This window comes from Clostridioides sp. ZZV14-6153 (genome assembly GCF_020657855.1).
Taxonomy (GTDB): domain Bacteria; phylum Bacillota; class Clostridia; order Peptostreptococcales; family Peptostreptococcaceae; genus Clostridioides.
In genome coordinates this window covers 173,014-230,684 of sequence record NZ_JAGWCZ010000005.1, presented here as the reverse complement: position 1 = coordinate 230,684, position 57,671 = coordinate 173,014, and the positions used below count along the sequence as shown (strand labels likewise).

General features: G+C 28.8%; 68 protein-coding genes (1 of these 68 running past the window's edge). 7 read left to right on the top strand and 61 right to left on the bottom strand.

Features of this window, described 5'->3' with window-relative positions; genetic code table 11:
- The first annotated feature begins 141 nt into the window (after positions 1 to 141).
- Positions 142 to 786, top strand: a complete 645-nt coding sequence (locus tag KGF46_RS09070) for a nitroreductase family protein (protein WP_227840060.1) — start codon at positions 142 to 144, stop codon at positions 784 to 786.
- Positions 787 to 1,153: 367 nt separating this feature from the next.
- Here the strand turns inward: KGF46_RS09070 and KGF46_RS09065 are convergent, their stop codons facing one another.
- The 27 genes from KGF46_RS09065 to KGF46_RS08935 all read right to left on the bottom strand — a co-directional run bounded on the left by KGF46_RS09065 (position 1,154) and on the right by KGF46_RS08935 (position 26,158).
- Positions 1,154 to 2,539 carry a M20 family metallopeptidase gene (locus KGF46_RS09065; protein WP_227840059.1) on the bottom strand — a complete coding sequence of 462 codons (1,386 nt, stop codon included), beginning with the start codon at positions 2,537 to 2,539 and terminating at the stop codon, positions 1,154 to 1,156.
- 162 nt (positions 2,540 to 2,701) lie between these two features.
- Complete coding sequence (locus KGF46_RS09060) at positions 2,702 to 3,445, bottom strand: glutamine amidotransferase (protein WP_227861549.1); 744 nt, start codon at positions 3,443 to 3,445, stop codon at positions 2,702 to 2,704.
- 19 nt (positions 3,446 to 3,464) lie between these two features.
- Positions 3,465 to 4,727, bottom strand: a complete 1,263-nt coding sequence (locus KGF46_RS09055) for a M20 family metallopeptidase (RefSeq protein ID WP_227850284.1) — start codon at positions 4,725 to 4,727, stop codon at positions 3,465 to 3,467.
- Between the two features lie 18 nt (positions 4,728 to 4,745).
- Positions 4,746 to 5,744 (bottom strand): ABC transporter permease subunit, encoded by a 999-nt coding sequence (locus KGF46_RS09050; protein ID WP_227850283.1) that lies wholly within the window; start codon positions 5,742 to 5,744, stop codon positions 4,746 to 4,748.
- Positions 5,728 to 7,239 (bottom strand): sugar ABC transporter ATP-binding protein, encoded by a 1,512-nt coding sequence (locus KGF46_RS09045; protein ID WP_227840056.1) that lies wholly within the window; start codon positions 7,237 to 7,239, stop codon positions 5,728 to 5,730. The genes KGF46_RS09050 and KGF46_RS09045 overlap by 17 nt, the downstream gene beginning before the upstream one ends.
- Before the next feature lie 50 nt (positions 7,240 to 7,289).
- On the bottom strand, positions 7,290 to 8,246 hold the full coding sequence (locus tag KGF46_RS09040; protein WP_227827712.1) for a substrate-binding domain-containing protein: 957 nt from the start codon (positions 8,244 to 8,246) through the stop codon (positions 7,290 to 7,292).
- A gap of 47 nt (positions 8,247 to 8,293) precedes the next feature.
- On the bottom strand, positions 8,294 to 9,187 hold the full coding sequence (gene rbsK, locus KGF46_RS09035) for a ribokinase (protein ID WP_227827713.1): 894 nt from the start codon (positions 9,185 to 9,187) through the stop codon (positions 8,294 to 8,296).
- Positions 9,188 to 9,228: 41 nt separating this feature from the next.
- Entirely contained in the window at positions 9,229 to 10,251 is a 1,023-nt protein-coding gene (locus KGF46_RS09030; RefSeq protein WP_227850282.1) for a LacI family DNA-binding transcriptional regulator, read from the bottom strand.
- A gap of 219 nt (positions 10,252 to 10,470) precedes the next feature.
- Positions 10,471 to 11,448, bottom strand: coding sequence for a biotin synthase BioB (gene bioB, locus KGF46_RS09025; protein ID WP_227850281.1), 978 nt, complete (start codon positions 11,446 to 11,448; stop codon positions 10,471 to 10,473).
- A gap of 196 nt (positions 11,449 to 11,644) precedes the next feature.
- Complete coding sequence (locus KGF46_RS09020; protein WP_227827716.1) at positions 11,645 to 11,908, bottom strand: hypothetical protein; 264 nt, start codon at positions 11,906 to 11,908, stop codon at positions 11,645 to 11,647.
- A 68-nt stretch (positions 11,909 to 11,976) separates the two neighbouring features.
- Positions 11,977 to 13,050, bottom strand: a complete 1,074-nt coding sequence (locus tag KGF46_RS09015; protein ID WP_227827717.1) for a DUF362 domain-containing protein — start codon at positions 13,048 to 13,050, stop codon at positions 11,977 to 11,979.
- A gap of 404 nt (positions 13,051 to 13,454) precedes the next feature.
- Positions 13,455 to 14,213: an ABC transporter permease subunit gene (locus KGF46_RS09010; protein ID WP_227861546.1), complete on the bottom strand. Its 759-nt coding sequence runs from the start codon at positions 14,211 to 14,213 to the stop codon at positions 13,455 to 13,457.
- Positions 14,210 to 15,130: an ABC transporter ATP-binding protein gene (locus KGF46_RS09005; protein ID WP_413841449.1), complete on the bottom strand. Its 921-nt coding sequence runs from the start codon at positions 15,128 to 15,130 to the stop codon at positions 14,210 to 14,212. The genes KGF46_RS09010 and KGF46_RS09005 overlap by 4 nt, the downstream gene beginning before the upstream one ends.
- On the bottom strand, positions 15,127 to 15,327 hold the full coding sequence (locus KGF46_RS09000; protein ID WP_227827720.1) for a PLD nuclease N-terminal domain-containing protein: 201 nt from the start codon (positions 15,325 to 15,327) through the stop codon (positions 15,127 to 15,129). The genes KGF46_RS09005 and KGF46_RS09000 overlap by 4 nt, the downstream gene beginning before the upstream one ends.
- A gap of 4 nt (positions 15,328 to 15,331) precedes the next feature.
- Positions 15,332 to 16,426, bottom strand: a complete 1,095-nt coding sequence (locus KGF46_RS08995; protein ID WP_227861942.1) for a helix-turn-helix domain-containing protein — start codon at positions 16,424 to 16,426, stop codon at positions 15,332 to 15,334.
- A gap of 240 nt (positions 16,427 to 16,666) precedes the next feature.
- Positions 16,667 to 16,870, bottom strand: coding sequence for a hypothetical protein (locus KGF46_RS08990; protein WP_227827722.1), 204 nt, complete (start codon positions 16,868 to 16,870; stop codon positions 16,667 to 16,669).
- Between the two features lie 143 nt (positions 16,871 to 17,013).
- Positions 17,014 to 17,160: a DUF2185 domain-containing protein gene (locus KGF46_RS08985; protein WP_304521394.1), complete on the bottom strand. Its 147-nt coding sequence runs from the start codon at positions 17,158 to 17,160 to the stop codon at positions 17,014 to 17,016.
- 211 nt (positions 17,161 to 17,371) lie between these two features.
- Entirely contained in the window at positions 17,372 to 17,965 is a 594-nt protein-coding gene (locus tag KGF46_RS08980) for an L-serine ammonia-lyase, iron-sulfur-dependent, subunit alpha (protein WP_227842619.1), read from the bottom strand.
- Positions 17,966 to 17,981: 16 nt separating this feature from the next.
- Entirely contained in the window at positions 17,982 to 19,289 is a 1,308-nt protein-coding gene (locus KGF46_RS08975; protein ID WP_227861941.1) for a M20 family metallopeptidase, read from the bottom strand.
- A gap of 64 nt (positions 19,290 to 19,353) precedes the next feature.
- Entirely contained in the window at positions 19,354 to 19,833 is a 480-nt protein-coding gene (locus KGF46_RS08970; protein ID WP_227842621.1) for an L-2-amino-thiazoline-4-carboxylic acid hydrolase, read from the bottom strand.
- Positions 19,834 to 19,879: 46 nt separating this feature from the next.
- Positions 19,880 to 20,743: a PTS system mannose/fructose/sorbose family transporter subunit IID gene (locus KGF46_RS08965; RefSeq protein ID WP_227827727.1), complete on the bottom strand. Its 864-nt coding sequence runs from the start codon at positions 20,741 to 20,743 to the stop codon at positions 19,880 to 19,882.
- Positions 20,743 to 21,498 (bottom strand): PTS mannose/fructose/sorbose/N-acetylgalactosamine transporter subunit IIC, encoded by a 756-nt coding sequence (locus KGF46_RS08960; protein WP_227827728.1) that lies wholly within the window; start codon positions 21,496 to 21,498, stop codon positions 20,743 to 20,745. The genes KGF46_RS08965 and KGF46_RS08960 overlap by 1 nt, the downstream gene beginning before the upstream one ends.
- A 26-nt stretch (positions 21,499 to 21,524) precedes the next feature.
- Positions 21,525 to 22,013, bottom strand: coding sequence for a PTS system mannose/fructose/N-acetylgalactosamine-transporter subunit IIB (locus KGF46_RS08955; protein ID WP_227827729.1), 489 nt, complete (start codon positions 22,011 to 22,013; stop codon positions 21,525 to 21,527).
- Between the two features lie 17 nt (positions 22,014 to 22,030).
- Positions 22,031 to 22,432: a PTS sugar transporter subunit IIA gene (locus KGF46_RS08950; RefSeq protein WP_227827730.1), complete on the bottom strand. Its 402-nt coding sequence runs from the start codon at positions 22,430 to 22,432 to the stop codon at positions 22,031 to 22,033.
- Between the two features lie 2 nt (positions 22,433 to 22,434).
- Positions 22,435 to 22,932: a PTS sugar transporter subunit IIB gene (locus KGF46_RS08945; protein WP_227842622.1), complete on the bottom strand. Its 498-nt coding sequence runs from the start codon at positions 22,930 to 22,932 to the stop codon at positions 22,435 to 22,437.
- A gap of 23 nt (positions 22,933 to 22,955) precedes the next feature.
- On the bottom strand, positions 22,956 to 23,360 hold the full coding sequence (locus KGF46_RS08940) for a PTS sugar transporter subunit IIA (RefSeq protein WP_227827732.1): 405 nt from the start codon (positions 23,358 to 23,360) through the stop codon (positions 22,956 to 22,958).
- Between the two features lie 230 nt (positions 23,361 to 23,590).
- Positions 23,591 to 26,158, bottom strand: a complete 2,568-nt coding sequence (locus KGF46_RS08935) for a sigma 54-interacting transcriptional regulator (RefSeq protein WP_227842624.1) — start codon at positions 26,156 to 26,158, stop codon at positions 23,591 to 23,593.
- A gap of 165 nt (positions 26,159 to 26,323) precedes the next feature.
- Here KGF46_RS08935 and KGF46_RS08930 point away from each other — a divergent pair, with 165 nt between their 5' ends.
- The gene (locus tag KGF46_RS08930) at positions 26,324 to 27,067 is read left to right on the top strand and encodes a phosphatase (RefSeq protein ID WP_227827734.1); all 744 of its coding nucleotides are present in this window, start codon (positions 26,324 to 26,326) and stop codon (positions 27,065 to 27,067) included.
- A 75-nt stretch (positions 27,068 to 27,142) separates the two neighbouring features.
- Positions 27,143 to 27,442: a hypothetical protein gene (locus KGF46_RS08925; protein ID WP_227827735.1), complete on the top strand. Its 300-nt coding sequence runs from the start codon at positions 27,143 to 27,145 to the stop codon at positions 27,440 to 27,442.
- A 524-nt stretch (positions 27,443 to 27,966) separates the two neighbouring features.
- Here KGF46_RS08925 and KGF46_RS08920 read toward each other — a convergent pair.
- Positions 27,967 to 28,185, bottom strand: coding sequence for a hypothetical protein (locus KGF46_RS08920; protein WP_227827736.1), 219 nt, complete (start codon positions 28,183 to 28,185; stop codon positions 27,967 to 27,969).
- A gap of 21 nt (positions 28,186 to 28,206) precedes the next feature.
- Entirely contained in the window at positions 28,207 to 28,326 is a 120-nt protein-coding gene (locus KGF46_RS08915; RefSeq protein WP_227827737.1) for a helix-turn-helix transcriptional regulator, read from the bottom strand.
- A 213-nt stretch (positions 28,327 to 28,539) separates the two neighbouring features.
- Here KGF46_RS08915 and KGF46_RS08910 point away from each other — a divergent pair, with 213 nt between their 5' ends.
- Both KGF46_RS08910 and KGF46_RS08905 read left to right on the top strand, forming a co-directional pair.
- The gene (locus KGF46_RS08910) at positions 28,540 to 28,851 is read left to right on the top strand and encodes a DUF6442 family protein (protein ID WP_227827738.1); all 312 of its coding nucleotides are present in this window, start codon (positions 28,540 to 28,542) and stop codon (positions 28,849 to 28,851) included.
- Positions 28,852 to 28,855: 4 nt separating this feature from the next.
- Positions 28,856 to 29,065, top strand: a complete 210-nt coding sequence (locus KGF46_RS08905) for a helix-turn-helix transcriptional regulator (protein WP_227827739.1) — start codon at positions 28,856 to 28,858, stop codon at positions 29,063 to 29,065.
- A gap of 408 nt (positions 29,066 to 29,473) precedes the next feature.
- Here KGF46_RS08905 and KGF46_RS08900 read toward each other — a convergent pair whose 3' ends face one another.
- Positions 29,474 to 29,680: a hypothetical protein gene (locus KGF46_RS08900; RefSeq protein ID WP_227827740.1), complete on the bottom strand. Its 207-nt coding sequence runs from the start codon at positions 29,678 to 29,680 to the stop codon at positions 29,474 to 29,476.
- A 413-nt stretch (positions 29,681 to 30,093) separates the two neighbouring features.
- On the bottom strand, positions 30,094 to 30,489 hold the full coding sequence (locus KGF46_RS08895) for a pyridoxamine 5'-phosphate oxidase family protein (RefSeq protein ID WP_227827741.1): 396 nt from the start codon (positions 30,487 to 30,489) through the stop codon (positions 30,094 to 30,096).
- Between the two features lie 141 nt (positions 30,490 to 30,630).
- Between KGF46_RS08895 and KGF46_RS08890 the strand changes: the two genes are divergently transcribed.
- The gene (locus KGF46_RS08890) at positions 30,631 to 31,023 is read left to right on the top strand and encodes a winged helix-turn-helix transcriptional regulator (RefSeq protein ID WP_227827742.1); all 393 of its coding nucleotides are present in this window, start codon (positions 30,631 to 30,633) and stop codon (positions 31,021 to 31,023) included.
- 96 nt (positions 31,024 to 31,119) lie between these two features.
- On the opposite strand, the gene KGF46_RS08885 is transcribed toward KGF46_RS08890, so the two are convergent.
- Positions 31,120 to 32,088, bottom strand: coding sequence for an aldo/keto reductase (locus KGF46_RS08885; RefSeq protein ID WP_227827743.1), 969 nt, complete (start codon positions 32,086 to 32,088; stop codon positions 31,120 to 31,122).
- 286 nt (positions 32,089 to 32,374) lie between these two features.
- On the opposite strand from KGF46_RS08885, the gene KGF46_RS08880 reads away from it, so the two are divergent.
- Positions 32,375 to 32,983 (top strand): TetR/AcrR family transcriptional regulator, encoded by a 609-nt coding sequence (locus tag KGF46_RS08880; RefSeq protein ID WP_227854679.1) that lies wholly within the window; start codon positions 32,375 to 32,377, stop codon positions 32,981 to 32,983.
- Positions 32,984 to 33,111: 128 nt separating this feature from the next.
- Here the strand turns inward: KGF46_RS08880 and KGF46_RS08875 are convergent, their stop codons facing one another.
- The 29 genes from KGF46_RS08875 to fliI form a co-directional block, all read right to left on the bottom strand.
- Positions 33,112 to 33,528, bottom strand: coding sequence for a DUF3788 domain-containing protein (locus tag KGF46_RS08875; protein ID WP_227827745.1), 417 nt, complete (start codon positions 33,526 to 33,528; stop codon positions 33,112 to 33,114).
- 17 nt (positions 33,529 to 33,545) lie between these two features.
- Entirely contained in the window at positions 33,546 to 34,454 is a 909-nt protein-coding gene (locus KGF46_RS08870; protein WP_227827746.1) for an AraC family transcriptional regulator, read from the bottom strand.
- A 181-nt stretch (positions 34,455 to 34,635) separates the two neighbouring features.
- A complete protein-coding gene (gene splB, locus KGF46_RS08865) occupies positions 34,636 to 35,658 on the bottom strand; it encodes a spore photoproduct lyase (RefSeq protein WP_227827747.1) in 1,023 nt (340 codons plus the stop codon).
- A 198-nt stretch (positions 35,659 to 35,856) separates the two neighbouring features.
- The gene (locus tag KGF46_RS08860) at positions 35,857 to 36,987 is read right to left on the bottom strand and encodes an iron-containing alcohol dehydrogenase (protein ID WP_227827748.1); all 1,131 of its coding nucleotides are present in this window, start codon (positions 36,985 to 36,987) and stop codon (positions 35,857 to 35,859) included.
- 307 nt (positions 36,988 to 37,294) lie between these two features.
- A complete protein-coding gene (gene htpG / locus KGF46_RS08855) occupies positions 37,295 to 39,235 on the bottom strand; it encodes a molecular chaperone HtpG (protein ID WP_227850269.1) in 1,941 nt (646 codons plus the stop codon).
- A 112-nt stretch (positions 39,236 to 39,347) separates the two neighbouring features.
- Positions 39,348 to 40,718: a tetratricopeptide repeat protein gene (locus tag KGF46_RS20350; RefSeq protein ID WP_227861940.1), complete on the bottom strand. Its 1,371-nt coding sequence runs from the start codon at positions 40,716 to 40,718 to the stop codon at positions 39,348 to 39,350.
- A gap of 31 nt (positions 40,719 to 40,749) precedes the next feature.
- Complete coding sequence (locus tag KGF46_RS08845) at positions 40,750 to 41,124, bottom strand: FliM/FliN family flagellar motor switch protein (protein ID WP_227827751.1); 375 nt, start codon at positions 41,122 to 41,124, stop codon at positions 40,750 to 40,752.
- A gap of 2 nt (positions 41,125 to 41,126) precedes the next feature.
- Positions 41,127 to 42,008 carry a FliM/FliN family flagellar motor switch protein gene (locus KGF46_RS08840; protein ID WP_227842629.1) on the bottom strand — a complete coding sequence of 294 codons (882 nt, stop codon included), beginning with the start codon at positions 42,006 to 42,008 and terminating at the stop codon, positions 41,127 to 41,129.
- Between the two features lie 22 nt (positions 42,009 to 42,030).
- Positions 42,031 to 42,792, bottom strand: a complete 762-nt coding sequence (locus tag KGF46_RS08835; RefSeq protein ID WP_227827753.1) for a flagellar hook-basal body complex protein — start codon at positions 42,790 to 42,792, stop codon at positions 42,031 to 42,033.
- A 20-nt stretch (positions 42,793 to 42,812) separates the two neighbouring features.
- On the bottom strand, positions 42,813 to 43,586 hold the full coding sequence (locus tag KGF46_RS20345) for a flagellar hook-basal body complex protein (protein WP_227827754.1): 774 nt from the start codon (positions 43,584 to 43,586) through the stop codon (positions 42,813 to 42,815).
- A gap of 40 nt (positions 43,587 to 43,626) precedes the next feature.
- Positions 43,627 to 43,812: a flagellar protein gene (locus tag KGF46_RS08825; RefSeq protein WP_227827755.1), complete on the bottom strand. Its 186-nt coding sequence runs from the start codon at positions 43,810 to 43,812 to the stop codon at positions 43,627 to 43,629.
- Positions 43,797 to 44,222, bottom strand: coding sequence for a DUF6115 domain-containing protein (locus tag KGF46_RS08820; protein ID WP_227827756.1), 426 nt, complete (start codon positions 44,220 to 44,222; stop codon positions 43,797 to 43,799). The genes KGF46_RS08825 and KGF46_RS08820 overlap by 16 nt, the downstream gene beginning before the upstream one ends.
- 12 nt (positions 44,223 to 44,234) lie before the next feature.
- Complete coding sequence (locus KGF46_RS08815) at positions 44,235 to 44,936, bottom strand: sigma-70 family RNA polymerase sigma factor (RefSeq protein ID WP_227827757.1); 702 nt, start codon at positions 44,934 to 44,936, stop codon at positions 44,235 to 44,237.
- A 13-nt stretch (positions 44,937 to 44,949) separates the two neighbouring features.
- A complete protein-coding gene (locus KGF46_RS08810; RefSeq protein WP_227827758.1) occupies positions 44,950 to 45,828 on the bottom strand; it encodes a MinD/ParA family protein in 879 nt (292 codons plus the stop codon).
- Entirely contained in the window at positions 45,825 to 46,841 is a 1,017-nt protein-coding gene (gene flhF, locus KGF46_RS08805) for a flagellar biosynthesis protein FlhF (protein ID WP_227854681.1), read from the bottom strand. Before flhF ends, KGF46_RS08810 begins: the two co-directional genes overlap by 4 nt.
- The gene (gene flhA / locus KGF46_RS08800) at positions 46,816 to 48,891 is read right to left on the bottom strand and encodes a flagellar biosynthesis protein FlhA (RefSeq protein ID WP_227861939.1); all 2,076 of its coding nucleotides are present in this window, start codon (positions 48,889 to 48,891) and stop codon (positions 46,816 to 46,818) included. Before flhA ends, flhF begins: the two co-directional genes overlap by 26 nt.
- Before the next feature lie 8 nt (positions 48,892 to 48,899).
- Positions 48,900 to 50,714, bottom strand: coding sequence for a fused FliR family export protein/FlhB family type III secretion system protein (locus KGF46_RS08795; protein WP_227861938.1), 1,815 nt, complete (start codon positions 50,712 to 50,714; stop codon positions 48,900 to 48,902).
- Positions 50,715 to 50,725: 11 nt separating this feature from the next.
- Positions 50,726 to 50,995: a flagellar biosynthesis protein FliQ gene (gene fliQ / locus KGF46_RS08790; RefSeq protein ID WP_227856540.1), complete on the bottom strand. Its 270-nt coding sequence runs from the start codon at positions 50,993 to 50,995 to the stop codon at positions 50,726 to 50,728.
- A gap of 12 nt (positions 50,996 to 51,007) precedes the next feature.
- The gene (gene fliP / locus KGF46_RS08785; protein WP_021382683.1) at positions 51,008 to 51,673 is read right to left on the bottom strand and encodes a flagellar type III secretion system pore protein FliP; all 666 of its coding nucleotides are present in this window, start codon (positions 51,671 to 51,673) and stop codon (positions 51,008 to 51,010) included.
- The gene (locus tag KGF46_RS08780; protein ID WP_227827764.1) at positions 51,674 to 52,048 is read right to left on the bottom strand and encodes a flagellar biosynthetic protein FliO; all 375 of its coding nucleotides are present in this window, start codon (positions 52,046 to 52,048) and stop codon (positions 51,674 to 51,676) included. It lies immediately after the preceding gene.
- Between the two features lie 14 nt (positions 52,049 to 52,062).
- Complete coding sequence (fliL, locus tag KGF46_RS08775) at positions 52,063 to 52,506, bottom strand: flagellar basal body-associated protein FliL (RefSeq protein WP_227827765.1); 444 nt, start codon at positions 52,504 to 52,506, stop codon at positions 52,063 to 52,065.
- A gap of 11 nt (positions 52,507 to 52,517) precedes the next feature.
- Positions 52,518 to 53,213 (bottom strand): OmpA family protein, encoded by a 696-nt coding sequence (locus KGF46_RS08770; RefSeq protein WP_227827766.1) that lies wholly within the window; start codon positions 53,211 to 53,213, stop codon positions 52,518 to 52,520.
- Positions 53,203 to 54,021 carry a motility protein A gene (locus KGF46_RS08765; protein WP_227827767.1) on the bottom strand — a complete coding sequence of 273 codons (819 nt, stop codon included), beginning with the start codon at positions 54,019 to 54,021 and terminating at the stop codon, positions 53,203 to 53,205. The genes KGF46_RS08770 and KGF46_RS08765 overlap by 11 nt, the downstream gene beginning before the upstream one ends.
- A complete protein-coding gene (locus KGF46_RS08760) occupies positions 54,021 to 54,224 on the bottom strand; it encodes a flagellar FlbD family protein (RefSeq protein WP_054268815.1) in 204 nt (67 codons plus the stop codon). The genes KGF46_RS08765 and KGF46_RS08760 overlap by 1 nt, the downstream gene beginning before the upstream one ends.
- A gap of 12 nt (positions 54,225 to 54,236) precedes the next feature.
- The gene (locus KGF46_RS08755; protein ID WP_227861937.1) at positions 54,237 to 55,217 is read right to left on the bottom strand and encodes a flagellar hook-basal body protein; all 981 of its coding nucleotides are present in this window, start codon (positions 55,215 to 55,217) and stop codon (positions 54,237 to 54,239) included.
- 26 nt (positions 55,218 to 55,243) lie between these two features.
- Entirely contained in the window at positions 55,244 to 55,852 is a 609-nt protein-coding gene (locus KGF46_RS08750; RefSeq protein WP_227827769.1) for a flagellar hook assembly protein FlgD, read from the bottom strand.
- Between the two features lie 17 nt (positions 55,853 to 55,869).
- Entirely contained in the window at positions 55,870 to 57,075 is a 1,206-nt protein-coding gene (locus KGF46_RS08745) for a flagellar hook-length control protein FliK (protein ID WP_227861147.1), read from the bottom strand.
- A gap of 28 nt (positions 57,076 to 57,103) precedes the next feature.
- The gene (fliJ, locus tag KGF46_RS08740; RefSeq protein ID WP_227861146.1) at positions 57,104 to 57,550 is read right to left on the bottom strand and encodes a flagellar export protein FliJ; all 447 of its coding nucleotides are present in this window, start codon (positions 57,548 to 57,550) and stop codon (positions 57,104 to 57,106) included.
- Between the two features lie 31 nt (positions 57,551 to 57,581).
- On the bottom strand, positions 57,582 to 57,671 hold the 3' end of the coding sequence (fliI, locus tag KGF46_RS08735) for a flagellar protein export ATPase FliI (RefSeq protein WP_227827772.1). The gene runs 1,230 nt beyond the window's last position; the window shows 90 of its 1,320 coding nt (coding positions 1,231-1,320); its start codon lies beyond the right edge, outside the window; its stop codon occupies positions 57,582 to 57,584.

The following is a 57,671-nucleotide window of genomic DNA, read 5'->3' as shown; positions in this document are numbered from 1 at the left end:
TACATATAGGTTATTAATCAACAACGTGTTCATAAAAAATAGCGAATTAATTTGAAGTAAATGTTTAATATGACCGAAAATTTCGCCTTTATATGGATGCATTATAGAATATCTTAAGAATAGTATTAATGGAGGATAAAAATGAACAATTTAGATAAAAACAATGTTAATGAAGTTTTGGATATGCTGTTAAGAACTCGAAGATCCATAAGAAGTTTTACAAAAGAAATACCTTCAAAAGAACTAGTTGAAAAAATAATTGAAACTGGAAGACTTGCACCTTATGCAATACTTGCAGTAGCAAAACAAACAGATTTTAGACATTTTTTTGTTATCTCAAATAACAGTTTACAAATGGATAAAATAAAAACTATTCTTGTTGATGTTATTAAAACTCAAATATCAACCCATGAGAAGGAGGCGGAGAACGACATCACTCTACAATCCTTCATTACTTCCTTAAAGATGCAAGTTAAAAAAGGGGTTCTTGGTGTAGGGACAGCACCTTATCTTATTATTGTGGCAGAACGTCGTGGAATACCAGCCATAGAACAAAAGTCATTATCTCATGTTATGCAGAATATGTGGCTTAAAGCAACTGCTTTAGGATTAGGTTTTGAACTTGTTAGTATAATAGGAAGATTAAGTAATAATAAAGATTTTTGCGATATTTTAGGAATACCAACAGGTGAATATGGATTTGATGCCTGTACAATTGGTTTCTCTACAGCATCTGTAACTAAGGAAGGCAGAGCCGTTCCTCATCCATCCATAAAATGGATATAATAAATAATATTGAAAATCAAATATTTATAAACTATTCTTACATATTTTTAATAATAGGTGACATGTTGTTTCTCAGAGGAATCTATAATTTAACTGAACCTAAGATAATCAGATTAATTACAAACAAAGAATAAATATAATAAAAGGACTTATAAATTATAAGTCCTTTTATTGAGCATGAAATTAAATTCTTTTCCTTCAACTCCGATAAATAATTTTCCTGTATTTCTTTTAAAGTATATGTATATCCATCATAATCAATTATTTTTACTTCTGTTTGTGTCTTAGAATTTAATTATTCCTGTGGCTCGCAATATATATTTATACTATTTCATACAATTCAATCTTACTTACATTAAATTAGTTTTTAAATGATTGGAGTATATTCAAAACTGCCTAAAGTATCTTTTAATTCCTTTTTTGCTTTATTTACAATAGATTCATCAAGCATTACATCATTTATTGAACATGCTATAGATTTAGATGCTAACAACATCGCTTTAAATCCCATGTCAGAACCTGCACTAGCACAAGATTGCCATGTATGAGCAGAAATACCAATAGGCCAAACTGAACAAGAACATTGTGCTGTGGGAGTTATGTAACTAACATCTCCAATATCTAATGACAGTGATATACAGTTATTATGAGTAAAGGTATCATCTGTAACTTCATCATGTAGATTCATCTTAGTAATCTCCTTGTTTCCACTCAATACACTAGAAACACTAATTCTTTTGTCTATAGACACTGTTTCAGCTAATTTTTTTGCAAAATAGTAGTCATCTTCATCATACTTTTGCACTCCTATCAATTTCATGTTTTGTGATAAAACATCTGTTAATATTGTATTTGGAATATAGTCATATACTCCACTTATAATATTATATTCCATACTAGTACCAGTCATCAATGCTGCTCCTTTTGCTATATCAACAATTCTGTCAAATACATCTCTTACATGCTCCATTTTAACTCCTCTTATGTAATACCATACTTCTGCATAGTCTGGAACTATGTTTGGCATTTTTCCACCATTAGTAGTTACATAATGAACTCTACAGCTATCAAATATATGCTCTCTTAAATAGTTACAACCTATGTTCATAAGTTCCACTGCATCAAGTGCACTTCTTCCGTTATAAGGAGCTTGTGCTGCATGAGCGCTAATCCCATTATATCTAAATTTTACAGAATAATTAGCAAGTGTTGGAATTCTTATTGGAGTGTTTATATCAAATGGATGCCAACTAAATGCACAATCGATTCCATTAAAGAAGCCTTTTTTTATCATTAATACTTTTCCTGACAAATCTTCTTCTGCTGGACATCCATAGTATTTTATAGTTCCTTTCAATTTTTTTAGTTTGATTAATTCCTTTATTGCAATTGCAGCTCCTATTGAACCTGTACCAAGTAAATTATGTCCACAACCATGACCTGCACCACCATCTGAAATAGGTTCTTTTGTAATGGATACTCTTTGAGACAAACCACCTAAGGCATCATATTCTCCCAAAACTGCTATAACTGGTTTACCTTCTCCATAGCTAGCTACAAATGCTGTATCCATATCCTCTAATTCATCTACACTAAAATCATGTTTTTTTAAATATTCTTTTTGTAAGTTTGAAGCATAATATTCTTTATATTGAAGTTCTGGATTTTTCCATATTTTATCTGATATATCTCTTAACTCTTCCTGTATCTCATCTATATATTCAACTAAAAACTTTTTATTTAAATCACTCATATTAATCGTATAAACCTCCTTATTTCTAATAACTTATCAATTACTAACCAAAATAACTGATTTAAAAATATTTTCTATTGTACAGCTACTTTATACAATAAAACCTCTTGACTTGTAAGTTTCATTTTATCAAGTAAGAGGTCTTTTAAATTTATAAAATTTTTAGCATGTTAACCAATCAAGCATATTAACCCATAATTTATTATAATATTTCCAATCAGTAAATTCTCTTGGACCCCAATGAGGTGCACAATCAGAACTAAAGATAGCAGATTTTCCTTTTCCAAATTCACCAATAGCTACAAATGGGTCTCCTCCAATAGTCGCTAGTACAGGACAATTATCTTTAGCTATTGTCTTATTATATCCTAAGAACTGTGGCCATTCCTTTGGTATATCTTTTAAAACTGGATGTTCAGAATCAACAACAACTGGAGTTATTCCTGCTGGTTTTTCAACTCTATCATCTTTATCTATCATTGTTATTGGCAATACATCTTTGATAGCAGTTTCTCCAAATCTAGCTTTTGCATCTATACCTGTAAATGACATATATCCACCTACCATGATTAATGCTCCACCACTATTTACATACTCTTTGATTAATTCAAGTCTATCCGGATTACTATTACAATCTATAAATGTACTATTAGATAATAAGAATGTATTAGAACCTATATCAGATAATATTATACAATCATACTCATTTAACTCTTCCAATTTATATGGGAAGCTGTCTGCTGCTACATGTGCAGGCATATGAACTACTTCATATCCTCCAGACTCCACTGCTTCTTTTAACCATTTTACTGCTTCTTCATAATGTGTTGTAACAAATGTGTCAAATCCCTTTATATGAGTTATATTTTTTACCCATGATTCCCCTACTATTAATACTTTTTTCATCTATATATTCCTCCTACTTTTATAAGTTTAATATTAGACTGGCATACATAAGTATACTGTCTAAATACTCTTGAATTTCAACATACTCATCTATCGCATGACATTGTTCTATTGAACCTGGACCTAATATTAATGTTGGAATTTTAGCTAAGTTTTTCATCAGTCTCGCATCATTTCCAGCCGTTGACCCTTTTATATTTAACTTTCTTTCTAAGGTTTCTTCTAATATCTTTTGAGTATTAACTATAAATTCAGATTGCTTGTCCATCTCAAAACCTAATCCTGATTGATATATGTTTATCTCTGGTTTATTATCTTTAAGCCATAAATCTCCATCAGCTCTTGTCATTATAACCTTAGTTATATCGTCTACAACTTGCTCATAACTCATTGTATTTGGCAAGAAATGTACACATAAATTAAATACACACTTATCTGGTACAGTAGAGCCTGCTGTTCCACCATTTATTACACCTAAATTTATTGTAGGTGGAGGTAATAAAGCATGCTTATATTTCATAAGCCAATTATGTTCTAACTCTTTTATATCTTGAAGTAATAACATCGCTTTTTCTATAGCGTTTACACCTTCCCACTTGCTTCCACAGTGGAGAGATACACCTTTAACTTCAACCTCAAAGAATACAAATCCCATATGTGCAATTATTATGTCCTTTTCTGATGGTTCACAAATTACACAATAGTCTCCATCAATGCCATTCATAACTGCATTTATAGTTCCATTTCCTCCGCCTTCTTCATCTACCACTGACATTACCTTTATATTGCCAGGTATATTTAAGCCACTATCTTTTATAAGTTTTACAGCTAATATTGAGGCTATTAGACCAGATTTCATATCTGCAGTTCCAAGTCCATAAATCTTCCCTTTATCTTCTGTAGCACAATATGGATTATATCTCCACTTTTTTATATCACCAGGTGGCATAGTATCTACATGACCATTAAAAACTATTGTCTTACCAGGCAAATTATCACTGTACTTACATATTAAATTATATCTATCATCATAATTGTGACCTAGATTACCTTCTTTATATATGTCTTTTGCCTTTTTAATTAAATCTTCGCTCATTTCTTGTCTATTTACACTAAACCCTATGGAATTTGCAAGTTTTTCAATATATTCTTGACCTTCCTTTTCAAATCCACCTAGTATTCCATGACCTACATCTTCGGTTTTGATACTTACAAGCTCTTTTAAATAATCTATATATTCTTGTTTGTTACTATTTAATGTATCTAAGAGAATTTTTTTCATATTTCCTCCCAAGATTTATTATTTTGCTTTAGCTGACTTTTTTAATTTTATGTTATTTATCCATATAGCAAATAACATTACCAAACCTTTTATAATCATCTGATTATATGAGGATACACTCAATAGGTTTAATCCATTTCCCAATATTCCTATTATTCCAACACCTATACATGTACCTACTATAGAACCAGAACCACCCATCATATTAGTACCTCCAAGCACAACCGCTGCTATAGCATCCAATTCTGCTCCATCTCCAACAGTTGGTGAACCTGATGCTAAACGTGAAGATAATATTATCCCAGCTAATGCTGTTAATAATCCAGCTAATGCATACACTCTAACTATAACTTTATTTACCTTTACTCCACATAGTCTAGCTGCTTCTTCATTCCCACCTACAGCATGTACATGGCGTCCAAAATCAGTTCTTTTTAAGAGAAAATGTCCTGCTATTACAACTATAATCATAATTATAACTGGTATTGGTATTGGTCCAACATATCCTCTACCCAGCATCTTAAATGCATCTGTGTTTACTGATATAGGTCTCCCTCCTGTAAACACAAAACTTGCTCCACTTATTATCGTCAACATAGCTAAAGTTACGATAAATGGTGGTAGTTTTTGTGTTGAAATAATTGCACCTTTTATGACACCTAGTATTGTTCCAATTGCTAATGCAAGTAACATGCCTACCCATATGGGTGCATTATAATTTACTACTGTTGTAGCCCAGAATGTACCTACTAAAGCAATTACTGCTCCTACACTTAAGTCTATTCCTCCTGTAATTATTACAAAAGTCATCCCTACTGCAAGAATTGCATTTATTGATATTTGTCTTCCAACATTAATTAAATTATCTAAAGTTAAAAAATTAGATGAAGCTACACTCATTATTATAAAAATTATTACAAGTCCTATAGCTGCACTCCCCTGGTCTTTAAATACACTTGTTAATTTTGATAATAATGGAGATGAAGTATTCTCTTTATGCTTAGTTATTGAACTCATTAATTTTACCTCCAAAAGCCAATTTTAATACATTATTTTCAACCATTTCTTCACCTTCTAAAAAGCCACTTATATGACCCTCTCTCATAACCATTATTCTGTCACTCATTGATATCAATTCTGGTATCTCTGAAGATATCATTATGATACTTACACCATCCTCTACCAAGTCACCCATTAGATTGTATATCTCTGCTTTAGCATTTACATCTATACCTCTAGTTGGTTCATCCATAATTAATATGTCTGGTTGTAATAAAAGCCATCTGGCTATTATAGCTTTTTGTTGGTTACCACCACTTAAACTCTGTATAACCTGATTCATATGTGGAGTCTTTATTTTTAAAGCTTCTATGTATTTTTCTAAAACTTCTTTTTCTTTTTTTCTGTCTATAACTGATTTAAATTTAGATACTTTCTTTAATCCCGCCATAGTTGTATTTTCTTTGACACTCATCTGTAAAAATAATCCAGTACCTTTTCTATCTTCTGTTATCAACCCTAAACCATTTTCAATTGCATCTGATGGTGTTTTGAATTTAATTTCTTTATTATTTAAATATATTTTCCCAGAGTTATATGTTCTAAGTCCAAATATAGCTTCTACGATTTCACTTCTCTTGCTTCCAACTAGTCCACCTATTCCTAAGATTTCGCCTTTTCTTATGTTAAAACTGACATTATTAAAAACATTGTTTTTAGTTAGATTTTCTACCCTCATAATTTCTTCTTTGATTTCTACTTTTCTTTTAGGGAAAAATTGGTCTAATTTTCTATCTATCATTAAATTAACTAATTCTTCCTCAGATGATACTTCTTTGGTATTCAAAGTCGAAATCGTTTTCCCATCTCGCATTATAGTTATTCTGTCACAAATCTCAAAAAGTTCTTCCATTCTATGAGAAATATATATTATACTAACTCCACTACTCTTTAAATCATTTATAAGTCTAAAAAGTATCTCAGTTTCTTTTTTACTTATTGAAGATGTTGGCTCATCCATTATTAAGACCTTAGTTTCTGATGATAAAACTCTTGCGATTTCAACCATTTGCTTTTGAGCTATACTAAGTTCTTTGACTAAGCTACTTGGATTTATATCTATTCCCATATTGTCAAAAATCTTTTTAGATTCTTCATTCATTTTTTTATCATTAGTTAAGACCTTGCCACTTATTTCTTTTCCCATAAAAATATTTTGTGCTACTGTCAATTCATCAAATACTGTTAATTCTTGATATATGGCATTTATACCTATTTTTTTAGAAATATCCGGTGATATATTTTCTATTTCTTTTCCCTCAAAAATAAATTTACCAGAAGTCTTTGCATGTGCACCAGTTAAAATCTTTATCATTGTTGATTTACCAGCACCATTTTCACCCAGTAGTGCATGAATTTCGCCATGAAATAACTCAAAATTAACATTATCTAACGCCCTAACTCCAGGAAATTCCTTAGCAATATTACTTAACTTTAGAATTATATTACTCATAATGACACTCCTTTTTAGATAGGATTTCTTTTAAATAATCTTATTTTTTATTAATTCTTAAAGTCTTTTATATTTTCTTTATCATAAAGTAAAGCTGGTACTGGTATATTTTTCTCTACTTTTTCACCTTTTATAGCCTTTACTACTGCTTCTACTGCCAAACGTCCCATTTCTTTAGGTTGTTGCTGAATCATAGCAAGAACAGTTCCATCTGTTATTCCAGTTGCTGCTTCATCAGTTAAATCAAATCCTACAATCTTAACATCCTTATTTTTTGCAGATTCAAGTGCAGCTTTAGCTCCTAATACACTATTTTCAGCTGTTGCATATATTATATCTACATTTGGATTAGATTGAACTAAGTTTTCTACAGTATTAAGAGATTCTTCTCTATCATATCCTGGTTGTGAGTTTAATATTTTAACATTAGCTGAACCTTTTAATGCTTCTTTAAATCCATCTATTCTTTGCATTTGTATTTGAGATTTTAAATCTGTTACTATTGCAATTTCTGATTTCCCACCTAAGTTTTCATCTATGTACTTTTTAGTGTATTCGCCTAATTTTTTACCAGCATCATAACTAACTGTTCCAACATAACTTGTAATATTTTCAGTATTTAATACAGCATCTACTGTAACTACAGGCATTTTTTCAAATGCTCCTTCTACAGCTGGTACTATAGCTGAGTTGTCTGTTCCAAGTACTATCATTCCATCTACATCTTGTTGTATAAAATCTTCTATAGCTGATGTTTGTTTAGCTACATCTTGGTCTGGGTCATTTACTATGACTTTTACACCTAGTTCTTTAGCTTTTTCTTTTATCCCTTCGTCAATGTCTATAAAAAATTGATGTTGAAGAGTTATTGTAGATACTCCTATAGTTAAATCTTTCTTAGCTGAACTATCCTTCTTTTCTGATTTACTTGGTCCATCCATTGAACATCCTGTTAACATTCCTACTGCTAGTGTTGCAACAATTCCTAAAGATAAAATTTTTCTCATAATTACCCTCCATTTTTAATAGTTTTAGATTTGAACAATTTTAATTTTTATTTATTAATATCTAAATATTTTTCAACATCTTCCCTATAAGGCATTCCAGATTGAGCACCTAATTTTGTTACAGAGAGTCCTGACACTACTACAGCATACCCTACCGCTGTATATAAGTCTTTGCCTTCTGTTATAGCTACTGACAATGCTCCATTAAAAGTATCTCCTGCCCCTGTAGTATCTTGAACATCAACATTTATACAAGACACATGTTTTACTTCTTTGCCATCATAAAATCTAGCTCCATTTTTTCCTTCTGTTATTACAAGTTTATTTGGATGTTTTTTTAATACTTCTTCTATACTTTCCTCTGTGTCAAAAACTATCTTATATTCATGTTCATTTGGTGTTAAATAAGTTACTTTTTCTATTATATCTTCATCTAATCTTATTGCTGGTGCTGGATTTAATAAAATCTTTATCTTATTTTCAAAACAGAAATTTACCACATAATTTATTGTTTCTATTGGAATCTCTAACTGTAGTAATACTATATCTGCATTCTTTATCTCTTCTTCATTCTTTTTAATTAAATTTATATCTACTAGCTCATTTGTTCCTGGCACAACAACAATACTATTATCATTTTCACATAGTGTTATGACAGCAACACCAGAACTTTTTTGATTATTTCTAGCTATCAAATTATAATCAACTTTATTCTCTTTAAAATTTCGTATCAATTCTTCGCCTAAGCTATCTTCCCCTATACAAGATATCATTTTTACATTTGCACCTAACTTAGATGCTGAAACTGCTTGGTTAGCACCTTTTCCCCCAGGTGATGTAAAAAAACTATTACCTAGTATTGTTTCTCCTTTTTCTGGTCTTTTATCTACAGAACATACCATGTCCATATTTACACTTCCTATGACAACTATGTTTCCCATTACATTACTCCTTTACATATCTATTTATGCCTTTCTTACTGTTAATTACTTTCTTTCGTTGAAGCTCTTATCACTAGTTCTGGTTTGAAAATTAATTCATCAAAGGATTCTTTCTTATCTCCTCTTAGACAATTTATTAATATTTCACTGGCTTTATATCCTATATCATAAGATGGTTGTCGTACTGTTGTAAGTGGAGGACTTATTAAACTAGAAGTTTGAATATCATCAAATCCCACAACACTTACATCGTTTGGTATATTTAATCCTCTTTCTTGAATACCTCTGATAACACCTATTGCAATCAAATCATTTGCACAAAATATCGCATTAAAATCTATCTCTTCTAAAGTTTTTATAAATTCTTGCCCCCATTCAATCTTATATTTTCCTTCAAATACATAATTAGAATTGTAATCTAAATTATACTCAGTTAAAGCTTTTTTATATCCTTCTAATCTATCTATTGCTATTTCATTTTGAAGTGGACCACTTAAGTATATTATTTTCTTATGTCCAATATCCAATAAATGTTTTGTAGCTATATATGCACCCTCAAAGTTATTTATTTTGACTATACCTTTTAAGGTTTCTTTATTCATACTTATTTTCTTATCGATTAATACTGTTGGTATTTTTATATCTTTGTAATTTGCCTCTTTCCAGTTTGTATTTGACGATGCTGCAAAGATAATTCCATCTATCATTCTTTCTGATAATGTTCTTATCCCTTCATATTCCTTTTTGGCATCTTCATCTGTATTACATAAAATTATATTATAGCCTTCCTCATTAGCTTTATCTTCAACACCTCTTGATACGTCTGTGAAAAATGGATTTCGTATATCTGGTATAAGAAGTCCTATTGTATTTGTTCTTTTAGTCACTAAACTTTGTGCCAATTTATTTGGAACATAATTTTTTTCCTTCATTATTTTTAAAATCTTTTCTCTTGTTGCTTGACTTATATTTTCATCTTTATTGTTAATGACTTTTGACACAGTTGTTTTGGAAACACCAGCCAATTCGCCAATCTCTTTTATAGTTATACTCAAGAAGTTCACCCCCACAATTTAGGAAACCGTTTTACTTAACCGGTTACCTAGATACTATCACATCTTTTTTCGCTTTGCAACTACTTTATACAAATTTTGATATTTTTCTTATTTTTCAAAATATTTCTAACTATTAATTTAAATTTAGCACATTAGCTGATTTCCAAAAAAAATTAATCTACTTTTTTAATTCTTAAAAAGTAGATTAATTAATTTAAGCAATTTCTATTAAATTTTAAAGCCTTGTTCTTCAATCATTTTTTTATCATTTTCAATACTATTTCCTACAGTTGTTAAATAATCACCGACAATTGCAGAATTTACGCCCCCATTAAATCCTACCTTATCATATCCTTTTAAGGACAATCTTCCACCAGCATATCTTATATATATATTAGGAATTATAAATCTAAATACTGCTGTTGTTTTCAATATTTCCATTGGTTCTAATACATCATAATTTTCCATTGGAGTATTCTCAATTGGATTTAAAATATTTATTGGAAATGACTTCACATTTAACTCTTTTATTTCAAATGCCATCTTCAGTCTTTGTTCTTTACTCTCATTCATTCCAATTATTCCACCAACACATACATCTAGACCTGCTCTTTTAGCTTCTTTGATGGTTTTTATTCTTTCTTCATATGTATGTGTTGTACATATGCTTTCAAAATTATCCTTAGATGTCTCAACATTATGATGATATGTAGATACTCCTACTTCTTTTAATTTTTCAGCTTGATTATAATCTATAATCCCCAAAGATGCACACAATTTTAGACTGGTATTCTCTCTTAAACCTTCATAAATATGTAAAATATTATTAAACTCATCCCCTGTCATTCCTTTCCCACTTGTAACTAAAGAAAATCTATGGACTCCTTTACTTTCCATTTCTTTAGCCCTATTTAAAATCACGTCATAATTGAGTAATGAATATTCATCAATACCAGTTTTATAATGAGATGACTGAGCACAAAACTTACAATCTTCACTGCATTTCCCAGATTTTGCATTTACTATTGTACATAAATCTGCCTTGTTACCCATAAAAAATTCTCTTATTTCATTTGCTGCTTCTAATAAAATATCAAAATCATGTTTATTATTTGTATCAATATTTATTAAACTAAAAGCTTCTTTATAACTTATTTCTTTTCCATTTAAAACTTTATTTTTTAATTTGATTATGTATTCTTTCATATGCCCTCCTATTAGTCAACCTTTTTAACTTTCATAGTTTACTTATTATATATAGTATTACATATTTCCTATTTAATGGTCAACTTTATTTTAGATATAGGTTTACTATTTAAAAATAAAAAATACTGCTTTAAAATGACATTAGTATAACAAATTATATTATACATATCATTATTAAAGCAGTATTTTTAATAATTTACAAAACTATCCTTGTTTTTACTCCATCCAAGCTTTCCATTGTAATAATCTCTAAGCCTTCATACTCTCTAAAAAGCCACTTTAAATCTTTCATAGCTTGATTAACTTGACTCTTTGTTAGATTATTTATAAAATATTCTTTTCTAGTTTCTTCATATTCTTTACTTGTTAAAAAATTTCTTAGAAAATTAAATGCAAATACACTTGGAATATTGTTTACATTTGCTTTCTTGCTATTTTCCTTTTCATAGTAAATTTTCATAAATGCATACTCCTTTGATACTTTTAAATTCCTCTTACATCATTATATGCATTTAAGTCTATCTATTCTTATAATTTTATTAATTCATATTCTTTACTTCCCATTCCCATTTCACATGCATAGTCTATTATTCTAGTTCCATTTACATGAGGATGCTCATGTTTGAACACATCATGACCCATTTCCTTACAAACCAAATCATAGCATGCTTGCTCAATGGCTACAGGGTCTGTTGATGCTAATATTCCTATATCATGTGCAATCGGTCTACCTGACCAAGGTACACAATCACAAAGTGGAGTCACATTCATAACAAAAGTTATATACCCAACCTTATCTTTTTTATTTGATACTGCTCCATAAGCGTATTCTGCCATTTTTTCAACAAATACATCTGAGTCACTTTCCCACTGTATAGTTACTGCCCTAGTTGGACAGACAGTCGGACATTCCCCACAACCATAGCATACATCAGAGTCTATTACTGCCTTCTTATCTACTATACTTATAGCTTTTGTTGGGCAAGAATTAACACATTTTCCACATCCTATACACTTCTTTTCATTTACTCCAGGAGTAACATCAGAATGTTGCATTTGCTTTCCTGCTGCACTTGCGCACCCCATAGCTAAATTTTTTAATGCTCCTCCAAAACCTGCTGCTTCATGACCTTTAAAATGGCTCATTACTATCATTGCAGAAGAATTATAAATTTCGCCACCTATTTTTACACTTTCAAAATGTTTTTTATCTATTTGTACATTTTCATAATTTCTACTGTACAATCCATCTGCAATTATTACTGGCGCATTTACCACTGCATAGGCAAAACCATTTTCTATAGCTGTTGTAAGATGGTCTACAGAATTTGTTCTACTCCCTGTATATAATGTATTTGTATCTGTTAAAAATGGCTTTCCTTCGCAATCTTTAATCTTATCAACCACTTGTCTAACTGCTACAGGACTCATATATGTAGTATTTCCTTTTTCTCCAAAGTGAAGTTTGATTGCTACTTGGTCATTCTTTTCTATTAAATCTTTGAATCCTGCTGTATCAAATAATCTTCTTACATTGTTTGGCACATTTTTATTTTGCGAATTTGAGTATAAGTCACAAAAATATACTTTTGACTTTTCCATATCTACACCCCTTTAAAATATTTACTTGAATTAATTTTATCACTTTTAAAGTAATTTTTTAGTATATTTTACCACAATTAAAGATTCTTATCTTTATTTAATAAAAACAATATTATTTTAACTCCTTACTACATTGTTTTAACTCTTTACTAGTTTAGGCTCTATATACTTATAGCATATCTTAAATAACTGATAATCACTAGATTATAATCTATCTCCTTTTTTATTTTTAAACAGTTCCTTAAGGTAATAATTTAATTATTATAAAACATAATGAGTACGACTAAAACAAAAAAAGACTTGAAACTTAAGTTCAAATCTTTTTTACTTAGATATATTCTTATACATTACTAAGTATATTTTCACACAATACAGTGCTATTTATATTTATAATAAAGATATCATTAAACTGGTTTTTTATTAAATAAAATAACAGCTGATAACAGACACACTATTGAAATAATGATTGTTACAATGATTGGAATAATAAATTCTGGAGCTGTCACTTTACCTGAAATCAAATCTATATTTTTTGATAATATAAAATTAGGCGTATAAGGTGCAACCTGTTTAGGAATAGAAATTAAACTCAAAACAATAGTTGCTACTAATACAAGTAATACACTTGCAAATGCTGGTCTAAATAGTACACATCCAAGAATTAATATAGTAATATACATAATACCAATTATCCATAAGTTAAATGCTGAAAATACAACATGATTAAGATTTGCAGTTGGCCAAAAATACATTGTATAACCATAAGTACATAAAAAGCTCAGCCAGAAACCAATGGTCATAATAATTACTGCAATAGAAAATTTAGACAATACTACAGACGAACGTGACAATCCTTTAGTCAGCATAATAACAAGTGTTCCTTTGGAATATTCGTTCGATAAAATATTACAAAAAATAATTAGAGTTAAACTCATGCCAAGACCAGAGATATTGCTAGAAAATTGTGTCCAAGAATCTAAAGCAGTTGGTGCAGCAGTAACTTTTAAAGTTGGCGCAAAATGGGCAATCAAGTCTGGCATAAATTTTGCAGAAAGAGGGCTACTTATACCTAATATTAAAAATAAAGTAATCAGACTAAATAATTTATAATTTCTTATGTTCTCTACAAATTCTTTTTTTGTAAATGCTATGTATTCTCTCACTTTACTACCTCCAAAAATAAATTTTCAAGTGACAATTCTATTAATTCCATCTTTATTGGACAAAGATTCATTTCTGCAAGTGTAGATATGACTGTTTGTTGTATTGATTTTATATCTTTACCATGGAAAATAATTTCCATATTAGTCTCTTCTGAATCTTTAAGTAAGGATTTAATACTACTACTAGATTTAAATGCTTGGATTTCATCATTACTTGAAAACTCCAATAAAAGTCTATCTTTTCCGTGCATACTTTTTATTTCTGAAAGTGTACCACTAAGAGCAATGCTTCCTTTATTTAATATGGCAACATGGTCACAAATTCTTTCAACATCAGACAGTATATGTGTTGAAAATATTACGGTTGTTGAGTCTTTGATTTTAAGCATAATATCTAATATTTCTTTTCTACCAACAGGGTCAAGTGCGCTTGTTGGTTCATCACAAATAAGTAATTTAGGGCGTGAAAGTAATGCTTGAGCTATCCCAAGACGTTGCTTCATTCCACGAGAAAATCCACCTATTCGTTTCTTTTCATTTCCAAGTCCTACAAGTGACAACAACTCTTCACTTCTTAACTTTATTTCTTGTTTTGAAAGCCCTGTAATTTCTCCACAAAGAGAAAGATATTCAAGTGGTCTCATATAGTTATAAAACTCTGGAACATCGGGTAGATAACCTACATGGCGGTTAGAACTTATTCTTCCATAGATCACTTTCTCACCACAAACATTTATAGTTCCACTATCTGTTTCAAGTAACCCAAGCACCATTTTCATTGTTGTAGTCTTGCCTGCACCATTCTTACCTACAAATCCAAAAACTGACCCTTCTGGTACAGTAAGATTTAGATTATCTATTATCTTTCGATTACCAAAACTTTTTGATAACCCATTTATTGAAACAATATTCATCATTCATCACCTCTTCCTATAGTGAAATATAAAATTGGGCCTATTATACTTATAAATAATACTAAAAGAATCCATATTGCCTTATTACCAATTTTATAATTTGGATGTTTTATTATATGAATAAGTGCAGTAATTACAAGTATTAAATTTAAAATAATAACAGGAAGCAAAAGCGGTAGATATTCCATTAAATTTTCCATAATTTTATTCCTCCAATAAAGATAATTTTTCTATAAGAAATCTGTATTCTTTGTTCTCATTTAATACAGAGAACATAGGATTATTCTTAATAGCCGCAACAATACCTGCCTTTACAATTGTATCATCACGTGTAATACCTGCTCCAATCTCAGAAATCCAGCCATCGATATGATTAAAAAAGTCATCACTATGTAACATAATTGGATATATATCACTTATTGCCAAATCTACATATCTTTGTAACGACTTAATAGCTCCTTTAGTATTTCCATGTATTAAATTCATTTGTATCTGGGTCAAATATACAGAAAACATAACACCAGGAGATAATGCATTAAGGTCAAAAGTATCTGAAATTATTAAAATACGTCTTTCTATTTCTTTAATTTGTGATTTATCTGAGTTTTGCAGAAGTCCCACTAAATCTTGAACTAATAACGTAAGATTCTGATATGCTCCAATCTGTAACGTTTCATTAGCTTCATTAGTTTGACCATTCATCATTTGTCCCTGTGCAAGAAGTATACTTTCATTTACCATGGGAAAATTGCTATCTTGAAATAAATCAATAACTTCTATAGGTTGATTTAACAAGATATAACAAGTTGCCTCCATACCTTTTGACTGACGACAAATTTCTATATCATCACTTGTTTCTCGTATTCGAATAAAAATTTCTAATGCTTCACTAATTAATAGTTCACGTTTTTCTTCATCTACAAGGTCATAATGATTAATTATCAAAATCCCCATCTGATAAATCAAAGGAAAGCATGAATAATATTTTTTTATGGTTTCTCTTATTTCATCCATAACTTCGTCAAATGGTTTAACAGTAAAATCTTTACACAATCGCTGATATAGTTTATTAATATCTTCCTTAATCATTTGTGGTTCGTAGCAAATTAATTCATCAACTGTAATGTTGAAATATGTCGCGAGTTGTGGCAAAAAAGTGATATCAGGATAGCTTTGCCCAGTTTCCCATTTAGACACAGAAGCTTTAGAGATACCTATATAATTTGCAAGTTCATCTTGTGTAATTCCTTTTTCTTTACGCTTTAAAATCAGTGTTTTTGCAATGTTTAATTCATTCATATCAACGCCTCCTTTGTATAATTATATCCTTAAATCCATAAACCTAACAAGCGATTTAAAGTTGACTTTTGATGAAAAAATCAACCATAGGGAAACAAATAAGCAGATATCTTAGATACCTGCTTAAATATATTTTTAAACATAATTTACATAATTTGTTTATTATTCCAATTTTATCCGCATCATTATACAAAATCACAGATGAATATATCCAAATATAGTTTTTATTTATCATGTTTTTTAAACGTCTTGTATAAAATATCTTTTAATATAACCAATAATATATTTGTTTTCATATCCATATTTTCCATATTCACATTGCAACATATATTTAGGATTGATGTGTAAAATATCTTTTATGCCAACAGCAACAGCAAGCCTTGTCTGTGAAACACAATACTTTTCAATTTTTTCATTTAATTCTTTTATAAAGTTATTATTCATATTTATTCCTCCAATCATAACAGGCAACTATCATGTATTGATAATTACCTGTTATATAAAAATCTATAAAAGAAAAGCAGTCAATCATTTAAACTAACTGCTTGTACATACATCATATTAAATTGTATAAACTATAATTTTTATTATTGTTCATGGATAAAGATTTCTTTTAAACCATCATCAATTTCAAAGTTATTGCTATCTATTCTTATATATGCACTTCCAACATCTGCATGTAAGTATGGAATAATATCTTTATCATAGTTAAAAATTGTATTGATTGCGAACACATATACAACCTTCTCCATTTGGCTCATTCCACTCAATTAACTTTTCGACCTTAACTTTTATAAAATCATCTTTTTTTAATAATTTCATACTTATTTCCTCTATAACTTCTAATTTATGTGAAATGTCATGTCACACCTATAAAAATCGCTGTACCCTGTATAAATACAAGAGATTTCTTACTTTATTAACAATTTTCTATGTACCTTTTGCCTACTTGTTATCAGTATTTGCAAGTCCTTCTTTTACTAACTTTGCTATACTCTTTATTGTCTCTTCAACATCATCAAATACTATTCCATCTTTAGATGATGGAATAGTATTTGATGATGTTGAACATTGTATAGCTGGATTAGTTGCAGTAGCTATCTTTAATACACAGCTTGTTTTTGCTCCATCACAAATTAATCCTGATAAATCAGCTAACATGTTATTAATTGCTCTCTTTATATTTTCTAACGTCTCCCCTTGTAGATATGTCATTCCACAACAAGCTCCTGTAGCCCCTGCAATACCTGCTCCACAAAGTGGTGATAATCTTCCCATATATTCTTTTAAATGTAATTTTATTTCATTAAAATCAACTATTTCATTAGCCTTTTCTAATTCATCTTTAGTAAAATTATATAATATCTCTAACTTTTTTTCTGATTTTTTAATAACTCCCCCAAGTGCAGCTGCTATTTCTATTCCTATTTTCCCAGTTCCAGGTATACCTATCCCTAATGCATTCTTAATTATGTTTGCACTTAAATAAAGTTGAATTTGTTTTATCTCTCTTTTTAAGATATCTATATATTTGCACATAAGATCTCTTCTCCTTTTACAATTCTAATAGTTTTATTAAAGCCAAGGTATATATCTCCATATTCTTTCGTATATGCTCTATTGGTACTCTTTCATCTGCTCCATGACCACCAGTTTTATACTCTAAGAACTTAGGTCCAAACGCCACCATATCTTTAAACCAACTTGCATATGTGCCACCACCCATAGCAATTGTATATCCATTTTCATCTGTTACTTCTTCATAGGCTCCTAATAACTTTTTAAGTACTAAATTACTCTCATCCACATAATGTAAGTCTTTATGAGCAATAACTTTTATTTTCCAACCATTACAAAAAAACTTTTTGAATCTATCTATTATATTGTTTAAAACTATATTTTTACCATACCTTATATCTAGCTCACATATGATTTTTTCCTCATTCATTTTTAATATTCCTAAATTTAAAGTAGTGCTTTTGAATACCTCATCATATTGATTAATTCCCAATGCATCTCCATAATAGTCACTACAAAGGTATTTTGAAACTAATTCTATATCTTCTCTATACTGAAAATCCATATTATCTTCAACTATCTTTATTATCATTTTAGATATAGCATTTTCTCCCTTTTCAGGATTACTTGCATGCGCAGCTACTCCTTTAGTAGTTAACTCTGAAATAATTCCATTAATAATTTTTGCAGTACAATGAGACGGAACAACATTTTCTTTAGTTCCTCCCCTTACTATTATGTAAGGTTTGCTTTTATCAATTTTAATCTCTTTTTCTATCCTTATATGAACTCTTCCTTTTTCTCCATTAACCACTGGATACATCGCATCTGGAGTAAAGCCCATACTTGGAATTTCTTCATCTTTATCTAAATAATATTTGATACACTCCATACCTGTTTCCTCATTTGTACCAAAAATTAATCTTATTCTTTTATTAATTGCAGGGTACGTATTCTCTATGTTTTTCAATACATGTATAAGCATAGATACAGCCCCCTTATTATCTATGGCACCTCTTCCATAAATAATATTGTCAATTACTGCTCCCGAAAATGGTTCTACACTCCACCCATCTCCTGGTGGAACTACATCTAAATGCATTGGAATTCCTATTAATTCTTCTCCTTCCCCAATTTCTGCATATCCAATATAATTATCAATATTTTTAACGCTAAAACCCAAACTAGTGCAGTAATCTAAAGTTTTCTCTAAAGATTTTTTAGGTCCTATACCAAAAGGACATTGTGAAATAGGTTCACCTTGTTGTGTATCAATTTTTATTAATTCTTTTAGGAATTCTACTGTTCTATTTAAACTATTATCTATGCTTCTGCTTATATCCATAAATCAACCTACCTTCTGTTTTTTTAAAGCCTGTCCTTAAAGAACAGGCTTTTAGCATTAAAAACTATTTTCTTGTGAATACTAATTCGCAAACTTCATCATCATGAGCACATTTTTGAGCAAACTCTAATCTAACACCTTGTGCACAATCAACTCTTCCATAATCACCGTAGCAAGCTAATCTACAAATTTCTTTTCTTTCTTCTTTAGTTAATCCATATTCTTTCCAAGCAGCATCTAATGGACAGTGATGGAATTTTAAAACTCCATTCTCATCTGTATTTTCTACTAATTCCATTTCAAACACTTTTTGTCCTTTACTGTTATATAACATTTCTGCCATTTTTCCTGGAGTATCTGCTAATCTATATTTTTGGCCTCTCATTTTACCAAATCCATATATTGCTTCTTTACATATATCATCTTGATTAACTCCTAATTTTTCAGCTTCTTTCATAAGAAGATAGAACCATACTGCTCTTTCTCCTGTTGCTCCTCTAATTCCTTCTAAATATTCCTTTTCTGTATACATTTTTTCTGACATTTCTTTCTCCTCCTAAAATTAAATTCTATATTTTAACCATTGTAAATTAGAATATTCCAATGAATGATCCTACTAATGCTACTACAACTAAAATTACTAATAACTTAGTTATTGTCCACTTCTTGTATTTCATTCCCCAATATACGAAGAATACAACACCAAGTGGTAATAAACCTGGAGCAATCATGTTTAATGTATCTTGAACAACAATTGCTTTACCACCAATATCAAATGATAATGGAGTTGAAAGCTTAACTGTAGTTGCAGATAATGCTCCCATCATAAACATTCCTAGAATTGAAGCACCATCAATTATCTTATTGACAATACCACCTGATAGAATTTTCTTAATTGAATCTCTACCTAAAGAATATCCTAAATGGAATAAGTAATAACCTTCGCAAAATAGTAATATACTAAACATTATTGGGAAAAATGCACCTATAACACTTCCTTCTGCTCCAAACGAAGCACCTAAAGCTAAGAATATTGTTTGAAATGTACCAAAATCTAAAGTATCTCCAATTCCAGCCAAAGGTCCCATAAGCCCATTCTTAACACCTGAAATAACTTCTCCTGGGATTTTTCCTTCAGTAGCTTTCTCTTCTTCCATAGCTAAAACTGTACCATGAATTAACCCTCCCCATATAGCTTGAGTATTAAAAAATTGTAAGTGCCTCTTTAACGCATCTATTAAATCTTCTTTTTTCTTATATAACTTTTCTAAAGCCGGAGTGAAACTTGCACAAACTGCTAATGCTTGCATTCTTTCAAAAGAGTTAGATAATTCTGCTGTCCACCACCATCTTAGATATGTTTTTGTTACATCTTTCTTCGTAAGTACTCTTATCTTATTAACTTCAGTTGTACCTTGCTCATCTTTAGCTTCTTTATTTTTTATTTCTTGCATTATACTTCACCCACCCTTTTATCTTCTTTCATAAATGTAACTAAAAGAGCTATACAAACACCAAATATTGCAGCTGCAGTAATTGATATTTCAAAATATTGAACCATAAAAAATCCTATAATAAACATTGGTAAGAATTTATTTTTACCTATAGTAAATATTGTTGTTGCAAAACCTAATGCAGGTAATATACCACCCATTACTGTTAATCCATTCATTAACCATTGTGGTATAACATCTAATAATGATTGAACTAAATCTGCTCCAAAAAAGTTACATACAAAAACTATTGGAAATCTTAAAACAAACCCAAATATTAAAGAATAAAGTGTTGCACATCTCCAGATACCTTTTGTATTACCTTCTTCGGCATACTTATCTGCCTTATGAACTAATACAGCATTACCAGTTCTTCTTAAGTTATTAACTAATACTCCTATGACACCTAAAGGTACCGCAATAGATACTGCAACTTCTGCATTAACACCAGTTTGAAGTGCTACTGGTATTGCAATAAGAGCAGCTAAACATTTATCTGATGGAATATTTCCTCCTGCTGCTACCATTCCTAGATAAACCATTTCTATACTTGCACCAACAATCATACCAGTTGTTACATCGCCCCAAAGTAATCCAAGGCTAAAACCTATAAATAAAGGGGACTTTAGTGTTGAGAAAAGGGTATACCCTGCAAGACCTGCTGCAAACCAATACCATAATCCTGTTACAATTGCCAACATCAAAACAGATTCCATTTATAATTCCTCCTAATTTATAATTTTTATTTAAACTTCTTTAAGGCATTTTCATATGTCATAGATGATTCCTCTGGTATAACTTGTAGAACTATTTCAACCCCATCTTCATTAAGTTCATTTAGTTGTTCTACATCTTCATTTCCTAATGAAACAGCTGTAAATACCATCTTCTTTCCTGCTTCATTTGGAATACCTCCTAATTGAATCTTTTCATATTTAAGTCCAGCCTTATACGCCTTATTTGCCATATCAACGTTCTTAAATAGAATAAATATATTTTTATCTCCTAAAATATTGTTTTGGAATGCTTGTCCTGCATCTTCTGCTGTTAAAATAGCTACTTCTACTCCTGATGGCGCTGCCATTCTATATACATCAGCCATAAATTCATCTTGACCTAAGAAGTCATCAACTATTACTATTTTTTGAGCTTGAGCGATTTTCACCCATTTTGTTATAACTTGTCCATGAATTAATCTGTGATCTACTCTTACTAATGTTATTTTTGCCATTATATCCACCTCATAATTTATATTTTTTTAAATTCTTTAATTAAATCCACACAAAGGTTATTATTTTTTTTGACGATTCTTTCTGGTAATGTATGTACTTTATCTTCTTTGCTTAATTCTTCATCTACGATTAAAATTGTCTGTAAGCTAAGTCCATTTATTGCATCTATCCCTCTTCTTATAGCAACAGCTATTGCAACACTTGACGTAGATCCCCCATACAGATCTGATATTATAATTTTCACATCCTCTTTATCTACTACTTCTTCAACCTCTTTCATGAATACAGAAATATCTTTTTCAGAGCTTAGTGATAAAACTTCGTATTGATTTGACAATCCAAAATTTTTATTTGCTTCTTCTACTAATACCTTTCCCCACGTTCCATGGCAGAGTATGATTACCTTATATTTATTCATTGCTAAACAAACTCTCCTTTATAGCGATTAATACTTTGATTTAATTCTACTTCTTCCTCATCAGGTACCATTTGAATTGATACATTAATATTTTTTTTAATAAATTCATCTATTAAAAGAAACTCTTTTTTATTAATGTATACATTTTGAGATATTTTCTTTTTTCCTATCCCTGTAGGTATTCTTCCAATAATAAGTTTTTTAATATCAATTCCTTCTTCTCTCATTCTATTTGCAGTATCTAAGTTTTTAATTAATACAAAAACGTTATCATCAGCTTGGTTATTATAAAAATACCTCCTTGATTCACTTACAGTTAATATTGATAAATCAATATTCTTTGGTGCTGCCATTTTTATCAAACCTTTGGCAATAACATCATTGGTTGTTTCATCATCTACTACTACTATTTTTTTAACACCTAGATGCTTAACCCATTTATATATCACTTGACCATGTATTAATCTATCATCACATCTGCAATATTTTACTAAAGACATTTTTAATCGAACTCCTTTTTCTATTACATTGAGCTAAGAACTTTATTAATATGGTTTATACCAGTTTTCCCCGCTTCAATGCATGTCTCTGCTAACTCTTCTAAACTTTTTCCCTCTCTATTAATTAAAGCTTCAAGTAGCATTGGAAGATTTACTCCAGTAAGTGCATGAAACTTTCCACCTTTTTTAAGGTTTAAACTTGCTACATTACTTGGTGAACCTCCTAATAGGTCAGCTAATACTAAAACTCCGTCACCTTCATCTAATTCATTTAACTTTTCTACAAAATTTCTATTTAAGTCTTCAATATTATCATTCCTATTTAGTTTAATTGCTGCTGTTCTTTCTGCTGGTCCTGCAATAAGTTCACAGCTTTTTATAATTTCTTCACTAAAACTCCCATGAGTCATAACTATTATCCCAATCACCAATCTCACCTCACTTTTCTTGTCACTTTTTATATAAGCAATTGCCATGCCAACTTATGTGTATCAATAACAAATGGCTATTTTACAGGATTTAATCAAATCTTTTTACTTAATTTATAAAAAAAGCTTACTCTTTCAATATGTATCAAAATCTTTTTCAAACCTGTATCAAATCTGTATCAAAAAGAAGTAAAAAAAAGATAGCCTTTTGGCTATATTTAAGTTTTGTATCAACTTTTGAATTTATCTGTATCATACTGTGATTCAAATATATCTAATATATTTGCATATTCCATATCTGAAATGATTATATCGAATGTCTCTTCTACAAGCTTAAAACTTTCTTTTATAACTAAATATAATGCTTTACTTCTACTAATTCTTTCTTCATATGATTTATAAACTAAAGACTCTTTTATTATTACTCTTTCAATCATACATGAACAATGAAATATAAACTTTACTAAAAGTTCATCTTGAATTACTAAAGAATAATGTTCGCTAATTCTATTAATTACTTCTTTTAATATAAAATAAGCCTTTTCCCCATTTAAAAAAGTCAAAGTTTTACTAATATTATCAATTAGTAATCTATCAAAATATCTACCACCATTATCTTTTTCAGCATATGTAATTTCCATATCTCCATAATGTTTCTTTATAGATTCTATAATATTAAAATATAATTTCTCTAATGTCATTTCCGGAGTTAGGGCCTTTCTAGTTGCTTCTATTACAATAGGTGTACTTACCATATCTATTGCTTTTACTTCTTTTCCAGTAGCATCATGAATAACTTTAGCAAATGTTAAAATAGATCCCATATCAGTTAGAATTAAAATTCCCTTTCCTTTGTCAATTTCATTGGCTATTTCTACAGCTTGGACTAAAATATCCTGAACTCTATCCTCTAATCCCATATTGATTGCCACTGCATGGTTACAATCCAGTAAAGTATTAGCTACATTCACCATGCTAGATGCCGTAGATTCACCATGCATTATAACTAATATTGCTATACTCTCCTCATTTAATCCCACATAAGATAAATAAAGAAACGTTGCTAAAAAAATTGCTTCATCTTCTGGAAACTCAACTCCATACATTAATGACATGTTAGATAATATTTCTTTTGCTATGTTATATTCATATGCTCTTTCCTTCATAATTTCATCTTTATTAGGATGCTTTACTATGTTCCCAATCTTTATTCTTTCAATTAAATTCTGAATATGTAAGGCTATAGCTTTTATTAATTTATCTAATCCTTCTCTTTTGCTCCATTTATCATGCTTTTGTAAAATATACTTCACAGTAGTTGCAATTGAATCATTAACAATATTGTTATAAGCTGTTTGATTACTACTATTATATATAAAAGTATTCATTAAATTATAGGAATACTTCTGTATATCTTCATCTATAACGCTTCTAATTTGTGACTCTTTAATACCTTCTTGTTGAAGTTTATTCCAAGTTTCTTTTATCATTCCATAGAAATCTAAATCATATTTTTTATTTTCTATTAATAAATTTTCACTTTCAAAATTCTTTCCTTCTGGTAAAAAAATAATATCATCTTTCCCAATAAAACTGAAGTTTTGTACAAACTCCTCTTTTCTATTATTTCCATATAATGATTCTCTAATATTGTTTGGTAGAAGAGAGAGTCTTACATATACACATTCCCTTTTATAGGTCATATAATCTAAAAAAGCTCTTGCACAAATTAATTGTATGTCGCTTTTTAATTGTCCTATATTTCCCTTACACTTATATAAAATAAATGCCTTAATAACTTCTTTTGAAACCTTTAACTTAACACCAATCCTAATACTTTCTTCTTTAAAAAAATAACATATAAGCTTCATTCTCTCTTGAAAGCCTCTTTCCTCTAAAGACGGAATCTTTATAGTTACAGGTATTCTTCTTAAAAACGTTTCCAACATTGCTACTTCTGGATCTTCTGTAGTAGCTGCAATTATCATAATCCTACACTCATGTACCTTATTAGCCTCTCCTAACCTTCTATATATACCCTTATCCATAAGTAGAAATAGCATTTCTTGTCCCTCTGCAGATAACCTATGAACTTCATCTAAAAACAATATTCCATTATTAGCTTCATGTACAATACCATACTTATCTTTATCAGCTCCAGTAAATGCGCCTTTTACATATCCAAAAAGCTGTGCTAATAATAATTGCTGATTATCAGAATAATCAGCACAGTTAAATATGATAAATGGTGCATTATCACTATCTTCTTTTATAGTTAAACTATACTTATACATATATTCTGCAAATATAGATTTACCAACTCCTGTAGGTCCTATTATTAATGTACTCAACCCCTTAGGTGGATATATTACTGCTGCTTTAGCTTGCTCTATTTGGGACTTTAAACTTCCATCACATCCTACTAAATTAAAAATATTGTTCTCTTTTTTTATACCCTCTACAATATACTCATCTTTGATAGCATCATTTTCACTATATTCGTTTATAGAGTTAATATTATCAAATATCCCTTTATTTAGTTTCTTTCCTAAAATACTCTCAATACTTTCTTTATATAAGTACTGAACAGGTTTTCCCTTTATCTTTATAATAATACTTTCCTTTATTAATTGATTTAATTCCTTACTAGCATTACTTCTATTTATACCTACTTCAGTAGCAATATACTCTGCATCAAATCCAAATCTAATGCCATTATTAAGATTCAAGTGTTCTTCTGTTAACCTTTTCAAGCAAATTAAAACTTTTTCTTTCCTTGATAGCTTCTTTTGTATCATAGTTAACCTCCCATATAAGCAGTAATACTGTTAAATATTTATTATTAAGCTTAATTCTACAATATTTTAATATTTTTGTCTAATTGTGTAACTATTGATTTTATTTCCTATTCGTTTTATAATATAAATTACGTTACCCTCATCTTTTATAGAGGAGGAATTTATATGAATTTTTTATCAGATTTACACACCCACTCTATAGTCAGTGGTCATGGCTATAGTACTTTGTTAGAAAATATTAATTATTGTAAAGAAAATGGAATTAAGATACTAGGTACATCTGAACATGGTCCTAAGATGCCTGGTTCTCCCCACAAATGGTACTTTCACAACATTCAAAATATCCCAAGAATCATAAATAACATTATAATCTTAAGAGGATGTGAAGCAAATATACTAGACACTGAAGGAAACATAGATCTAGACCCTTTTGTCATTCCTCGATTAGATTATCTTATCTTGTCATTTCACGAAGCCGTTTTTTCACCAAATACATTAGAGAATAATACTAAAGCCTTAATAAATGCAATAAATAAGCATGATAATATTGAAATATTAGGCCACCTTGGAAACCCAAACTACCCAATCGACTATGAATTAATCATTAAATTAGCCATGGAAAAGAATATCTTAATAGAAATAAATAATTGTTCTATCAAAGGCGTGTCAAGAAATGGTAGCTCGGATAATTGTAAGTATATTGCTACACTTTGCAAAAAATATGGTGCTAAAATCATACTAACTTCAGATGCTCACATTTGTTTTGATATAGGTAACTATGAGTATTCTGAGAATATCTTAAAAGAAATTAATTTTCCAGATGAATTAATAATGAATTATCCTAAAAAACTTATTAATCATTTTCACCAAAAAGGTAAATTACTAGATGTTGATTATACAAATATTTGAGTAATAATACATGCTTGCTTTAACTCTTATAAAAATCTTAATACTATTTATATTATATGAAATGAGGATATTATAATGAAGAGGCTATTTAATAAACTAATAAATGAGGATATTTCTAATAAAATATATATTATTGGTATTGACGGTTTAGGAGGGTCAGGTAAAAGTACACTTGCTAATTCACTAAAATTACAATTGCAAAATTTGAATTATCCTTCTTACATCTTACACATTTATTATTTTATACATCCTAAGTTTATTAGGTATAATAATTCTAAAGAAGAGTGGGATTGTTATTACAATATCCAATGGAGATATGATTATTTACTAAATGAAATTTTAGTTCCTATAAAAAATGGAGATAAAATATTATAAAGAAAATGATAGATATATAGGTAATTTAGAAGATATAAAATGTAAATAGAAAAATAGGTACTTCCCCGCTGAAGAAAAATATACCTTGGAATATTATCCTATTGAAAATGCCAATCTCATATTAACTACAAATAGACTATAATTTACGTATTTGTCTACTTTTTATGTATTTACAAAAAAGGTACTATATTATCAATGTTTTAGTATAGTACCTTAAGTGAATATTTATAGTGTAAATTAAAATTCTTCATCTATATCACAAGTAATTATTTACTATTACAAATCTATTGTATAGACTTTACTCTAAATTAATTTGAATTCTTTTATTCTCTTTATAAGTTCTTTAAATCTTGGATTATCTTTTATAGCATCAAATGATTCATTTCCCTCAAATAAAAGATTAATATTATATTTCATATACTCATTTGTTTAATAACTTTTTCCATATCTCTATCTGATATTTCAATATCTTCATTAGATAAGATTAAATCATAATTTATTAGTCCCACTACTATTTTACCTCACTATTGATACATTAGAATGCGCAATTCATAATTAATATTCTTTGATAGTTTTTTAGAGAATCTTACATTTTTAAATTTAGATTCAAGTACATTACTTTGCTGTTGGTGCTCATACTGAAATTCATCATATTGATTTCTTAACCATATGTACTTCTTATAAAGTTCTTCTACTTGTTTGTTTAATTTCATTATTGGTTTAGCAAGCAGGTATGCATACATTGTTTTTTATCTTTAACTAGGTTATACTCCTAATTCCCATTTACTAATAGTTTGCCTAGATACATTTAGTCTTTCAGCCAACAATTCTTGATAATAATTATATTTCTTTCTTAGTTTTATAATCTTGTCTCCTAAATTCATATATTAAACTCCTTTCAAGTTAAAAATAATTGTATTTCAATTATAAAGTATTAAACTCAGCTGTTCTATAAAGCGGAGTTTGAAATATATTTTAAAGAGATAAATCTGGTGAATTTATGCCAAGTTTTATTGTCAAATCTATTGACAAGTAAACTTGGTATGATATAATGAAAATACCAAGTAAACTTGTCATACAAATAGGAGGTGTCTTATATGAATAAAGAAGAAATTTTAAGTAAAAGTCGTCAATCTAATAAAGATGAAGGATTAGAGTATATTGAAAATAAGGGTATAAAAGTAGGATATTCAATTTTCATATGTGTATTCTGCTTTATTGTAATATTTAACGCCTTTATTGGACAAAAAAGTGATGCAGTATCTGCTTTATTTTGGACATTCGGATTTGCTGAAAATATAGCAAAATACCAATTTACACATGAGAAAAAGAATTTAGTTTTTGCTTTTGGTTTCTTAATTCTGACAATCTTCTCATTGACTAATTTTATTTTATCATCATTGAGGTAAGCATATGAATGAAGAATTGATATTAAAAAATCGCTTAAAAATAGCAAGAACAGAGAAAAAATTATCCCAAAGCCAACTGGCAGAAATGGTTGGAGTATCAAGAAATACAATTAGTTCAATAGAAACAGGTCAGTTTAATCCAACAGCAAAGTTAGCACTTATTTTATGTATTGCTCTAGATAAAAAATTTGAAGATTTATTTTACTTTGAGTAAATCTTCATGTAATCATAAAATATTAGAGAATGTATAGAACTCTATATTTTATTTATATAACTTAAAATAAAAAGATTTCAATAAATAAAACAAACTATTCTTTAATTACACTTAATATTGCATCCAGTGTTTATATATTTATTATTTAAATGTTAAAAGTGAAAACCTTAGAGGATTTTTGCATTATATAAAATCAAAATAAATAGCCAAATTGAAATATATAACATACTTAGAACGATAGTAATAGAAATTATAACTTTTTTAATAGTTACAATTTTATACCTTATGGTATAAAACTAAAAAAGCATCAACTAAAAATAAAGTAAGTCTTATTATAAGACTTACTTTATTTTTAGTTATATATGATAGTCAATACAAACTATCTTATTCTATGTAATTATTAACACCTTAATCAATTTTATTAAAAATAACCGTCTTCTCTTTTAAAGAAATTTTTCCAACTTGATATCCATATTCATTTAATTCTTTTTTATATTTCAAAAAAGAATGATCTATCTCTATTCCAGCAATATTTTTTATTTCTTCAAAAGTTAATTTAAATGGTGAAGTACCATTTTTCTCAACATATTCCCACAAAGAACTATATTTACTCACTTTATATCACTCCTTTTAAAATTATATCTTATCTATTAATTTATATTCTATCACTATTAATTTATAAAGTCATGCTACTTATTATTTATATACAAAAATATATAAATAATAAGTAGTAATTTTTTATAATCATAATATTTTCTTCATATTAAATAAAAATTACTTGCAATCATTTACAGTTAAAATATTTTTAAAAGGAATTACACTCCATCATAAAATAAACTTTAATTATTCTTATTTTTGTTATGAAATTATTCAAAACAATATGTAATTGTTGGAATATAAATCTAATAACTAAAAATTTTTACACATTTACTGCTTAAAAATCTTTTTATTGTCTTTAGGTTTAAATTTCTAATATCTTAGTAGTAACGTTTTCTTAACTTTCGTCATAAATGTTGATTCAGCTATAATTAAAGTTCTATATCAACTTTTTTACCACTCATTGAACAGCAACTAATTTTTGCATTATCAATAGAGAACATTTCAAATTTGCCATCTCCTACAGAGTACATTTTACTTAGGCTTGGCATTATTTCAAGTGCTTTAGCTTGTGTTTCTTTTGATGTAACAAATACTGCTTCACCTAAAATACGTAAGGTATTAAATTTTTGGTCGATACAGCAAATTTCAACCTTTGGATTAAAAATAAGTTGCTTAAACATATTTTTTTGGTTAGATGTACAAAATGTCAGTTTTCCATCGTACTCCATAACGAATCCAAGAGGACGTACATGTGCTTGATTACTTTCATCAGTTGTTGCTAAATAATAAACTCCTGCTTTGTTTAAAAAATCTAATGCTTTCATAATTATTACACCCCTTTTAAATAGTTGTATTAAGGATTATCCTTTGATATAATTTTAATATAAAATAAGAAAAAAACAAGTATGCAGTTTTTTCTGATAAAGTATAAAAAAGATACTATTGCAATTGAGGAGTGAATTAAAATGAGTTTAGATAATAAAAATAATATAACTGAAAATGATGAAGAATTAACTTGTCCAATACGTTATGCATTAGATATTGTTGGTGGAAAATGGAAATTACCTATTATATGTATGTTAGCAGTTGATAATCCAATTAGGTATAGTAGTATAAAAAGAAAACTAGATGGAATTACAAATACTATGCTAGCTCAATCATTAAAAGATTTAGAGTCTGATGGTATTGTTCATCGCAAACAATACAATGAAATTCCTCCAAAAGTTGAATATACATTAACGGATAAGGGTAAAAGTATCGTACCTATTTTGCGACAATTTGCTAATTGGGGTGCTATCAATATGCAGGAAAAAAACACATGTGGACTTAACTGTAGGGAATGCAGAAAAATAACTTAAATTGATATTTGTTGAATAACTTATACTATAGTTTGTTTATTAGATTATTTAATGGAATGTAAAAAGCCACTCTTTTAAAGGGTGGCTTATGAGAACTTATTTAACTACTTTACCATTCTTAAATTTCATGTTAGGAAAACTTGCACCTAAAATTTCATTCTCATTTATAGCATTTTCTATTCTTCTAATATCTTCATCACTTAGTTTAATATTTTTGGCTTTTAAGGAATCCCTTAGCGTCACTCTTCTTGATGCCCCAACTAAAGTTATGATATCATCTCCTTTTGATAATACCCATGCAAGAGCTATTTGTGGAATAGTAGCTTTTTTTTCATTTGCTATTTCTCTTAGATTTTCTACGAGTCCAAGGTTTTTGTCTATATTTTCATCAAAAAACAAAGGTATCATAGAGTTATATCTTTGACCATTAGCTTTTGACCAAACTCCACTTAAAAGTCCATGAGCAAGAGCACCAAAAGCAACAACCCCTATCTCTAATTCTCTAGCAGTTGGTAATATATTTTTTTCTATTTCTCTATTGAAAAGAGAATATTCAGCTTCTATAAGGCTTATCGGATGAACTTTATTAGCTCTTCTTAAAGTTTCAGCATCAACTTGAGTGATACCTATATACTTTATATACCCTTCTTTTACTAGGTCAGAAATAGCTCCAATAGTTTCCTCTACAGGTATAGCTAAATCTATTCTAGCTGGTTGATAAAGGTCTATGTAATCTAAATTTAATCTCTTAAGAGTTTGAGCTACATGACTTTTTATGTTAAAAGGATTAACATCAAGACCATACATTTGACCATTAGGTGCAACAAGAGCTCCAGTTTTTACAGATACAAAAGCATCATCTCTTTTTCTGCCTTTAAGAGCTTCACCTATTATCATTTCACTTTGCCCTGCACCATAAAAGTCAGCTGTATTTAACATATTTATACCACTATCTAAAGCTTCATGAATTGTAGCTATATTTTCAGATTTATTATCAAGCTTTATCATTCCTCCACAACCTAGTCCAAGTTTATAAAGTTCCAAATTATTATTTTTATATTTCATTTTATAACCTCCCAATATTAAATTTAATGTACTTTTAAAGTAATACAAGATTAATCAAAACATAGGATAATATAAAATACTTTTTCCTCTTCATCAACTTTTATGTAAATAATATCTTAGTCTTTATAGATTTTAGATTTATAATATAAAACCAAAATCTTTAATTTATCTATCCCAGAATGACTTAAATATTTTTTAGTACATTTGTACTATATTTGACATTGTAGTACTAATGTACTAAAATGTCAAATAAAAGTTATTATAAATTTTTATTGGAGGATTCAATATGGCAAAACAAACAAAAGTGGATATTTTAATTAAAGCTCGTGATTTATTTAATGAATATGGCTATAATAATGTATCTATGAGAAATGTTGCTGATGCTTTAGGAATGAGTGTTGGGAACTTAACATATTATTTTAAAAAAAAGGAAGATTTAATTGAGGAAGTAGTTGCATACAAACATAAAAATTATAATAAAATAGATATCCCTGAGTCATTACAGGATTTAAATGAGCTATTTTTAAATTCATTGAGTATTCAAAATGAAAATGCATATTATTTTAAGCACTATGACCAACTATCTCAAATAAGCCCTAAAATATATAAATTTCAACTTGACTTCATAAAAGAACTTAAAGAATTCTTGAAAGAAAGTTTTCTTAATTTACAAAATTCTAATTTAATTCAAGAATGTACAATTCCTAATCAGATAGAAAATATTATTGAATGTATTTTAACAATACTTATATATAAACCAGTTGGCACTAAAGAACTTGATGAACATGATAGTATAAAAAACACTCTAAACTGTTTATGGAGCATTATTTTTATGTTTCTTACTGATAAAGGAAAAAGTATATATTTAAACTCTATCTCAAATCAATTTCAATAATAATTGATAAACATAAGTTATATAATATCATTAAAAATTGAAATACAAAAGCTTCTCAAATTCATACAAGCTATTAAAAGTTAATATATAAAAACAGGATGAGTATATAAGTCACCCTGTTTTATATATTAAACTCTAAATTTAATAAGCTCAAGTGTGTCATTTAATGTCGACATACTATCTATTTGAATCATTAACCACTTACTTCCATTAAAAAATTTTATCTCATTGTACAATTGTTTTATATAATCACAACAAGTATTAATAAATAAGTCAACTTCTACTCTATTACTTTCATTTACAATGACTAAAGCTTTGAAAGAACCTTCTTGAGGATATAAAGTACATAATGACTTTCCTCTTTTTTTGTATTTTACATTCCAACCTCTTTGCATTGAACATTTACTATACTCAAGTTTTGGTTCCACATTATATGTTGAACTTAATACACTATTTAACTTGTCCCATAATGGGCTATTAATAAATTCTTTAATTTGTTCAAGTGTTGGTTTATTATCTTGGAAAAATGTATCTTGCCAATCCATATTTACCACCCTTTCCCCTATTTAATAGGAACTGGAACAATCCAATGTTCCAGATATGCTACTTCAGATGTAGATGGATAATACATTTCAATTGCAAAATCAGTTGTTGTTAGATTATGTTTCTTCATCCATCTCTCCATAAACTTGTCAGCTTTAAAAACAGCTGAGTCAACTAACTCATCAAAATTTTCTGCTTCAAACCCACATACTAAATACTCTCTAGCAGGTAACTCAAAAGAACTATATCCTTCTACTGATGTACCTGGCTCTACCTCTACTCCTGCCATATAAATACAATTTCCTTCTTTTGCATTACCCATATAAAGAGCACCAAAATCATTTCCACCTGGAATTTGATTTGGTATATTATGTTTTTGGCTACCAAATTTCATCCATAATTCCTTTGCTATTGCAATACCTGTTGTTTCGCCACCCATTAGTTGGCAAATAGGTATTTCTCCTTCAAGACCAACAAAAGTTCTTGGTTTACTTAATTTTTTACGATTTACTTCAATTACTATACCATCTGTAATCAATGGTACACCTTCATCCACCATGACATAATTTAAAATTAACTCTGGCTTAACAAATTGATTGAGTTTTACTGGATTTTCTCTATATTTTTCTGGAGTTAATCCATATGCTTTTTTAAAGGAACGTGTAAATGTTTCATGGCTATCAAATCCAAAATTTAAAGCTACATCAAGTATACGATTCTTATGTTCTGCTAAGTATTCAGAAGCTTTTGCAAGACGACGAAGTTTTATATACTCCATTACAGTCTTATTTACTAATCTTTTAAATAGTCTTTGATAGTAAAATGGTGATAAATTTGCTTTATTTGCTAATTCATTGATTGATATTTCTTCTGATAAGTTTGCTTCTATTAAATCTAATGTAATTTGAATAGATTCCCATGCATGCATATCATAACTCCTCCTGATATTTTTATTAATCCTATATTTTTATATTATCAAAACTTAAAAAAATAGTCTTGATAGACAGTGCCTTTTTTATTTTCTCATATGACAGTACTAAATCCTATCACTTTATTATAAACATAGAATATATAAAAATAAAATATAGCAAATCTTTAGATAAGATTTGCTATATTATATATTTTATTAAGCTATTTTTAAATACTTCATTGATTTCCTTATGAAAGAACTCTTTCATATCATCTAATTGCTCTTTAGTATATACATATTTTCCATATCCAAATTGACCATATTTAAACTTTCTATTATCATTTTCCATTGGCAATAATGTGTCTGGATAAATTTCTAATATTCTATTCTTTGCTTTAGTTGTATATCTATGTGATATAACTTCAAATATAATTTTTCTATCAAAATCTTTTGGAAGAGCTTCTTTTATGCTTCTAATCAGACTTCTATATTCCTCTTTCCAACCTTCATATAAAAATACAGGAGCTATTATAAATCCAATCTGATATCCAGCTTTTGCAAGTTTTACGGCTGATTCTATTCTTTTATTTGCAGAAGCCGTATAATGTTCATGCCCATCTATAATTCTAGGTGTATTTATACTAAATCTTATCTCTGTATGATTATTATGCTCAGCATCCAACAAGCTATCTATATCACTGTATTTAGTAACAAATCTAAATCTTCCCTTTTCTTCTTTTCCAAAAAACTCTATTGTCTTTTTCAGTGAATTAGTATATGGTTCTACTGGAACAGGGTCTGATGTAGCTGCTCCTTCAAATATAGTTACCTGTGGTTTTCTATCTTCAATATATTTCTTTGTTTGTTCAAGTATTTCATCTAGATTTACAAACACTCTTATAAATGGCTTATCACCTAACTGTGTATTTAGATAACAATATTCACATCTTCCCATACATCCACTGACAAGTGGCAATTGATAGTTAGCAGAAGGTTTACATGTTTGAAACTTTAGACTTTTTCTAATCCCAACTACCATAGTTTGTTTTCCACTCCTATATTGTTCATATAGATTTTCACCTGGAATATGTTCCTTAATCCTATTTGATGATATATTAATTATTTCTACATCTTTTTTATCCTTAAATTTATCGTATATGTTTTTCCCAATATTTGTATCTAGGGTGCCTTTTTCAAATATTATTCTTTTAGGATTAAACATTTATTTCACCTCTACTTAAAGTTTTTAAAATGAAGATTTTTATAAAATATTACTTAGTTAATCTTCCCTTTTTTAAGTTCCTTTATTTATCAGAAAGTAAAATAAACATTTGAGATAAATTTATTTTTTTGCATTAACTAATTATAAGTTTATTTACTTATAACAACCAACACAACCAATTTTTATCTAAAATTTAATCTATAAAGATTTATAGTATATTTCTCTTATTTGTTCCTTATTAAAAGTCTTTGGATGTCTCTTAATATTTGCAGCAGATATTTTCATACAATTATCAGTTAACCAATCAATATCTGATTTTACAATACCTAGGTCACTTAGTTTTATATCTAAATCTATCTTTTTAAGGAAATTTTTGATTGCATCTGAACAGTCTTCTGCACAAGTTCCGCCCAATATTTTTGATATATTTTCAAACCTTTCAATATCACTATCCCATGAACTTTCTATAATAGTTGGAGTTAAAGCTGCAAGTCCTTTTCCATGCATTACATCTCTAAGACCACTTACAGGGTGCTCCATGCCATGTTGAAGAGTTGTTCCAGCTGTACCAATTGTCATCCCACCAATAGTACTTGCAAGTGTTATTCTCTCCCAAGCTTCTAAATCATCAGAATTATTGTATACATTTACTAAGCTTTCTGATATAAGTTCAATCCCATAGATAGCTTGTACATCTGCAAGAGGATTTCTTCCATTCGAAAGATATGCTTCTATGTTGTGAGCAAGTGCATCAAATCCAACTGATGCAATTATATGTTTTGGCATTGTTACCATAAGCTCTGGGTCAATTATTGAGGCTTTTGCATACATGCTATTCTTTTTTATAGATTTTTTATCTTTAGTATCTGAATTTGTAAGCACTGCAAAACAATTCCCTTCACTACCTGTGCCTGATGTTGTTGGGACTAAAACTATAGGTAGGGCTTCTTCACCTTGTTTAATTCCAAATATGTAATCATTCAAATCTCCTGGATTTTTATAAGAAAAAGCTATACTTTTAGCTGCATCCATTATACTTCCACCACCAAGGCCTAAAACACAATCACAACCAGTTTCTTTTATAGCTTCTACTCCTGCATATATAGTAGTTATAAGAGGATTTTGCTCTACTCTATCAAAAACTTCATATTCTACTTTAGCACCTTTTAGCAAATCTATTGTCTTATCAAGTAACCCTGTTTTTTTTGTACTGTTTTTCCCAGTTACAATTAATACTTTTTTACCATATTTGGATACTTCTATACCTACATCATTAATTCTCCCTCTTCCAAATAAAATATTTACTGGCAAATTATAATTAAAATTCATGCTAAAACCTCCTATTTTTCTACTTTAGTAATAACTTTATTTTTTAATAAAAGTGTAATTATGTATTGAAACATAATTTATAAAATAATCTTTTACTTAATTATATGTATTATCTTCTTTCATATCAAGTTAACTCTATTTAATCAAATATATTTCTTGTTAAAGTACAGTTAACTGTTTAAAACTTAACTAAAAATTATAAAAACAAAAAAGAGTTACCTAAAGATAATTTCAATCATCTTAAGATAACTCTTCTCATTGTTCTATTTTACAAATTTTTAAAACTTTATTTTTCTATATTTTAAGTCTATAGTTCTATTAACATATTCATAAGTTTATTACTTCTTTGTACAAATGAATCTAATTCTCCTGGCTTTAATTCTTTATTAGAAAGTAAAGCTAAATCAGCTATTTGATTACATATAAGTGCTACTTTATCTTTCTTTTCTTCATCATCTTTAAGAGAAACTAATTTTTTGATAATCGGGCTGTTTTCATTTATTACAAGAGTCTTTTCTTCCTCAAAACTCATTCCTAAATCCATTCCAGCAAATCTTGACTGTATTTCTGCCATTCTAATAGATTGTTCAGATACTAAAATCATAGCTGGAGTTTCTTCGTTTTTTAATCCTTCTACAGAATAATTTTTTACTCTTTCTCCAACAGCTTCTTTAAATAATCCTTCTATCTTGGCTATCTCTTCTTTATTTTCTTCACTATCTTTATTTTCATTTTTGTCTTTTAATACATCAGAAAGGTCTGCATCTATCCTGTTAAATTTAACACCATTTTCTTTGTATTCCATAAATGAAATAAAATGAGTGTCTATTGATGAATTTAATACCACAGCATTTAGGTCATATTCCTTAAATAGTTTAATATATTGTGATTGTTGCTCTTTATCACTTACATAGAATACTTTATTTTCATGTTTTTCTTTACATTTTTCTAAGTAATCTTGAAGTGTTATATACTCGTCATCAATAGTTTTAAATAATATACATTCTTTCACCTTTTCATAGAAGCTCTCATCTTTTAAACAACCATATTTAATAAATATTTGTATATCATCCCAGAACTTGTTATATTCTTCCCTTTGATTTTTACAAAGAGATTTTAACTTATCTGCTACTTTTTTAATTATATGTTTAGAAATTTTACTTACATCTCTATCATTTTGTAAAAAGCTTCTTGATACATTTAGTGGTAAATCTGGGCAGTCTATTACACCTTTTAATAAAAGTAAAAACTCTGGTATAACTTCTTTTATGTTGTCAGCTACAAAGACCTGATTGTTATATAATTTTACTTTTCCTTCTGTCAATTCAAATTCATTTTTTAATTTAGGGAAATAAAGTATACCCTTTAAATTGAAAGGATAATCAACATTTAGATGTATCCAAAATAAAGGTTCATCAAATACATTGAATACTTTTCTATAAAACTCTTTATACTCATCATCAGTACAATCCTTTGGAGATTTAAGCCATAAAGGATTAGTATCATTCAAGGGTTCAATTACCTTTGAATCTATAACTTCTTCTTCTTTTCCATCTTCTTTTTGCTTTTTAGCTTTTTCTTCAGCTTCCTTAGCTTCTCTTTCTAATCTTTCAACATCTTCTAAATATATCTCTACTGGTAGGAAAGAACAGTATTTGTTTATTACTCCTCTTACAGTAAATTCATCTAAAAATTCCTTACTATCATCATCAATAAATAGTGTTATAGTAGTTCCTCTGTCATGTCTACTATCTGATTCAGATATTTCATATTCTGTACCACCTTCAGATATCCATCTTACAGGAGTTGCTCCTTCCACATATGAAAGTGTATCTATTTGTACTTTTTTAGACACCATAAATGCAGAATAAAACCCTAACCCAAAATGACCTATTATGTCATTTGACTCTTCCATTTTATCCTTATATTTATTAAAGAAATCTTCTGCACCTGAAAAGGCAACTTGGTTTATGTATTTTTTTATTTCTTCCTCAGTCATACCTATTCCATTATCAATAAATTTAAGTGTACCCTCACCCTTGTTTACAGATACAGTAATTTTATACTCTGATGGATTATTTTCTGATATTTCTCCTAATGATACAAGTCTTTTGTATTTACTTACTGCATCACATGCATTACTGATAAGCTCTCTTATAAATATGTCCTTATCAGAATATAACCATTTTTTAATTATAGGAAAAATATTTTCTGTATGAATTGAAATACTTCCTTTTTCAAACTCCATTTTTATCCCTCCTCATTTTATAATTATTATTTTAAATTTTTTAAAATAGTATGTCAATATATTATAAATAAATTATTTTAAAATGAAATAGTTTATTTTTCTTATTTATTTTTTATTCTTCTTTTAAAATTTCCTTTACCTTTGAGTTATTATACATACTATTAGGAACCTTATTAACTAGTTTTTTTAATGTCAATTTAGAATTTTTTAAATCACCTTTATTATAATACATCATACCTAAATTATAATATGATTCATCAAAATAGGCATCTTCTTCTGAGTAATTTTCTACATACATTTTATAATATTCTTCAGCAGTATTATAGTCTTTTAATTTTTCACTAAGAGTAGCTACTTGATAAGTTGCTTCTGATGTGTTCCCTTTATTTCCACCAGTATCTACTACCTTTTTATATAACTGTATAGAAGACTTTGTTTTCTTTTCCTTCTTTAAATTATTCGCTTTAGACATCAATTCATCTTCTGTAAATAAATCAGTATTTTTATCATTTTCATTATCTACAGTACTTTTTTCAGAGTTTACATCTTCTTTATCATCACTTCTATCATTATTATTTGAATTAGAAGTGTTATCCTTATTTTCTTTATCATTTAAGCTAGAATTTAGTTTTTCTTCATTTTTAACACTAGTATTTTCAGACATCTGCTTTTTTAAATTATTCATCTTATAAGAACTATATATATTTTGTCCTATTAATAATATACCTAATATTATTGCTAAATGTAGATATTTATTTTTTTTAATACTTTTTTTCTTATTAGAAGTTAAATTTTTCTGTTTTTCAGTTCTATTATCTTTCTTAACTACATCTTTAGTTTCATCAAATTTAGAGTGTTTAATATTTCTATGTAAAAATTCACTCTCATCAATATCTACATCTGCATTACTTTTGATTTGTTTATTATATGTATCTAATATATTATTCTCTTGGTTTAATAAATGATTTTCTTTATCAATCCTTTTTAACACTTCTAAACATTCATCAAATTTTATGTACTCTTCTTCTTTATCATAAATCAAAGCAAGCAACTCATAAGGCTCTATTAAATCGCTGTATTGTTCAGTTATAAATTTAAAACCTTGTATAGCTTCTTTGTACATTCCTTTGTTTATGAATCTTATAAGCTGATTATATTTTTCAAAGAAAATTAAAAACTCCTCAGATGTAAGCATATTTATATACTTTTCACACAGAGCAGTTTTTTCACAAATGGAACTCTTATAGAAACTTTCTACAGCCTCATCAAAATTACATTTTAGTAGGTTTATAAGACCTATAAGATTTAAAATATCTACATCATTTGGTCTTAAATCTCTTGCTTCTTTTAAAAATTTTAATCCACTTGATATACAATTATTATTTATATTATCAATAGATTCATTATATAGAGCACATGAGTCTTTTTTATTGAGTTTTAATATATCTTTCTTTACATCATTTAAGTTTAAAATAAATACCACCTCATGCCATAAGTATTAATTGATTTTGTTTCTAAACAAGAGATTTTACCATGTCCTCTTCACTTACTATACTTGTTACTTTTACACCAAAGTTTAAGTCTACCACTACCACTTTTCCATAAGCCAGTACTTTATTGTCTATTAGTATTTCTACATCTTGGTCTGCTAAAGTATCAAGTTCAATAAGAGAACCTTTATTTAAATTTAAAATATCTCTCAAACTCATCTTAGTTCTTCCTATAACTACAGATAACTCTAACTTAAGGTCAAGTATTCTCTCTATATTATTTCTATTAGTTTCAGAAATTTCTAAAGCTAATTCATCATCTCCACCAATTTCTTTTTCACTTTTATCATTCAATAACATTTTTGCTTCTTCATCTGAAATAAGATTGCTATTATCCATAATTACACCTCTTTTTTGACAGCATCATTTATTTTCACACCCTTTTTACTTGATATAAATCCTGGTGTTGCTGTGTATGATTTTGAATTTTCTACATATACATCTATATAATCATTTATCTTTTTATTTGTTACTATTACATCTCCAACTTCTAGTTTAAGTAAATCCTCAACATTAATTGATACTTTACCTATCTCTGCAATAACTGATAATTCTATATTAGATACACTATCATAGATTTTCTTAGTGAATTCTTCTGAATTATCTCCTGCATCCATATCTAAAAATTCTACTACAGAAATATTTTCCAACATGGCCTCTAAACCATTGTATGGGAAACAAAGTGAAACCGTACCAATATACTCATTATCATTTAGCACTTTTAAATCTACAACACATACAGGTGCAGTTGGTGAACACAATTGTGGTAAATTAATATGTGTGTGTGTATCTAATACTTGTATGTTTTCAAAGCCTTCAAATAAATGCATATTTCTTACTAAATCCTCCATAAGATGTAAAAGTAATTTCTTATCAAGTTCTGTAAGTTCTCTTTTAGTATCTATTATAACTCCATTTCCTCCAGATGTTATATCAATCCACATATCAGCTACACTTCTATCTATTCTAAAAGAAAAGTTTTTCATAATAGGTTCCATCGAATTTTGTACTACTAAACATGAAGATGTTACCCTATCTAAAAAGGTTTGATAATTTACTTGGTCTATATTCTCAACCACCATACTAGAATTACACTTAAGTTCATAAACTATATAGTTTTTATATTTTTTACAGAATTCAGCTAATAAAAAATTTAAACAAGTTAAATTTTCTCTTGAATAACTCTGAGGTTTGCCGAAATCATAATCTTTCATATCATACATGAATATTCCTCACCTTACATAATTATTTAGCTCTTAAATTATTAGCTATTTGCCACATTTCATCTGCTGTCTTTATGCCTTTTGAATTCATTTGAAATGCCCTTTGAGTAGCTATCAAGTCAACAAATTCGTCTTGTAAAGAAACATTTGACCTTTCTCTGTAGCCCTGAACTATATCCACTTTTCCAACTTGTTTGACTTGTCCTGCATCAGTTGCAACAAATAGGCTATCTCCTTCAGATATAAAATTTTGAGTTCCTATAGGTTCATATAAGTTTATCTTTCCTATTTTCTTATTATCTACAGATAAATCTCCATTTCTTGAAACTGTTAAGTTTGTATTATTTATATTTGTATTATTGTAGTTATAACCTGCATCAAATTGAACGTCTAATATATTTCCATTATCATCTACAATCTTACCTAAAGCATCTACATTAAATCCACCATTTCTTGTATATGCATATGTACCATCATTTCTTATTACTCTAAAAAACCCTTCTCCATCTATTGCCAAGTCGCTTTTACTATTTGTTGGAGCTAATGCTCCTTGTTCATAATTTCTCATAGGAGCTGAGACTTTAGAACCAGTTCCAGTTGATATATCTTTACCATTTGTGGGATATGATGGTCTATTTAATACTTCATCTACTAAATCAGAATATTCTATATTTAGCTTTTTATATCCTGTGGAATCATTATTTGCTATGTTATTAGATATTATATCTAGTTTACTTTGATTTGCTGATAAAGCTGTTTTACTAGTATAAAACATTGTGTACATAAAAATTCACCTCCTATTATTTATCTTACTGAACCAATCTCGCTTGCTATTTTTGCTAATTTAGAATCCATAGCTTGAATTATCTTTTGATTTGCTTCATATTCTCTTGAAATTGTCATCATATTGTTGATTTCAGATACCATATCCACATTAGATGACTCTATAGCATTTTGTATTGTATATGCATTATTTGCTTTTATAGCTCCTTCTCCAGAATATAGGTTATCGCCTTCTTTTTTTAGCTTATTATAGTCATTAAAATCTACCATATTAAATTTGTACATAGCATTTCCGTCCAGTGATATTGTATTATCCTTTGCTACTTCAAATTTTTTATTTCCTACATTTATATGACCCACAGCACCAGTAACAGTATTTGTTCCAAGAACATAGTATCCTTCACTAGTTATAAGGTCTCCTTGATTATCTGTCCTAAAATTCCCATTTCTAGTATAAAACTGATTCCCAGCTGCATCACTAACCAAAAAGAACCCCTTACCTTGAATAGCTACATCCATTTTATTATCAGTCTGTTTTATAGGACCTTGGTTAAAATCTGTAATAGTTTCATCCATAGAAACACCTGGACTTATTTTTCCTATCTCTTGCTTTTGTTTAGTTCCATTTGCATAGTTATTGTAACCTTCTAATTTCAATTCATCAAAACTTTTGGTTAAAAGCTGTTTACTTTTATATCCATTAGTATCCATGTTGGCTAGGTTATTGACAACAACATTTTGCTTTTGTTGATTTGTTATCATAGCAGAAACTGCTGTATATAATCCTCTTATCACATTATGACCTCCTTTTTTGTAAATTGTTCAACAAGACTATTTATTCTAAAACTTTCATCTCACTTGCATATTTCATACCTAGTGTTCTGGCCTTTTTTTCTATCTCTGCTTTACTCATATCATTATTACTAAAAAGCATTATACATAAAGTTGATATTAATATACCAATCCCTATTCCTAAAAGTACTTTTTTATCAAATAATAACATTCTTATATTTTGTAACAACTCCTTATTAATGACAGTTCACCCTTTCCAATATCTAGCATCTTGCATATTTCCACATCATCATAACCAGAATTTATAAGATGTTTCACTTTAAGAGATAGCTCATTTTCTTGTTTTATTTCCTGTTTTGATTCTATAAATATATCTTCTTTTTTTTCTTCATTGGTTTTCATTAAGCTATAATTTTCATAAATTTTTATATGATTATTACTTCTTATTTCAGCAAGTACTTTATCTAAAAAGAATCTTCTTTTTTCTGCAACTATCAATCTATCATTTGCCTCATATTCCTGTTCAAATATTTTGTCAAAATATCTGTTATCTTTATTTTTTGATTCCTTATGTAAATTTGCAATTATAGTTACTATTATCAAAATAGACACTACTATTAATATAATTTGTATCCTCACATCAATCACCATCTATATAGAATATTTAAGTTCTTTTATTTTGTTTCTTAGGTTTCTTATTGATTTTCTGTGGAGTTGTGAAACTCTTGATTCTGAAACACCCAGCACTTTCCCTATTTCCTTTAGATTTAAATCTTCATAATAGTACAGTGAAAGTATCAATTTTTCCTTTTCCCTTAAATTACAAATTGCTTGAGATAAAATTTCTAGTTTTTCTTCTTCCTCTATTACATTTGCTGGAATATCTTCCTCTCTGTCACTTATTGTATCTTGTACAGTTTCATTTGTATCTTCAAAGATTACATGGTTTAATGACACAATATTTAGCATATCTATATTATTTTCAATATCATAAAGTTCCTTTTCTGAAATATTTAATTCATTTGCAATTTCATATGAAGTTGGCTCTCTTAATAACTCAGCCTGTAATTTTTCTACTACTCTATTATATTTATTTACTTTAGTTAAATTGTGCTTAGAGATTGGACTTTGATTTCTAATTTCATCTAATATAGCTGATTTTATTTTTATATAAGAGTAACTAGAAAATTTTGCTCCTTTTTCAACATCAAATTTATTTATTGCATCAATCAATCCAATAACTCCACTATTTACTAAATCTTGATATTCAAAGCCTTTCCCAGGTATAAAAAATTTTCTTGCTATACTCTTTACAAGAGGCATATTCTCTTTTATTAATTCTTCTCTATTCATTAACTACGCCTCCTTAGCTTTTAAATATACTAAACATTTTTCTTAGTAGACCCTTACTCTCATCAATATCTTCTCTTGACTGACTTACCATTCTCTTTGCTATAGATATAATACACTTTGAAGCGCTACTTGTAGGATATTCCAGAATAAATGGTATCTGCTTTTTTACAGATATTCCTACTTTTTTATCATCTATTATATATCCATATAGCTCTAAATTAAGATTTAAAAATTTGTCTACAACCATCTTTATTCTGTTGTATGTAGATTTTGCCTCTTCTAAATTTATTACCCTGTTGATTATTATGTTTGCACTTCTCTTTATACCGAAATTACTTATAGCCTTTAGTAAGCTATATGCATCAGTCAATGATGTTGGCTCTGGAGTTGTTATTAAGAAAAATTCAGTACTACAATATATAAATGACAATAGACTTTTACTCATACCAGCTCCTGTATCAATTATTATAAAATCGACATCATGAATCTGTTCTATGCTATGTATAAACTTATTTCTTTGAGCTTCTGTAAAATCTTCTATATGATTAAGTGCAGAACCTCCAGAAATTATATTCACACCATATTTAGTTTGTGAAATTATATCTTCTATATTTTTTTCTCCATTAATTACATCAATTATCGTACCTTTTACATTTACACCCATTATTATATCTATATTTGACATTCCTATATCTGCATCTAATATAAGAACTTTTTTATTAAGCCTAGTCAAGCAGATAGACAAATTTGTAGCAAGATTACTCTTTCCAACACCACCTTTCCCAGAAGCTATTGTAATTATCTTAGGTGCATTCCCATTATCTACTATAAATTCATCAAGTCCTTTTTTTTCTATTGCCATTTTTCTCAAGATTTGAGCTTGGTCAATCATATACTTTCAACTCCTAATAGTAATCTTATAATCTTATCTTCATTAGGTTTTATAATATCATCAGGAACATTTTGCCCTATTGTAATATATGATATTGGTTTTTGTGCATAATTCACTATGTTAAAGATGGAACCATATGTGATTGTTTCATCTAGCTTTGTAATTATTAAGCTTTTAAAGTTAACATTTCTATATGAATCTATAATTGCTTTTGTATCATTTTCTCTTGTTGTGCAATTCAAAACTAAGTGTATATTATCAGTTTCAGCTTTATCTATGAGATTTTTGATTTCTAGTATTTGCATAGAATTTTTATATCCTCTACCTGTGGTATCTATTAATACAACATCACAATCTTTCATCTCATCAAGTGCCAACTCCATCTCATCAGGGCTTATTACTCCTTTAAAAGGAATATTCATTATGTCAGTATATATCTTTAACTGCTCTACAGCACCAATTCTATAGGTATCTATAGTTATTACACCTACTTTTTTATTTTCCTCAAATACTAATTTTGCAGCTAACTTTGCTATTGTAGTTGTCTTACCTACTCCTGGTGGTCCAACTAGAGCGATTTTCCCATTTATCGTTGGATTTTCTATTTTAATCTTTTTCTTTAGACTTTCCACTAAATTTTTACTTGTATCAATTCCATTGAACTTCATTTCTTGTAAGTCAGTTCTTATGGACTCTACAATTTCTTCATTTAACTCTAGATTTAGTAGATTCTTACATATTTTATCTATATCATTGTCATTCTTATTATCAAACCCCATATTACTTATAATTGACTTTAATTGTTCTACCTCTCGTTTCAAGTCATTTTGTTCTACTTTATCTATCTTTTCCCATCCAACAGTTAATTCGATATCTCTCTTAGAAAAAATACCTCGTATTCCAGATTTTCTTACCTCTTTTTTATCTATTAATGTAATATTGTCACCCAATTCCATTTTGGCTAGATTCATAGCATCCTGAATTGTATCAGCTGTATACTTTTTCGTCATCATATATGCTCACCACACCTTCTGCTTTGATTTTAACATCATTAGGTATTTCATTTAATGATAGTACCGTCAAATTAGGATATACAATCTCAAGTAGTTTTCTAAATGGTGCTCTTATCTTTGGTGATACTACTATTACTGGTATATTATGATTGAAATATACATTACCTATTACATCTTGTATACTTTCAAATATTTTGTTTGTATTTTCTGGGTCAACGGCTGGATAAGTTCCATTTACAGACCTTTGTAAATTATTGGATACTAATTCCTCAGTTTCTGGAGATAATGTAGCCACTACAATTGACTTATCTTCATCCACCAAATTCGTACAAATACTTCTAGCTAAAGCTATTCTCACATATTCAGTAAGAAGCTCTATGTCTTTTGTATTTCGAGACTGGTCTGCAAGTGTTTCAAGTATTGTAACCCTATCCTTTATATTTACTTTTTCTCTCAACAGATTTTTAAGTACTTTTTGAACCTCACCAAGTGTCATTAAATCTGGTATCAATTCATCAACTACAGCACTATAATTTTCTCTTGCTGCATCTATAATAGTCTTAACTTCTTGTCTTCCCAGCAATTCATGTGCATTGGATTTTATTATATCTAGTAAATGGGTTATAAGTATTGTGGATGAATCTACAACTGTATAACCTTTTAACTCTGCATCTTCTACCTTATCACTTTCTATCCAAAGTGCCTCTATTCCAAAAGTAGGCTCAATTGTCTTTATTCCAAATATATTAAAACCTTGATTCATAGGGTCCATACATAAAACCATATTAGGCATTATCTCATATCCACCAACTACATTACCTTTTATCTTTATATTGTATTGGTTCGGATTTAATTGTAAATTATCTCTTATTCTTATAGGTTGTACAACGATACCCATGTCTATGGCACATTGTCTTCTTATTGATGCTATTCTCTGAAGTAAATCTCCTCCTGCTGATTCATCAGCTAGAGATATTAATCCATATCCAATTTCTACTTCTATAGCTTCTACATTTATTAAGTTTGTTACATCTTCTACTTCGTTTTTGTCTGGATTTACCATATCAGGTTTTTCAAAATCTAAATCTTCTAAGGTATCCTTCTTTTCTCTTCCTAAGAAGTAACCTGCTGCTATTGCACCTATTCCCAGTGAAAAAAACGCTGGTTTAGGTAATCCAGGCATCATACCAAGTACAATTAAAACACATCCAGTCATCATTATTGCTTTTGGTATTGCTGTTAATTGCTTACCTACTAAGTCACCAAAGTTTTCATCAGTCGAAGCTCTTGTTACGATTATACCAGCTGATGTAGATATTAGTAGAGCTGGTATCTGGCTTACAAGTCCATCACCTATAGTAAGTCTTACATAAGTCTGAGCTGCACCCATAAGAGTCATGTTTAGCATTACAGCTCCTATTACAATTCCTCCTATTATGTTTATTGCTGTTACTATAAGACCTGCTATAGCATCTCCTTTTACAAACTTATTTGCGCCATCCATAGATCCATAAAAATCAGCTTCTTGTTGGAGTTCTTTTCTTCTTTTTCTAGCGGTTTTGTCATCTATAACTCCTGCATTTAAATCTGCATCTATACTCATCTGCTTCCCTGGCATGGCATCTAACGTAAATCTAGCTGTTACTTCAGATACTCTTCCAGAACCATTAGTTATAACGACAAATTGAACAATTAATATAATTAGGAATATAATTATACCTACTACGTAATTTCCACCTACAACAAAACTTCCAAATGCCTCTATAACTTCACCTGCATATCCTTGAGTTAAAATCAATCTAGTTGATGAAAGATTTAATCCCAATCTAAATAGTGTTGTAACAAGTAACACTGTTGGAAATATAGATAAATCAAGTACATTTGTTGTAAATAATGTCATTAATAAAATTAGCACAGATAAACTTATGTTAATTGCCAGTAAAATATCTAATATAAATGTAGGTAATGGCACTATCATCATAAGAACAATTCCTACGACACCAAAAGCCACTATTACGTCCATATGTTCCTTTAGATTAAACTTATTCATTACTTATCCTACCTTTTTGGGACTTTGTATCTATTTTTGATTTTATATACTGCTACTAATATCTCTGCAAAAGCTTGATACATGTCCTCTGGAATTTCTTGGTCTATTTCTACTTGCTTATATAACAACCTAGCGATAGGTTTATTTTCTATTATTGGGATATCATTTCCCTTTGCGATTTCCCTTATTTTAAAAGCTAAATAGTCTGCACCTTTTGCCACTACTACTGGAGCTTGGTCCTTTCCTTTTTCATATCTCACTGCTATAGATAAGTGAGTTGGATTGGTTACTATTACAGTAGCGCTTGGTACTGCTTGCATAGTCCTTTGAGATGAGATTTGTCTTTGTTTTTGTTTTATTTTAGCTTTTATTTCTGGGTCCCCTTCTGAGTTTTTATATTCATCTTTTACTTCTTGTTTTGTCATTCTAAGTTGCTTTTTATGACTATATCTTTGATAAAAATAGTCTGTAGCTGCTATAACTATCATAGCTATGCAAATTTTACTTAATATAGAATATACTAAGTCTTTAATTGTATACATTAAAGTTGGAAGATATATATTACCTAGCTTTAAGATATCTAAATAATTATCTTGAAAGAATTTATATCCTATGTATGCTAAGACAGATATAATCGCTACATCCTTTATTAAAGTTGATAAACTTTTCATAGAAAACATATTTTTGAATCCACTAACTGGATTTAATTTTGATAGATTTGGCTTCAAAGTTTCCCCAGTAAACAATATTCCCACTTGAAACAGGTTAGCTACTATACCTAAAACCAAGAATGGAATAGCTATTGGCAAAAATATCTTAAAAAAATCCATTAATCCCACTATAACTAAGTTTTCTAGATTTGAATAATTTATGTCCATATAAAAATTCACACTTAAAAAATGATTAAGTGAAGATTTAAGTGTATCCACTACATATGAAAATAATGTAGGGACTAATAAAGTGAATGCAAATAGAGTCATTGCAACGGGTAATTCTCTACTTTTTGCTATATTACCTTTTTTTCTTTGTTCTCCCTTTTTCTTTGGAGTGGCTTCTTCTGTTTTATCTGCTGAACCCATAAAAAACATGGGGGCTAGTGCAAAAGTTCCCTCATACATCTTTGGTATCTGACTCAATAAGTGACTTATTTGGTTGACAATTAAAGGTATTGATATGATAAATAGTGCTATACCAACCAATATTTTTAATGGCATACCAACTATCATTACGTTTAGTTGAGGTACACTTCTTGATATAAGACCTAATATAAAATCTGCCATAAGCAGACAAAGTACAATAGGTATTGCTATTTTGAATCCAGTTATAAAGCACTGCACAAATATGTTTATTATATAATCTATATTATTATCTACAAATGATTTTCCTATTGGAATTAACTCAAAACTATACCTTATACCTCGAATTAAAACATGATGCCCATCCATGCTAAAAAATATCATTATTGCTGTCCAGTTCATAAGATTATCAATTAAAGTTGTTTGAGCCATTGAGTTTGGGTCAAACATATTAATCATTGATAATCCCATCTGTTGGTCCATCATAGAACCTGCCATTCTGATACTATAAAAACATAGATTAGTTATATATCCGAGAATAATCCCTGTTATCGTCTCATTTATACCATATAACGTAAACATTACAATATTATCTATATTTGTTGCATATTCAATTTGCATAGTACTTGAAATCAATATTGATATAATGATTGCAAAAAGTGACTTAAATAAAGCAGGTGTACCAGCTGGAAATAGTATTCTCAATGTTCCGAAGAAGGCTACTATTCTAATAAATACAAAAATCATATGCACCCTACCTACTTAGTTATAAGAGATATCATATTGAATATCTCAGAAGTAAAATTAATAAGAGTATGTAACATCCAGCTTCCACCAATAGCTACTATTAAAAGAATTGCTATTAATTTTGGTACAAAAGTCAATGTTTGCTCCTGGATTTGAGTTGTAGCTTGAAACACACTTATTAAAAGTCCAACTACAAGAGAAACAATTAGTACTGGAGCTGCAATCATAGCTCCTGTAAACATGCCATTTTTAAGAACACTCATTATCATAAATTCACTCATACTATTTTTCTCCTATCCAAATCCCAATATCAATGTTTTTACTATCAAGTTCCATCCATCTACCATTACAAATAATAACAACTTAAATGGTAATGATATCATGACTGGAGGCAACATAAACATTCCCATAGACATCAAAACACTTGCCACAACAAGGTCTATTATCAAAAATGGTATGTATATTAAAAAACCTATTTGAAAAGCAGTTTTTAACTCACTTATCGCAAAAGCTGGAACTACAACAGATAAGGGTATATTTTCACGAGTTAATTTTTTTTCTTTTAACCCTGCCTGTTCTACAAATAAATCTAAGTCAGTTTGTCTAGTTTGCTTTAATAAAAACTCTTTAATAGGCCCTTCTGCTTCCTTCATAGCTTTTTCCATAGTGATTTCTTCTTTAATATATGGTTGTAATGCCTTTTCGTTTATTTCATTTAATACTGGTCTCATTATAAATATTGTCAATACTATTGCAAGCCCTACCAAAACTTGACTTGGAATTGCCTGTTGTGCTCCTAATGCTGATTTTAAAAATGATAAACTTATGACTATTCTAACAAAGCTTGTCATCATGAACATTACAAATGGTAAAAACATTAATGCAGTTAGAAATAAAAACAATTGCATTGAACTTGTATATGGTACGTCAGCCAAAGGTAATTTTGATAATAGTTCCATTTACTTATCTTCCTTTTTTGTAAATTTTCCAATATATCTACTGAAATCATATTTTGCTTTGATTTTTTCCATTTTAAAATCTTGGATTTTAAAATTTCTTTCTTTAATGTCATCTTCTATTTTTGATATTTCTTCTTTGGTCAAATCTTTTATCTTATTCATACTAGCTGAAGAAGATGCAATAATACATCCTTCTTCACCTATTTTTAAAATTATTATGCTATTGTTTTTATTTATACTTACAATGTCTAGTATTTTTACATATTTGTCATTGTATTTTTTTAATAAAGTTCCCTGGCTAATTTTTAAAGATAAGACTATCAATATTAAAATTATTGGAATACATATTAATATCTTTAATAAATAAAGTATCATGTCTTACCATCCTTTTATTGTACTACTATATTTGTGAAATATATGTTTTGTATTACATTTCCACCTAAATTTGTATTTAAAGTATTTTTTATTTCATCTTTTATATTATTTAGGTTTTCAGCAGCAAAATCATCTGCTCTTTTTGCCATAAGGCAATTTATGATATTATCTCTAATTAAAGGTGTATTTTTTTCTATATCTTTATATGAAGCATCATAAGACACAGTTATTGACACCTTTAAATATCTTACACCTTCATCAGCTAGCTTCAATACCATTTCTTCTAAATCAAGATTTTCTGTTTTTATTTCATCTTTACCTTTTCCTGTTGGAATAAACAAACCTATAATCTTATCAATTTGTCCATTTCCACCTTTACCTAATATAAAAAACCCTGCTCCTGCTGAGAAAACAATCAGTATCAAAATAATTAGAATAATTTTTTTATTTTTGAACAAAACTCTTCCTCCTAGTCGATAGTTATAAGTATATTAACTCTTCTATTTTCAGCTCTTCCTTTTGCTGTATCATTTGAAACTAAAGGTTGATACTCTCCACATCCTGTTGCTGAAAATAGTTTAGGGTCCATGCCCTTTTCTTCTACAAAGTATCTTACAACACTTACTGCTCTACTAGAAGATAAATCCCAATTGGACTCATGTGTACTTGATTTTACAGGTACATTATCAGTATGACCTTCTATAACTATCTTATTTTTCATCATTTTTATCATGTCATATACTTTATTTAGAGTAGCTTTACTATCAACTTTTAACTCCGAAATCCCAGAGTCAAATAAGATTGAGTCATCTAACTCTAATAAAATCCCTCTACTATCATCCTTAACTGTTACACTCTTTTGTAAGTTAGAATTATTAACCTTATCTTTTAAATCTTGTTCTAAATCTGACTTATCATTTTTATCCACTAAAACACTATCTATTGGAGACTTCGCACTTGTACTTGAACCTGTGTTAAACATACTTACTCCAGAAAACTGACCTTTTAATGCATTTGATATATTTTTAAATTTTTCCATGTCTACAACTGATGTTGCATATAGCAATACGAAAAAAGTAAGAATTAGAGTTATTGTGTCTGCATAAGTGGCCAACCATGCATCTGGGTTTATCTCATCTTTTTTTTTATTTTTTTTACGCGCCATTACTAATTACTCTTTCTGTATTTTTATTAGATTTCAAGAACTCTAGTCTTTCACTTCTTGAAAGATATGTTGCTAATCGTTCTTCAACTACTATACTGCTTTCGCCAGATTGTATACTTATTATACCTTCCAGCATCATTTCTTTTATGTAAACTTCTTTTTCCGTTTTTTCATCTATGTTATATGCAATTGGATTTAAAGCAATATTTGCAAGTAGAGAACCATAAAATGTAGTAATTAATGCTTTTCCCATACCAGAAGCAATCAAATCTGGTGATGTAAGGTCAGATAACATTTGTATAAGACCTATTAGAGTCCCCAACATTCCAAATGCAGGTGCAAATGTTCCCCAAGTTTTAAATATCTTTGAATATCTGTTATTTGTATCTTCAACAGAATCTATCTCTAATTCTAATATAGACCTTATTTCATTGACTTCCAGACCATCAATACATAGCTCTAATCCTTTTTTCATAAATGGGTCTTGTATTTTCATTACATCACTTTCTATTGACAAAAGACCTTCTCTTCTCGCTTTTTTGGAAAGTGCTTTAAACTGATTCAATAAGTCTAATCTTGATATACTCGTTGTTTTAAATGAGTATTGTAGTGCATTTTTTATAAGTTTCATGTCATCAATAGTAAATGTAATCATCAATGCTCCAAATGACCCAAATACTGTTATTAATATTGATGAAAAGTCAAAAAAACTTTTTAATCCTGTACTACTTCCTTTTACTGCTCCAAATAAAACTAATACTGTAGATAATATTAGTCCAATGAATGTCAGTGAATCTGTTTTTTTCATTACTTTTCGCTCCTAATATAACCTACATTTATTTTCCTTTTATACTTTATTACTTTATCTACTATCTCGTCTACAGACTCTTTTACAAGATTTTTTTCTCCTGTTGTAAGTAATATTCTACTTTCCGGAACTGAGTCAATTCTTACTATAAGGTCTGAGTTTAATATGTAGCTTCTTCCGTTTAAATCCGTTACTCTTATCATACTATGTACCTACTATCTCTTAAGACTTATTATTTCTTGAAGTATCTCATCTGATGTAGATATTATTTTACTGTTTGCTTGGAAAGACCTACTTGCTATTATCATTTCTGTAAATTCTTCTGCTATATCTACATTGGAAGCTTCTATTGCTCCTTGTATTATTGTTCCTGTAGCTCCTGCTACTTGTGGGTCTCCTGAGTTTGCTGATGGCTTGTATAGGTTTCCTCCTTCTGCGTCTAGTCCTGCTGGATTTTGGAATGCATATGTTTGTACTTTTTGAATCTTACCATCATTAATATTTAAACCAGATGCATCTCCTACTTTTTTACCATCAGGTATAGGATATACAAACTGTGTTCTTTGACCATCACTTAATAAAAATTCTACAGTACCATCTTTTGATATATTGTACTCCAGTACATTTTGTACTGTACCATCTTTAGGGCTTACACTTTGAAGTGGTATTACAATAGGTTCTTTTCCTTCTGCAGTAGCATTTTTAGTAAATTCACCAGTATCAGGATTATATGTACCCTTATAAACCTCACCTTGTAACATATATCCATCACCATTTACAAGTCTTCCACCTTTGATATTTTGCAAAGGTCCAGCTGCTGCTTTAAATCCTGTATCTAAGTTAAAAGAACCATCTCTTGTATACATAACTGTACCTTGTCTCACTACTGGAAGATACCCATCGCCATCTATCATCAAATCTGATGGTCTATTAGTTGGCTGTACATTTCCTTGTGTCATATCTTTATTTATACTTGATATCTTACTACCTACACCTACTTGTCCTAAGTTTGTTCCCCCTAACGCAGCTGTTGGAGCACTTGCATATAGTACAGTTTGATAAAATGAATCTGTTATTCTAGCTGAACTTTTCTTAAAAGCAGTAGTCCCAGCATTTGCTACATTGTTACCTATTACATCTAGTTTTGTTTGATTTGCTTTCATTCCACTTACACCTGAATACATTGCTTTTATCATGAATTTACCTCTTTTCTAATTTAATATTATTCTTGTTCTGGAGATTCTTGCTCTGGAGGGTTATTTTCTTCTCCTGAAGTTGTATCTACTTCTCCTATTTTAAGTAATTTTTCATATTTAACATCTACAGTTTTATCACTACCATCTACTTTCAGTTCTAAGTGTACCTCTCCATCTTTTATATATGTGGACTTTACTACACCTACAATGTTTTCATCTTCCTTCTCTTCTCCAGATACTTCTACTTCTTTACCAATTAATGACGTTGCCATACTCAAAGCAGAGTTTATTAGAGTAGAGTTACTTAAAGCTAAGAGTATATCTAGCTTGTCGTTCATAGCTGACATCTTTTCTAAAGTTGCAAACTGAGCTAATTGTGATACATACTCTGTTGGGTCTTGTGGATTCATTGGGTCTTGATTACCCATTTGTGCTACAAGTATTTTCATAAACAAGTCTTTATCAGCATCGTCACCCTGCCCTATAATTGGAGTTCCGTTGTCTGTTACTGTCTGATTTCCTTTACTTCTAACTTGTTTATTCGCAATATCATTAATATTTCTTTCAAGTTGGCTCAAGTTATTTGACCTATAGTTTCCTTGAGCCCCTGCTAAAGCTGTTGCCACTCCATACATACAGTATTACCCCCTTATTACGCTAATAAATCTACTCTATCATCATCAATAAGATTTTCTTTAATCTCATCTTCTATGACTATATTGTTACGCTTATTATTTGTATCCTGCTTATTCATATTTTCTTGGTTATTTTGTCTGTTCTGTTGTTCAAATGCTTTATCAAAAGTATCTGATGTATTTCTATTATCACTATGCATTTGCACTGATACATCTTTTATATTTACATTCGTAAGTTCAAGATGTTGCTTTAAATCTGTTATATTTTTATTTATAGAGTCAAATACGTCTTTATTAAAAACAGTTACAACAGCTTTCATACTCTCATTATCTTTCAATAATTGTATGTTCATATCTCCCAATTCTTTTGGTCTTAATTTAATTGTTAACTCTTGTATATCATTTGTTTTCATATGTTTAATAGCCTTAATCGAATCATCCATGACGTTTGATTCTATATGTTTTAAATTAACATTATCGCTTTTAGTTTTGTTTATATCCATGCTTTTATTTATTACCTGACCCAAATTTCCGTTTTTATTTCCATTAACCCCTGCTAGTTTTTCCAAAATATCAGAACTATCATCTCTTTGCTTATTTGAGTTAAGATTGTCCATTCTATTACTATCAAAGTTGTATAAATCTATGCTTTTATTATCATCCTCTGTAGTTTTACTAATTACTTCAAAGTTTTCGTTAACATTATTATCTAAAAGCTCTCTTAACTTCATCATGTCTAAATTTTGCGCTTCATCAGATTTATTCGCATTAGCTTTATTTAACTCTGCATTTTGGTTTGCAATCTTATTCAACATATTTTTATTAAGTTTAAGTTCTTGTTTCAATTCACCTGATACATTTAGCTTTTCTATATCATTTAATATAGAATTTATATCTTTATCTTTTTTATCATTATTTTTTAAAATATTTAGTAATTGTTGTAAAATCTCATTAATCTTACTGCAATCTTTTTCATATGTACTTTTATCTTCTAAGTGATTACTTTTATCTTCATCTAAATGACACTCATTATCACTATCTTCTGGTTTATCTGAGCTAACATTTTGATTGCTTGTTTCTTTTCTATCTTTAACTGGTTTATTGTCTGTTACCTTATACAAATTATCTTCAAATTTATTCTTTTTTACATCTTTATTCTTAGATGAACTTTTTTTATCCACAATATCTTTAATAACATTATAAGAATCTGCTTGTATCTTCATACAATAATATCCTCACTTCCTACTATTCTTATAGAACTTGTCTATTTCTCAAATAACTCATACTTGCAAACTCATCATTAGTTTTTTGTTCCTTTAAATTTTCTTCTCTATAATACTGTCCATACTTTTTCTCTTTTAGTTTTTCTAATGATTTTCTTTCTATCTGTTTGTCTATAAGCTGTTTTCTAGCTTTTTCAAGTTCATTTGTCGACTTATCCAGTTCCTCTGATAAATCCATTATAGAGCTATTTAGAGCCAACAAATAGTTAATAGTTATTTTTTGATTTTGAATACTATCGTTATCTTTACTTATAGCATATTTATTATAATTACTTTCTAAGTTTTCTAAATTATTCTCTATATCTATTTTTTTTTGTTGAATTTTAGCAAACTCCATTTTTATTTTTTCTTCATCTTTCATTTTTAAGTCTAAAACTTTCTGTAATCTAAACTTAAAGTTTTTATCCAATTCCATCACAACCTCTTCAAATATTTTTTTAAGTTATTTATTCAAATATTCTTTTCAAGCTACTTATAGTTTCGTTAAAAGAGCTCTTTTCATTTATACCTTGTTTTAAAAAATTGATAATATGCTC

What these genes read in the sequence shown, in the direction of transcription:
- KGF46_RS08960 (WP_227827728.1), bottom strand. Translation starts at nt 21,498, where the DNA reads ATGGAATCTGTTTTGATGTTGGCAATTGTAACAGGATTATGGTATTGG.
- KGF46_RS08945 (WP_227842622.1), bottom strand. Translation starts at nt 22,932, where the DNA reads ATGTCTTTAGTAAAATATTGCAGATGTGATGATAGATTAATACATGGT.
- KGF46_RS08965 (WP_227827727.1), bottom strand. Translation starts at nt 20,743, where the DNA reads ATGCAAGAAATAAAAAATAAAGAAGCTAAAGATGAGCAAGGTACAACT.
- KGF46_RS08955 (WP_227827729.1), bottom strand. Translation starts at nt 22,013, where the DNA reads ATGGCAAAAATAACATTAGTAAGAGTAGATCACAGATTAATTCATGGA.
- KGF46_RS08840 (WP_227842629.1), bottom strand. Translation starts at nt 42,008, where the DNA reads ATGTATGATATGAAAGATTATGATTTCGGCAAACCTCAGAGTTATTCA.
- KGF46_RS09040 (WP_227827712.1), bottom strand. Translation starts at nt 8,246, where the DNA reads ATGAGAAAAATTTTATCTTTAGGAATTGTTGCAACACTAGCAGTAGGA.
- KGF46_RS08795 (WP_227861938.1), bottom strand. Translation starts at nt 50,714, where the DNA reads ATGATTTTTGTATTTATTAGAATAGTAGCCTTCTTCGGAACATTGAGA.
- KGF46_RS08760 (WP_054268815.1), bottom strand. Translation starts at nt 54,224, where the DNA reads ATGATAAGAGTAACGGATTTAAACGGAAGAAGCTACATATTAAACTCA.
- rbsK (WP_227827713.1), bottom strand. Translation starts at nt 9,187, where the DNA reads ATGGGAAACATAGTTGTCATAGGAAGTGTAAATATGGACATGGTATGT.
- KGF46_RS08880 (WP_227854679.1), top strand. Translation starts at nt 32,375, where the DNA reads ATGGCAAAACAAACAAAAGTGGATATTTTAATTAAAGCTCGTGATTTA.
- KGF46_RS08885 (WP_227827743.1), bottom strand. Translation starts at nt 32,088, where the DNA reads ATGAAATATAAAAATAATAATTTGGAACTTTATAAACTTGGACTAGGT.
- KGF46_RS08905 (WP_227827739.1), top strand. Translation starts at nt 28,856, where the DNA reads ATGAATGAAGAATTGATATTAAAAAATCGCTTAAAAATAGCAAGAACA.
- KGF46_RS08915 (WP_227827737.1), bottom strand. Translation starts at nt 28,326, where the DNA reads ATGAATTTAGGAGACAAGATTATAAAACTAAGAAAGAAATATAATTAT.
- KGF46_RS09070 (WP_227840060.1), top strand. Translation starts at nt 142, where the DNA reads ATGAACAATTTAGATAAAAACAATGTTAATGAAGTTTTGGATATGCTG.
- KGF46_RS09015 (WP_227827717.1), bottom strand. Translation starts at nt 13,050, where the DNA reads ATGGAAAAGTCAAAAGTATATTTTTGTGACTTATACTCAAATTCGCAA.
- KGF46_RS08755 (WP_227861937.1), bottom strand. Translation starts at nt 55,217, where the DNA reads ATGATAAAAGCAATGTATTCAGGTGTAAGTGGAATGAAAGCAAATCAA.
- splB (WP_227827747.1), bottom strand. Translation starts at nt 35,658, where the DNA reads ATGTTTAATCCTAAAAGAATAATATTTGAAAAAGGCACCCTAGATACA.
- KGF46_RS08770 (WP_227827766.1), bottom strand. Translation starts at nt 53,213, where the DNA reads ATGGCGCGTAAAAAAAATAAAAAAAAAGATGAGATAAACCCAGATGCA.
- fliQ (WP_227856540.1), bottom strand. Translation starts at nt 50,995, where the DNA reads ATGAGTGAATTTATGATAATGAGTGTTCTTAAAAATGGCATGTTTACA.
- KGF46_RS08750 (WP_227827769.1), bottom strand. Translation starts at nt 55,852, where the DNA reads ATGTATGGAGTGGCAACAGCTTTAGCAGGGGCTCAAGGAAACTATAGG.
- KGF46_RS08920 (WP_227827736.1), bottom strand. Translation starts at nt 28,185, where the DNA reads ATGTATGCATACCTGCTTGCTAAACCAATAATGAAATTAAACAAACAA.
- KGF46_RS08950 (WP_227827730.1), bottom strand. Translation starts at nt 22,432, where the DNA reads ATGAATAAATATAAGGTAATCATACTCTGCCATGGAACGTGGGGAAAG.
- KGF46_RS08860 (WP_227827748.1), bottom strand. Translation starts at nt 36,987, where the DNA reads ATGAATTTTAATTATAATTTGCCAGTAAATATTTTATTTGGAAGAGGG.
- KGF46_RS09050 (WP_227850283.1), bottom strand. Translation starts at nt 5,744, where the DNA reads ATGAGTTCAATAACTAAGCATAAAGAGAATACTTCATCTCCATTATTA.
- flhA (WP_227861939.1), bottom strand. Translation starts at nt 48,891, where the DNA reads ATGAATAAGTTTAATCTAAAGGAACATATGGACGTAATAGTGGCTTTT.
- KGF46_RS08870 (WP_227827746.1), bottom strand. Translation starts at nt 34,454, where the DNA reads ATGCATGCATGGGAATCTATTCAAATTACATTAGATTTAATAGAAGCA.
- htpG (WP_227850269.1), bottom strand. Translation starts at nt 39,235, where the DNA reads ATGGAGTTTGAAAAAGGAAGTATTTCAATTCATACAGAAAATATTTTT.
- KGF46_RS09000 (WP_227827720.1), bottom strand. Translation starts at nt 15,327, where the DNA reads ATGGAAAATTTAATGGAATATCTACCGCTTTTGCTTCCTGTTATTATT.
- KGF46_RS09005 (WP_413841449.1), bottom strand. Translation starts at nt 15,130, where the DNA reads ATGATGAATATTGTTTCAATAAATGGGTTATCAAAAAGTTTTGGTAAT.
- KGF46_RS08895 (WP_227827741.1), bottom strand. Translation starts at nt 30,489, where the DNA reads ATGAAAGCATTAGATTTTTTAAACAAAGCAGGAGTTTATTATTTAGCA.
- KGF46_RS08995 (WP_227861942.1), bottom strand. Translation starts at nt 16,426, where the DNA reads ATGAATGAATTAAACATTGCAAAAACACTGATTTTAAAGCGTAAAGAA.
- flhF (WP_227854681.1), bottom strand. Translation starts at nt 46,841, where the DNA reads ATGATGACGAAAAAGTATACAGCTGATACAATTCAGGATGCTATGAAT.
- KGF46_RS08990 (WP_227827722.1), bottom strand. Translation starts at nt 16,870, where the DNA reads ATGAATAATAACTTTATAAAAGAATTAAATGAAAAAATTGAAAAGTAT.
- fliJ (WP_227861146.1), bottom strand. Translation starts at nt 57,550, where the DNA reads ATGGAATTGGATAAAAACTTTAAGTTTAGATTACAGAAAGTTTTAGAC.
- KGF46_RS08815 (WP_227827757.1), bottom strand. Translation starts at nt 44,936, where the DNA reads ATGAATAGAGAAGAATTAATAAAAGAGAATATGCCTCTTGTAAAGAGT.
- KGF46_RS08875 (WP_227827745.1), bottom strand. Translation starts at nt 33,528, where the DNA reads ATGGATTGGCAAGATACATTTTTCCAAGATAATAAACCAACACTTGAA.
- KGF46_RS09020 (WP_227827716.1), bottom strand. Translation starts at nt 11,908, where the DNA reads ATGAAAATTTACTATGAAAAGGAAAATAGCAAGAAAGCAAATGTAAAC.
- KGF46_RS08780 (WP_227827764.1), bottom strand. Translation starts at nt 52,048, where the DNA reads ATGATACTTTATTTATTAAAGATATTAATATGTATTCCAATAATTTTA.
- KGF46_RS09065 (WP_227840059.1), bottom strand. Translation starts at nt 2,539, where the DNA reads ATGAGTGATTTAAATAAAAAGTTTTTAGTTGAATATATAGATGAGATA.
- KGF46_RS08835 (WP_227827753.1), bottom strand. Translation starts at nt 42,792, where the DNA reads ATGTACACAATGTTTTATACTAGTAAAACAGCTTTATCAGCAAATCAA.
- KGF46_RS09060 (WP_227861549.1), bottom strand. Translation starts at nt 3,445, where the DNA reads ATGAAAAAAGTATTAATAGTAGGGGAATCATGGGTAAAAAATATAACT.
- KGF46_RS08975 (WP_227861941.1), bottom strand. Translation starts at nt 19,289, where the DNA reads ATGGATATAAGCAGAAGCATAGATAATAGTTTAAATAGAACAGTAGAA.
- KGF46_RS08980 (WP_227842619.1), bottom strand. Translation starts at nt 17,965, where the DNA reads ATGTGCAAATATATAGATATCTTAAAAAGAGAGATAAAACAAATTCAA.
- KGF46_RS09045 (WP_227840056.1), bottom strand. Translation starts at nt 7,239, where the DNA reads ATGAGTAATATAATTCTAAAGTTAAGTAATATTGCTAAGGAATTTCCT.
- KGF46_RS08935 (WP_227842624.1), bottom strand. Translation starts at nt 26,158, where the DNA reads ATGATACAAAAGAAGCTATCAAGGAAAGAAAAAGTTTTAATTTGCTTG.
- KGF46_RS08890 (WP_227827742.1), top strand. Translation starts at nt 30,631, where the DNA reads ATGAGTTTAGATAATAAAAATAATATAACTGAAAATGATGAAGAATTA.
- bioB (WP_227850281.1), bottom strand. Translation starts at nt 11,448, where the DNA reads ATGAAAGAATACATAATCAAATTAAAAAATAAAGTTTTAAATGGAAAA.
- KGF46_RS08745 (WP_227861147.1), bottom strand. Translation starts at nt 57,075, where the DNA reads ATGAAGATACAAGCAGATTCTTATAATGTTATTAAAGATATTGTGGAT.
- KGF46_RS09055 (WP_227850284.1), bottom strand. Translation starts at nt 4,727, where the DNA reads ATGAAAAAAATTCTCTTAGATACATTAAATAGTAACAAACAAGAATAT.
- KGF46_RS08930 (WP_227827734.1), top strand. Translation starts at nt 26,324, where the DNA reads ATGAATTTTTTATCAGATTTACACACCCACTCTATAGTCAGTGGTCAT.
- fliP (WP_021382683.1), bottom strand. Translation starts at nt 51,673, where the DNA reads ATGGAACTATTATCAAAATTACCTTTGGCTGACGTACCATATACAAGT.
- KGF46_RS08765 (WP_227827767.1), bottom strand. Translation starts at nt 54,021, where the DNA reads ATGAAAAAAACAGATTCACTGACATTCATTGGACTAATATTATCTACA.
- KGF46_RS08910 (WP_227827738.1), top strand. Translation starts at nt 28,540, where the DNA reads ATGAATAAAGAAGAAATTTTAAGTAAAAGTCGTCAATCTAATAAAGAT.
- KGF46_RS08810 (WP_227827758.1), bottom strand. Translation starts at nt 45,828, where the DNA reads ATGATTGACCAAGCTCAAATCTTGAGAAAAATGGCAATAGAAAAAAAA.
- KGF46_RS08845 (WP_227827751.1), bottom strand. Translation starts at nt 41,124, where the DNA reads ATGGATAATAGCAATCTTATTTCAGATGAAGAAGCAAAAATGTTATTG.
- KGF46_RS08925 (WP_227827735.1), top strand. Translation starts at nt 27,143, where the DNA reads ATGAAGAGGCTATTTAATAAACTAATAAATGAGGATATTTCTAATAAA.
- KGF46_RS08970 (WP_227842621.1), bottom strand. Translation starts at nt 19,833, where the DNA reads ATGTCAGAAAAAATGTATACAGAAAAGGAATATTTAGAAGGAATTAGA.